Below are 57,671 nucleotides of genomic sequence, written 5' to 3' on the forward strand. Positions count from 1 at the left end.
CGGCCTGCAGGTTCGACAGGCCCGTCGTCGCGTCGACGTCGACGTGGCTGCGCATCGCGATCGTGCCGAATGCGGCGGCCTGCTCGATCAGCGCATTGGCGCGCTCGACGATCGCCGGCGCAGCCGCCAATTGGCGCTTCTCGACCGCGAGGCGCTCGCGCAGCGAGCCGACCGATTCGTGCGGCACCCACCGATCGCCGACGAAACTCTTGTCGAGGTGGATGTGGCCGTCGACGAAGCCGGGCAGCACGACGCGTCCGCCGAGGTCGATCGTTTCCGCGCCGGGCGCGGCGGTGCAATCGGCGCCGATCTGGACGAAGCGGCCGTCATGGACGACGAGGTTGATGGGCTGGCCGCCGGCATCGACGGCGTTGGTGAAGAAACGATCGGTGGTCATGACTCGGAATGGTGGTGAGGCAGTCGCTGCGCGACGTCGACGCGGACAGGGGAAGGAACCGCGGCCGGCACGGCGCGACTGTGGGCAGGGAATCCGGTCACGATATCGGACGGGGCGGCCAGTGGCCAATTAAATGTCGCGATGCCGCGCATTCGATTTCATGATGTGCGGCGCACGCGCACGCCAGGCCTGGCGGGGGATGGGGTGCGATCACGCGGGCGGGTGGGCCGCCGATGCCGCGCACGCCGCGCCGCATGGCCCGACGGCGAGTTGCGCGGCAACAGACTTTACACGTTGTTACCCGGTCGCAACGGACGCGCATCCGCCCATTCCTTATACTCACGCCGAGTTCGCCACCCGTCCCGGCATTCGTCGGCGAACACGTTGCCGATGCAGGAAACACCATGATGCGCATGCCTTCCACGAAGACCGTTCTGTTCGCCTCGCTCGTCGCCGTGGCGGCGCTTCCGCTGACCGCCTGTGTCGCGCCGGGTTACTACGGCGCGCAACCGGGCTATCCGCAACAGCAATACGCGACGCCCGGCTACGCGCAACCCGCGTATTCGCAACCGGGCTACGTGCAGCCGCAGCAGCCGGCGTATCCGAACCAGGCGCCGCAACCGTACGACCAGTATGGCAACCAGCCGCAATACGGGTCGCAGCCTTACGCGAACCAGCAGCCGTACGGCGGCCAGTACGGCAACGGCTACGGCACGCAATACGGCACGGTCTCGAACATCCTGCCGGTCAACGGCTCGGTCGGCCCGTCGGGCGTCGCGGGCACCGTCGTCGGTGCACTGGTCGGCGGCGTGCTGGGCAACCAGTTCGGCCGCGGCCACGGCCGCGATGCGGCGACCGTGATCGGCGCACTCGGCGGTGCCGTCGCCGGCAACCAGATCGGCCAGCAGATGGGCGCGGCGCAACCGCCGAGCAGCTACCGGATCGACGTGCAGCTCAGCGACGGCTCGACGCGCTCGTTCGACGTGCAGTCGCCGGGCGACCTGCGCCCGGGCGATCGCGTGCAGATCAACGGCAATCAGCTCGCGCGGTATTGATGCGGGTCGTGCGCGCCTGATCCGATCGGGCGCACGGCATGTTTCTCACGCGCTTCTCACGCGCGCTTCACGCATTTCACGCGCTTGACGCCGTCGTGCCGGCCCGGCTCGACGGCGAGTGCGTTTCAGTTCCCCTGCCCTCCTTGAACCGACGCGGCGTACCCGCAGTGCCGCGCGTTCGCATCAGCAAACGCGCCTGACACTCACACGCGCTCGGCCCCCAGCGCGACGCGCGTCGAATGCGCGGCCGCCTGCAGACGCCGCGATCGCCGGTAGATCATCGCCAGCAGCACCAGCAGCCCGGTGCCGACATACAGCGACCCGCGCGTGGCCGCATCGACGCCGAGCATCACGAACACGAACGCGACGAACGCGAGGCAGATCCACGACGTGGCCGGCGCACACGGCATCCGGAACGCCGGCGTCACGCCGCGCGCGGCCATCACGCGCCGGAACTGCATGTGGGTCAGCACGATCATCGCCCAGATCACGGCCACGTCGAACGACAGGAACGACATCAGCCAGCCGAACACGCGCGCGGGAATCACGTAGTTCAGCAGCACGCCGACCGACATGAACACGACGGTCGCACCGACCGCGCGCGACGGCGAGCCGCTCGCGCTCAGCGTCGCGAACGGCGCGGGCGCGAGGCCGTTGCCGGCCATGCTCGACAGCATCCGCGCGCCGCTGAACACGATGCAGTTGAAGCTCGACAGCGCGGCCGTGACGACCACGAAGTTGACCACGCCGGCCGCCTGCCGCAGCCCGAGCGATTCGAACGTCGTGACGAACGGGCTGCCGTGCTCGCCGAGTTCGTTCCACGGGTACAGCGCCATGATGATGAACAGCGCGCCGACGTAGAAGATCAGGATGCGCCACAGCACCGAGTTGATCGCACGCGGGATCGCCTTCTGCGGATCGCGCGCCTCGCCGGCCGTGAGGCCGATCATCTCGACGCCCGCGAACGAATACGCGACGATCGGCAGCGCGCTCACGAGCCCGAGCACGCCGTGCGGGAACACGCCGCCGTGCCGCCACAGGTTCGACAGGCCGACCGGCTCGCCGTGATGGCCGATGCCGGTGAACACGATCAGCGCGCCGCCCGCGATCATCAGCAGGATCGTGCCGACCTTCACGAGCGCGAACCAGAATTCCAGCTCGCCGTACACCTTCACGTTCAGCAGGTTGAAGCCGGCGATCGCGGCGATCGCCGCTACGACCCAGATCCACTGCGGCACCGCCGGAAACCAGAATCCCATGTAGATGCCGACGGCCGTCGTCTCCGCGACGCCGACGCCGACCATGAACAGCCAGTAGGTCCAGCCGACCAGGTAGCCGGCAAACGGCCCGAGGTATTCGAACGCATACGCGCCGAACGAGCCGGACACCGGCCGGTGCACGGCCATCTCGCCGAGCGCGCGCATGATCAGGAAGATCATCGCGCCACCGATCAGGTATGCGACCAGTGCGCCGGGCCCGGCCGCGTGGATCGCGGACGCCGAGCCGAGGAACAGGCCGACGCCGATGGCCATCCCGAGCGCCATGAACGAGATCTGGCGCGCGCCGAGCTCGCGCCGCATCGTGTGCTGTTGCATGTTGTCTCCAGTCGTGGATCGTCGCGGCTCGCCGGATCGGACGGCCGCTGGGCGGGCGCCCCGGCGTCGTGCGCGGGGCCCCTTGCATCGCGCGGCGCCGGATTCAGCGGCCGTGCAGGAAGCGTTCGACGCGAAACGGCGTCGGGTCGACGAACGGCTGCGCGCCGGTCATCAGGTCGGCGATCAGCCGCCCGGTGACGGGGCCGAGCGTGAACCCGTGGTGCGCATGTCCGAACGCGAACCACAGGTCGCGATGGCGCGGCGCCGCGCCGATCACCGGCAGCATGTCGGGCGTGCACGGCCGGCGGCCGAGCCACGGCGCGCCGTCGACGCGCGCGCCGAGCGGGAACAGCTCGCGCGCGACCGGCTCGACGGCGGCGAGCTGCGTCGGCGTCGGCGGCGTGTCGCGATAGCCGAGCTCGACGCCGGTCGTCAGGCGGATGCCGCGCGTCATCGGCGTGATCAGGAAGCCGCTGTCGGCATCGAGCACGGGGCGATTCAGCCGCGCGCCGGGCTGCGCCGCGTAGTGCATGTGGTAGCCGCGCTTGACCGCGAGCGGCAGCGTATAGCCGAGCCGCTCGCACAGCAGGTCCGACCACGGGCCGAGCGCGACGACCGCCGCGCGCGCGTCGAGCGGACCTTCGTCGGTGTCGACGCGCCAGCCGTTCGCGGCCGACAGCGTCAGCGCATCGCCGGTCACGATGCGCCCGCCGAGCTGCTCGAAGTGCCGCGCATACGCGGTGACGAGCCCGTTCGGGTCGCTGATCGAATCGGAGCCCGTATAGCGCAGCGCACCGATCAGCGCGCGGCTCAGGTTCGGCTCCGCGTCGCGCAGCGCGGCGGCGTCGAGCGCGTCGAAGGTCACGCCGTATTCCGCGCGCCAGCGCTCGGCGTCGCGGGTTTCGGCGTCGCGGGTCGCGGCGGTGCGAAACACCTTGAGCCAGCCGCCTTCGCGCAGCAGCGCGCCGGCACCGGCCGCGTCGATCAGCGCACGATGCTCGGTCACGCAGTGTTCGATCAGCGGCGCATAGGCGCGCGCGATCGCGGCGTGGCGCGCCGGATGCGAATTGCGCCAGTAGCGATACAGGAACGGGATCAGTTTCGGCAAGGCGGCCGGGTGATAGCGCACGTCCGGCGAGCGGTTGCACGCGTATTTCAGCAGCGTGCCGAAGCCGCGCGGGAACGCGTACGGATACACGCCTTCGCGCTGGATCAGCCCGGCATTGCCGAGCGACGTTTCGTTGCCGGGCGCCTTGCGATCCACGAGCGCGACCGACAGGCCGCGCTGCTGCAGGTGAACGGCGACCGACACGCCGATCATGCCGCCGCCCAGGACGAGCGTATCGAACTTCATCGGGGCACTCCTCGGGCGTGCGGCGCGGGCGTCACGCGAGCGCGGTGACGGCGATCTCGACGTCGAGACCGGGTTTCATCAGCAGCGCCTGCACGCACGCGCGGGTCGGCGCGTGGCCGGCCGGCACCCACGCATCCCACACCGCATTGAATGCGTCGAAGTGCGCGGCGTCGCTGAGCCAGACATTGGCCGTCAGCACGCGCGTCTTGTCGACGCCGGCCGACGCGAGCAGCGCGTCGATGCGCGTGAGGATTTCGGTCGCCTGCACGGCGATCGGCGCACCGGCCGTGTCGGGCACCTGGCCGGCCAGATGGACGATGCCGTTGGCGATCACGACCTGGCTCATGCGCGGGCCGGTTTGCAGACGTTTGATGTCATTGGACATGGATTGCACCTTCGCGGATCCGGCCCCGACGGGCCGGTTGAATCGGGGGAATGGTCCGGAAAACGCCGCCGGACGGTCGCGAATCGGGCCGCTCGCGTGGGCCGCCGCGAGTTTCGCGTCGTCCGATGCTAGAGTGGCCGTCACGCCCGCCGTTGGCGATTTCGACGAAAATTATCATATACGATAAAATTTATTCTCGTATACGACAAAACCCGTATTCACGCCGCGTCCCGTTTTCGCATGCCCAAATCCACTGCCCCCGTTGCTCCGCCCACCGCCGACGCCCCGCCGCAGCTCGACCACCAGACGGTCGGCGCGCGGCTGCGCGACGCCCGCAAGTCGCGCGGCCTGACGCTCGCGCAGTTGTCCGAGCGCTCCGGTATCGCGGTTTCGACGATTTCGAAAGCCGAGCGCGGCGACATCGCGCTCACCTACGACAAGTTCGCGGCGCTCACGCACGCGCTCGCGCTCGATTTCGACACGATGTTCGGCCGCGCCACGCCGGCCGGCGTGATGACGCCGTCGTTCACGCCGGCCGGCCAGCAGATGGTCTACGACACACCGAACTACGCATACGGGATGCTCGCGAACGACCTGACCGGCAAGCGGATGGTGCCGGTGCGCGGCCGCATCCATGCACGCAAGCTGTCCGATTTCGCCGACTACATCCGGCACAGCGGCGAGGAGTTCGTGTTCGTGCTGAGCGGCGCGCTGGAATTGCGCTTCGAGAACGGCCATGCGTACCGGCTCGGCACCGGCGACAGCCTGTATTTCGACAGCTCGGTCGGACACGTGTACCTGAGCCTCGGCGACACCGATGCCGAAGTGCTCGCGTGCTGCGTCGACGGCGACGCGCGGCGGCCGCGCGACGCGATCTGAGCGACGCGCGGCGGCAACGCGACATGCCGGAACGGCCCGGCAAACGCGTGCGATTCCGCTTAGCATGGTCGATGCCCTGCGGCGCGCCGCAGATTCCGATACCGACCGCTCCACGACCGCCCCACACGATGATCACGATCCGCCTGCTCGACGCCGCCGATGCGGCGCAATTCCAGTCCGTCCGCCTGCATGCGGTCGACACGTCACCGACCTCGTTCCTGCCGACCCGCGACGAAGAAGCCGCCGTGTCGGTCGACGAATTCGCGTCGCGCATCACCGCCACCCACGAGCGCGCCGTGTTCGGCGCATTCGACGACGCCTCGCTCGTCGGCATCACCGGCGTGCGCCGCGATGCGCGGGCGAAGGTCTCGCACAAGGCAACGGTCTGGGGCGTGTTCGTCGACCCCGCGTATCGCGGGCGCGGCATCGCGCAATCGCTGCTCGACAGCGCGACCGCACATGCGGCGCAAGCGTGGCGGTGCACGCAACTGATGCTGTGCGTCAACGAGATCAACGGCACCGCGGAACGGCTGTACGCGTCGCAAGGGTTCGTCCGGTTCGGCACGGAGCCGCGCTCGCTGTTCGTCGATGGCCGCTTCTACGATGAACACCACATGGTGAAGACGCTCGCGTAACGCGCCTGCTTTCGGACTTCAGGCTCGCGTTCACGTACGTCGACTCACCCGCCGATCGCACGCGAACGCTGCCGCTTCCCGTTACATCACCGCTTGTCGGTGATCGTCGTGTTGACCACCTGCCCGGCGATCACCACGTTCGTCAGCGTCATCGCATTCACGTTGAACGCATAGGTCGGCCCCGGCGACGTGACGGTCGCCGTGCCGGATGCGACCGGCGTGCCGAAATCGCAGTTGCTGATCGTCACGCCGGAGATCGGCTGCACGGCGGGCGTCGGCGGCGTGCCGTTGTAGTCGAACGCGACCGGCCCCTGCGCGACGATCGCCTGGAAGCACGACGCGCTCACGCCGTTCAGCGTCACGTTGCTGGCCGTCACGTCCGAGATCGTCACGTTCTGCACGACCGGCGGCCGCGTACGCACCGCATCGTTCGCGGGCTGGTAATCGCAATCGAACGTGACGATCCCGCCTTGCGCGGCCGACGGATTGCCGGCCGCCGGCGTGACCACGCCGAGCGGCACGCTCGCGTTGATCGGGCTGCCCGCGAGCAGCGCACTGCCGTAGCCGCCGCCCTTCTGCGTCACGCCGTTCGGCAGCGTGACACCCTTCACGTGGAAGTCCTTCACGTAGCCGCCGCGGTTCATGTTGGTCTTCACGCGAATCGCGATGTTCAGCGGGTTGGTCTGCCAGTTCGCGTTCAGCATCGACAGGTTGGTCGCATAGATCTGCTCGACGCCGCCGCCCATTTCGCTGCCGAGCGTGATGCCGCCGTGGCCGCTGTTCATCGTGCAGTTGCGGATCAGGTGCCGCTTCGCCGGCCCGTATTCGGTGTCGCGATCCTTGCCCGACTTGATCGCGATGCAGTCGTCGCCGGTGTTGAACGTGCAGTCCTCGCACAGCACGTCGGTGCATGCGTCGGGATCGAAACCGTCGTTGTTCGGGCCGATGCTGTTGGTCGTCACACCGCGGATCACGACGTTGCGGCTCGCGGTCGGATGGTGCTGCCAGAACGGCGTGTTCTGCGTCTGGTAGTTCTCCATCAGCACGTTGGTGCAGCCGATGAATTCGACCATGCACGGCCGCAGGTAGTGGCCGAGGCCGAAGATGCGCTTCTCGACCGGCACGCCGGCCTCGGACAGCGCCGGCAGGTAGTTCTGGTCCTGCTGCCACGGCGTGACGGGTGACGTGAGCAGCGCATAGAGCGCGTCGGGAATCGCCGGTGCGACGATCCGCAAATCGACGTTGTTCGGGTTCGCATACGCCTGGCTCGGCACCGTCGCGCTCGCGCCGTATGCGCCCGACGACCCTTTGTAGGTCCACCAGCACACGCTGTTGCTTCCGCTGCCGGAAAACGGCGTCATCGCCTGGCCGTTGAGCACGGACGTCGGCCCTTCGCCGGTCAGCGCGATATTCGTCGCGTTGCGCGCATAGACGGGCGCGCCGTAGTTCAGGCAGTCGTTCGCCTGCCAGCGGCTGTAGTACAGGCGGCCGTTCGCGCCGCAGTCGACCGGGCCGTCCTTCGCGTAGTCGGCCGGGTTCGGGCTGAAGTAGATCGTGCAGTTCGCGCTCAGGTGGAAATTCACGTTGCTCTGCAGCACGATCGGCCCCGCGCAATACCAGTTGCCGGGCGGCACGACCACGCGCCCGCCGCCCGCACGCATGCATGCGTCGATTGCCGCGAGAAACGCCGGGCGCGAGTCGAAGGCGCCCGGTGCGGTCGTCAATTCCGAACCCGGGCTGACCGGCGATTTCGCCACCGGGTACGGCGACGTCTGCGCGACGGTCGCGCAGGCACGCGCGCCGTAGTGCGCGACGTCGAAGTCGCGCCCGCGAAACGCGAGCCGCGACACGTGCGCGAGCGACGCCGCGATGCGCGCGGCCGCGCCGTGCTCGCCCCAGATCAGGTCGACTGCCGCATTCGGCGGGCTGCCTGCCGCGAAAGCGCGGGTGGCGGCGAGCGGCCCGCCGAGCACGGCGCTACCGGCGAGCGCGCCGGTCCAGCCGATGAAGGCGCGGCGCGACACCCGCTTCGACGAAAACGATCGGACAGACGAAGACGAACGGCGGCTGGGGGCGGCCATGGGCACTCCTTCGATGGTTTGGGTGTCGATGCGCCGGATGGCGGATCGCAATTCATACGTCGTCGTACTACACCGAACAGTCTAGACGTGATCAGCGCTCGATCAGTATTTGTCGTTTACCCTATTTTATCGGCCTTTATGACTCGACGTGTGTGCCCACTCACGTTTCGCTTTTCTAAAAAAGAGATATGTTGTCGTATCTTTATGCGCACAAACTGCATGTATGACGGATACGCGGTCGAGTCCGAATCGACCGCGCGCATGGAATATGACAAGCTCGCGGAGACCTCACTCGCCCATTCCAACCCGTCAGAGGAGCATCAATTGCAGACCCGCCACGGAGTCGACCTCATCCGCGCCCGCGCGCTGTTCGATCGCGAACGTCGTGCATTCACCGAAGCCATGCCGACATCCCGCGCGTTGTCGGCAGAAGCAGCCGAGCACCTGCTCTTCGGCGTGCCGTTGCACTGGATGCAGGACTGGTCGACGCCGTTCTCGCTGGTCGTGAAGGAAGCGCGCGGCGCGACGTTCACCGACGTCGACGGTCATCGCTACGCGGACTTCTGCCTCGGCGACACCGGCGCGATGTTCGGCCATGCGCCGGAGCCGGTCGCGCGCGCGCTCGCCGAGCAGGCGACGCGCGGCTACACGACGATGCTGCCGAGCGAAGACGCCGCGTGGGTGTCGCGCGAACTCGCGCGCCGGTTCAAGCTGCCGGTCTGGCAGTTCGCGCTGAGCGCGAGCGACGCGAACCGCTTCGTGCTGCGCTGGGCGCGCGCGGCCACCGGCCGCAACACGATCGTCGTGTTCAACGGCTGCTATCACGGCACGGTCGACGACGTGTTCGTCGATCTCGTCGACGGCGCTCCGGTGCAGCGCGACAGCCTGCTCGGGCAATCGTACGACCTGCTGGCGAACACGCGCGTCGTCGAGTTCAACGATCTCGACGCGCTCGAAGCGGCGCTGAAAGATGGCGACGTCGCGTGCGTGCTCGCGGAACCGGCGATGACGAACATCGGGATGGTGCTGCCGGAGCCTGGTTTCTGGGAAGCCGCACGCGCACTGACGCGCCGCTACGGCACGCTGCTCGTGATCGACGAAACGCACACGATCAGCAGCGGCCCGGGCGGCTACGCGGTCGCGCACGGTCTCGAACCGGACGTGCTGGTGGTCGGCAAGCCGATCGCGGGCGGCGTGCCGTGCGCGGTGTACGGCTTCAGCGCCGACTTCGCGGAACGCGCGAAAGCGGCAAAGCTGAACGCGCCGCCCGGCCATTCCGGGATCGGCACGACGCTCACCGCGAACATGCTGGCGATGCATGCGATGCGCGCGACACTCGCGGAAGTCGCGACCGACGCCGCGTATGCGCATATGTTCGAACTGGCCGCGCGACTCGCAACCGGGCTCGAACGGGCGATCGCTCAACACGGACTGCCGTGGTGCGTGACGCGCATCGGCGCGCGCACCGAATTCCAGTTCACGCCCACGCCGCCGCGCAACGGTACGATCGCGGGCGAACAGCTCGACAGCGAGCTGGAGCACATCGTGCATCTGTATCTGCTGAATCGCGGCGTGCTGATCACGCCGTTCCACAACATGATGCTCGTGTGTCCGCAAACGACGGCCGACGATGTCGACACGCTCGTCGCGCAGTTCGACGCATGCCTCGGCGAATTGGTGTGACGTGATCCAGCGGCGCGCCCGGCTCGCCTGCATCGGCCAGCCGGACGCATGCACGCCGCGACTTCGGGAGATCGTCGGATCGTCCTATCCGATGGGCGCGCCCGCGATGCGCTCGCTCACGTCAAGCTCGTCGCGCAGCACCGCACGTGCATCGCCGCCGCTACTTCAGCAGATCCGTCGGATCGGCCTGCGCGCCGGGCATGTCCGCGGTGCGCGCGCTCACTCCAAGCTCGTCGCGCAGTACCGCACGTCTATAGCCGTCGCCACTTCGGCAGATCCGTCGGATCGACCTGCGTACCGGGCACACCTGCGGAGCGCGCGCTCACTTCAAGCTCGTCGCGCAGCGCCGCACGCGTATCGATGCCATCCGAACCCTGCCCCGACGCCCCCCCGCCATCGAGCGCCGGCAGGATGTAGCCGTTCACCATCCGGCGGAACAACTTCACGTTCTCCGCATCGCGCAGGCCACCGTCCACCGGCAGCACGCCGGTCATCACGATCACCGTATTGCGCTTCGGCAGCACCGTGATGAACTGCCCCTTGAAGCCCATCGCGTCGAATTCGGGCTCGCTCTCGACGATGTTGTTGATCCACCAGTAGTAGCCGAAATGCGGCGACACGCGCGGCGTCGTCATCTGCGCGATCCACGCTTGCGGGACGACCTGCCGGCCCTGCCAGCGCCCGCCGTCGAGCACGAGCATGCCGATCTTCGCCATGTCGATCGCGCGCAACCGCAACCCCCATCCGGCCGACACGAGGCCGGTGCGATCCGCACGCTCCCACGCGGCGCGCTTCATGTCCAGCGGGGCAAACAGGTGCGTCTGCGCGTAGCGCTCGACGGGTTCGCCGGCCGCCGCGCTCAACAGCGCCGATGCGAGGATCGGGTTGACGTCCGTGTATTCGAACGCGGTGCCCGGCGCGACCCTGGGCGCGGCCGACACGGCGAGCTTCAGCCGGTCCGGCGCGGTGTAGTAGATCGGATCGTCCTTCGGGCGGAAGTCGTAATGCAGGCCGCTCGACATCGACAGCACGTGCTTGAACGCGATGTCTCGCTTGTCCGCGAGCGCGCCACCGAGGTCGGGGCGCCACGCGGCGAGCCGCGCGGCCACCGGCTCGTCGAGCCGCACCGCGCCCTGATCGACGAGGATGCCCGCGACGAGCGACGTCACGGCCTTCGTCACCGAATACAGCTCGTAGGTCGACTCGCGCGACGCGTTCGCACCGTAGCGCTCGAAGATCAGCTTGCCGTCCTTCACGACGAGCAGGCTGTATACGTCGAGCTTCTGCTCGCGGATCCAGCGCGACAGGTCGACGAGCTTGCGCGAATCGACGCCGACGTCCTCCGGCGCGGCGGCTGCGATGCCGGTTTCATGCAGCGGCGGCAACGCGTCGGCCGCTTGCGCGGCAGACACCGCCGGCGCCGACGCCAGCGCACCGCCGCCGATCAGCAACGCCGCGAACCGCGCGAGCAGCCGGCGCGTGAAAGGCGCGCCAGGCCGCCGCGCATCGGGCCACGCCGCCGGGCCTGTAATCCCGCTTTCAATCCCGTTTGCAATCCTCATCAAATCTCCGGTGCATCGTTGAACGCGGCGGCGGTACCGGGCACGCCCTTCGTCTGCCGGCTGCGCGCGAGCTCGTCTTGCAACGCCTGCGTGGCAGCCGCGCTTTCGACCGGCGGCCGCGCGGGCGTGAGCGCCGGCAGGATGTAATCGCCGACCATTCGCCGATACAGGTTCAGGTAGGTCGCGTCGCGCAAGCCGCCGTCGGTCGGCAGCAGGCTCGTCATCACGACGACCGCGCGCTGCGCGGGCAGCACCGTGATGAATTGCCCCTTGAAGCCCATCGCGCCGAATTCCGGCGTGCCGTGCTTGACGACGTGATGAATCCAGCAGTAGTAACCGTAATCGTCCGCGGCCGGCGACGGCGTCGTCATCTGCCGGATCCAGCCGGCCGGCACGATCTGCTGGCCGTTCCATCTACCGTTGTCGAGCAGCAGCACGCCTATCTTCGCCATGTCGACGGCGCGCAGCCGCAGGCCCCAGCCGCCCGCCACCGCGCCGGTGCCGTCCGCGCCGCTCCAGCGGTAATGCGCGAAGCCGAGCGGCCCGAACAGCCGCTCGCGCGCGAATGCGTCCTCGGGCACCTGCGCCGCAATCGACACGGCCGTGCCGACCAGCACCGGGTTCACGTCGATGTAGTCGAAATGCGTGCCGGGCGGCTGCGCGGCACGGCTCGTCACCGCGACGCGCAACCGGTCGGGCGCGTCGTAGTACAGCGGATCGGTGCCTTCGCGCGTCGTGTAGCGCAACCCGCTCGACATCGACATCAGGTGCCGCAGCTCGATGTCCTGCTTGTCCGCGAGTTCGCTCGCGAGATCGGGCCGCGCGGCCGCGATCAGCGGCGCAACCCGGGTCGACGGGCCGAGCTTGCCCTCGCCGTCGAGGATGCCGGCGAGCAGCGCGGTGATCGTCTTCGTCACCGAATACAGCTCGTAGTTGTTGTCGCGTGTGAGGCCGTCGCTGTAGCGCTCGAACACGATCTTGCCGTCCTTCACGACGACGAGGCTGCGCACGTCCATCCGGTCGTGACGCAGCCATTCGGACATCCGCACGAGCGGCGCCGAATCGACGCCGACCGATTCGGGCACGACGCTCGGCATGTCCTGCGGCGCGCCGCCCGCGGCCTGCGCCGGGCCGGCGCACGACCCGGCGACGATCGCGGCGGCCGCGACGCCGCGTATTGCGTGGGAAACGCTCATCAAAATTTGCTCCTGTTGAAACCGCGCCCGCTACGTGGAGCGGGCGCTCGCATCGATGGACGTCAATCGAGACACGGCTTGCCGGCCGGCAGGAACTGCCCGCGCCCCGGCTCGGCCGCGAGCAGCCGGCCGTCCTCGACGAGCAGCTCGCCGCGCGACAGGCAATGACGCGGCCAGCCCGTCACCTCGATCCCTTCGTAAGGCGTGTAGTCGACCGCGTGATGCAGGGACGCATTCGCGATCCGCACGCGCTTGTCCGGGTCCCACACGACGATGTCCGCATCGGCGCCGACCGCGATCGTCCCCTTGCGCGGATACAGCCCGTACAGCTTCGCGGGCCGCAGCGACGTCAGCTCGACGAACTGGTGCAGCGACAGGTGCCCCTTGCGCACACCGTCGAACAGCAACGGCAGGCGCGTCTCCAGGCCGGGGATGCCGTTCGGGATATGGTCGAACGATACGGCATGGCCGCCCGGATGCTTGCCGCACGGATCGTCGTAGTTGAACGGCGCATGATCGGACGAGAACACCGAGAACACGCCCTGCTTCAGCGCCTTCCACACGGCCTGCTGGTTGGCCGGGTCGCGCGGCGGCGGGCTGCACACGCACTTCGCGCCTTCGTAGCCGCCGTGATCGTCGTGGCCGAGATCGGCGGCCGTCAGGTACAGGTACTGCGGACACGTCTCGGCGAGGATCGGCAACCCGCGCGACTGCCCCCAGCGGATCTGCTCGATCGCCTCGGCGCCCGACACGTGCACGATCAGGATCGGCACGTCGACGAGTTCGGCGAACGCGATCGCGCGATGGGTCGCCTCGCGCTCGACCACCGCCGGCCGCGCATGCGCATGGAAATGCGGCGCGGTGTGACCGGCGCCGAGCAGCCGCTCGGTCAGCCAGCCGATGCAGTCGGAATTCTCCGCATGCACCATCACGAGCGCGCCGTGCTCGCGCGCGACCGACAGCACGTCGAGCATCTGCCGGTCGTTCAGCTTCAGGTCGTCGTAGGTCATGTACACCTTGAACGACGTATAGCCGTTCGCGATCAGCCGCGGCAATTCCTCGGCCAGCACGTGCGGCGTCGGATCGGCGACGATCAGGTGAAAACCGTAGTCGATCAGCGCGCGCCCTTCCGCACGCCGGTGATAGTCGTCGACGGCGGCCTGCAGCGACTGCCCCTTCGCCTGCGCGGCGAACGGCACGACGGTGGTCGTGCCGCCGCACAGCGCGGAGCGCGTGCCGGTCAGGAAATCGTCAGCCATCTTCAGCCCGTCGGGCATCGGCTGGTCGAGATGGCAGTGCGCATCGACGCCGCCCGGCATCACGAGCATTCCGCTCGCATCGAGCTCGCGCGGCGCGCGCGGCAGCCCGTGGCCGAGCATGGCCACGCGCCCCGCGCGGATGCCGATGTCGCACGAGAACCGGTCCGCCGCCGTCACGACGTCCGCGTGACGGATCACGAAATCGAGATCGTTCGACATGGCGCGCGCCTCAGACCACGTCGCTGAAGAGACGCCCCCAGCCCTTCACCTGCCGCGTGTCGTAGTCGGCGAGCTGCAGCGACTTCCACACGACGGTCGAGATCGTGTCGTAGATCGGGATGCCCGTCTCTTCCTCGAGTGCCGGCACCAGATGCGCGGCGTTCAGGTTCGTGCAGAAGATCGAGATCGCGCGCGGGCCGGCCTTCGCGACTTCGCGCACCATCCCGCCGATCTGGTCGCCGGTCACTTCGGAGAACGAGAAATTGACCTTCAGGTTCAGGTGGCGCTCGGCGATGCAGTTCAGCCCCGAACGGCGGTAGTTGTCGACGATCTTCGTCTGCACGTCGTCGAGATACGGCGTGACGAGGCCGAACTCGTGCGCGTGGGTCTTCTTCAGGATCTCGTTGAGCGCGAGCACGGAGGTCGTGGCCGGAATGCCGGTCGCCTCGGTGATGCGCTGGCACAGCCGCTCGTCGGCCTCGAAGCCGAGCCAGCCGGACGACGTGCCGTTCCACGCGATCACGTCGACCTTCGCGTCGGCGAGCAGCATCGCGGCCTGGATGATCTTGTCGTCGTCGAACTGGCCGAGCGCCTGGCCCGACAGCGAGATTTCGGTCACGGGGAAGCGCGCGAAGTGCGCGGACACGCCCGGCAGGCCGGCGACCATCGCGCTCGTCAGCGGTTCGAGCGACGTGTTGGACGAAGGGGTGAGCATGCCGAGCAGGGTACGTTTCTTCATGATGGGTTTCTCTCTACCAGTGAATGCAATCAGTGCGGTGAAAAGGGTCGGTCAGACCGGGAGCTTGTTTTCGTAGTCGATCGCGCTGGAGCACACGAGCAGGCCGACGCCGGCCGCCGCGAACACCATCAGCGCAAGGAAGTAGGAACCGGTGAACTGCACGATCGCGCCGACGACGATCGGCACGGTGACGCCGCCGATATTGCCGCCGAGGTTCATGAAGCCGCCGAGGAAGCCGATCTTGTTGCGCGTGCCGAGCGACGACGGGATGCACCAGTACAGCCCGCACCAGCGCAGGAAGAACAGCGTCGACGACAGCAGCGCGACGCACACGACCGGGCTCTTCACGTACGCGACGGAGAAGATCGACACGGTCGCGATCACCGCCGCGATGCCGAACAGCGTGCGCATCACGACGTTCGGGCGGCCGCCCGCGGCCTTCCACTTGTCGGCGATCCAGCCGCCGAGCAGTTCGCCGACGAAGCCGCTGAAAAAGATGATGAAGGTCGAGCCACCCATCTCCTTGATGTCGAAGCCGTGCACCTTGTGCAGGTAGTTCGGCATCCACGTGAGCAGCCCGTAGAACACGCTGTTGAAGCACATCCAGCCGAAGAACATGCACCACACCGAGCGGTACTTGAAGAAGTCGCGCGAGCGGCCCGACGCACCGGCCGGCTCGGCCGCGAGATCGCTCGCGTGCGATGCCTCGATGTAGTCGGCTTCGAGGTCGTTGACGCCCGGATGCTCGCGCGGCGTGTTGCGGATGTACGACCACGCGACGAAACCGGCCAGCACCGTGCCGACGCCGGCCACCGCGAATGCAAGCCGCCACGAGCCGAGCAGCGCGATCAGCCCGGCGATCAGCACCGCACCGAGGGCCGCGCCGAGCGGCGCGCCGCCGTCGAGCAGCGTGGCGCCGCGGCCGCGCTCGGTCTGCGTCATCCAGATCGCGTTGAGCTTGCCGCCGGCCGGATAGATCGGCGCTTCGGCGGCCCCGAGGCCGAGACGCGTGAGCAGCAGCGCCGGCGCGTTCGTGCACACCGCGGCGATCGCCTGGAAGAAGCCCCAGAACACGGTCGCGGTCGCGATCACGATGCGCGGCTTGAACCGGTCGGCCAGCATCCCGCCCGGAATCTGCATCACCGCATAGGTCCAGAAAAACGAGCTGAGGATCAGACCCTCCATCGCCGGCCCGATATTGAACTCCTGCGAGATGTAAGGCATGGCGACGGACAGCGACGCGCGATCGACGTAGTTGATCGCGATGAGGCTCAGCATGACGACGAATATCTTCCAGCGGACGGCGGACTTGCCGACCGTCAGGGCGGCGACACCGGAGGTTGAAGACATGGACGGACTCCAGGGATGAACGAGGATGGTCGGGACGTCGCGCAACGTGGAGCCGAGTATAGGATTAGAAATTTATAATTACACATGGTGTAAACGATTGGTTTTATTGGAATTGTGTTTGCGTTATCGGCGAGCTTGGCCTGCACCGGGATCGTGATAAGCTTGCACCACCATGAGCCAGACACCCCGCAATCCCCTGCTTCTGCGCACGCGCGGCATGGCCGCCGAGATCGCCGCGCGCCTGCGCGTGATGATCGACGAGGGCGAATTGCCGCCCGGCGCGCGCATCGACGAAAAGGAACTGAGCCTCGCGTTCGACGTGTCGAAAACGCCGCTGCGCGAAGCGCTGAAGGTGCTCGTCGCGGAAGGCGCCGTCACGCATCGCCAGTACATCGGCTATCGCGTCGCGTCGATCGACGTCGACGATCTCGTGTCGACGTTCGAGCTGCTGCACGGGCTCGAGGCAATGGCGGGCGAGTTGCTGAGCCAGCGCATCGGCACATCGACGCTCGCCGCGCTGCAGGCGAAGCACCGGAAGATGGTCGAGTGCCACGAGGCCGGCAAACGCGTCGAGTATTTCCGGCTGAACCAGCAGATTCATCAGATGATCATCGACGCGGCGGGCAACCCGGTGCTGTCGGGCATCTATGCGTCGCTGATGTCGAAGGTGCATCGCGCGCGCGGCGCCGCGAACGCGGACACGCTGCGCTGGGCCGAGTCGCTGCACGAGCACGACGAAATCATGGCCGCGCTGGCCGACCCCGACCACCAGGCGCTGCCGCAGATACTGCGCAGCCATTCGGAGAACACCGCGCGCGAGGTGCTGGCGATCCTCGAGCGCACGAGCACGACCGACGCGCCGGGCAGGCGCGCGGCCGAAGCGTAATGCTTCGTGAGGGGTTCGTGAGGGGTTCGTGATGGCCGCCGTATTCCGGCGGCCTGACGCGCGCTACGCCGCCTTCAACGCGCGCCGCGCCACTTCCGCGAAATAGCGCGCGCCGACCGGCAGGATCTCGTCGTTGAAATCGTAGGTCGCGTTGTGCAGCGGCACGCCCCCGTGGCCAGCCGCTTCGCCGTTGCCGATGAACACGAAGTTGCCCGGCACCGCCTGCAGGAACGCACCGAAGTCTTCCGAGATCATCATCGGCTGCACATCGGCATTCACCGCGTCGGCGCCCGCGATCTGCGCGGCGGCCTGCACGGCCGTGTCGACCCATTCCGGAGAATTCACCGTCGGCGCGAACTCGTGCGTGTATTCGAACGTGCAGGTCGCGCCGTGCGTGCGGCAGATCCCTTCGCTGATCTCGCGCATCCGCGTTTCCAGCAGCGCCTGCACATCGCGCGAATAGCTGCGCGTGTCGCCCTTGATCGTGACCGTCGACGGCAGCACGTTGCGCAGCCCGTCGGTGATGAATTCCGTGCACGAGATCACGGCCTGCTGGCCCGGATCGAGATTGCGCGACACGATCGTCTGCAGCGCGAGCACGATCTGCGAGCCGATCACGATCGGGTCGATGCCCATGTGCGGACGCGCCGCATGCGTGCCGCGCCCGTCGATGCGGATCACGAAATTATCCTCGCTCGCCATGATGCCGCCCCCGCGCGTCGAGAACGTGCCGGCGCGCATGCCCGGCATGTTGTGCGCGCCGAAGATCGCGTCGACCGGAAAGCGCTCGAACAGCCCGTCGGCCATCATCGCCTTCGCACCCCGCCCATGCTCCTCGGCGGGCTGGAAGATGAAGCGCACCGTGCCGTCGAAATCCTTGCGCTCGGCCAGCAGCTGCGCGGCACCGAGCACCATCGACATGTGGCCGTCGTGCCCGCACGCGTGCATCTTGCCCGGCGTGCACGACGCGTAGTCGCGGCCCGGCGCGTGCTCGGCGATGTTCAGCGCGTCCATGTCCGCGCGGATGCCGATCGCGCGCGTGCCGGTGCCGACCGTCAGGTTCGCCACCAGCCCGGTGCCGCCGATCCCGCGATGCACGTCGAGCCCGAGCGTCGTCAGGATCCGCGCGACGTAGTCCGACGTGTTCACTTCCTCGAAACCCGTCTCCGGATGCTGATGCAGGTGCCGGCGCCAGGTCTTCAGTTGTCCCTGCAGCGTGCTTTCTGCCGTTGCGTCGATTGCGTCCATCGTGCTTGCCTCGTCCGTCGTCATGTCGTTTGGTGCGCTCAGGCCACGATGGCCGCGCGGTTCAGCTTCAGCCAGTCGCGCTGGCGCGCCAGCACCGCATCGGCCGTGTCGCCGACGCACTGCCGGTAGACGGACGGCGCGGTCGCACCTTCCGTACTGATCGCCAGCACACGCGAATTCGCATCGAGCCCCGCCTGTCGGGCCGCCGCCGGGTCGCGCATCAGCACGGCGAGCCCCGCGATGCCCGCCGCGCCCGACTCGCCGGACACGAACGGCACGTCGCGTTCGCTGCCGCTGGCAAGCGCGCGCATCGCCTGCACCGCATCGTCGTCGTCGATCAGCATGAAGTGGTCGATGCACGGCTCAAGGAAATCCCACGCGAGCGGCGACGCCTCGCCGCACGCGAGCCCGGCCATCACCGAATCGACGCTGCCGGTCGCCTTCGTCGCGCGCCCGGCGAGCGCGCTCTGGTACAGGCAGTCGGCCTGGCGCGGCTCGACGACGATGAAATGCGGCCGCTGTGCGCCATCATGCTCCCAAAGATAGCTCGCGATGCCGGCCGCCAGGCCGCCCACGCCGCCCTGCAGGAACACGTGCGTAAACGGCCGCCCGTCGGCGCTTGCCGCCTGCTGTGCAAGCGCTTCGGCCGCGATCACGCCGTAGCCCTGCATCACGTCGCGCGGAATCGCCTCGTAGCCGTCGTACGACGTATCCGACACCACGTGCCAGCCGTTCGCGTCGGCCAGCTGCGCCGCGTGCACGACCGATTCGTCGTAGTTGCCGGCGATGCGCACGATCCGCGCGCCGTGTGCGGCGATCGCCTGCTCGCGCTCAGCGTCGACATTCGCGTGCAGCACGATCACGCAGCGGCAGCCGATCGAGCGTGCGGCGGCGGCCAGCGCGCGGCCGTGATTGCCGTCGGTCGCGCTGATCACCGTCAGGTCGGCCAGCGACGCCGCGTAGCGGCCGGTGACGAGCCCCTGCGGATCGAGTGCCTCGGCGGGTCGCAGCCGCTTCACGAGCCGCACCAGCGCGATCGGCGCGCCGAGTGCCTTGAAGCTGCCGAGCGGCGAGCGGCACGCTTCGTCCTTCACGCTGACGCTCGCGACGCCGAGCCGCGCGGCCAGGTCGGGCAGCGCGTGCAGCGGGGTGCGCGCGGCGCCGACCAGCGGCCAGTGCGACAGCCACGCGCCGCTCTCGTCGGCCGCGGCGATGTTCATGACGCGCTGCAGTGCGTCGGGATAGGCGGCGCGAGACGCGCGCGGGTTGGCGATCAGCATGGCGGGAAAGCTCCGGAAAGGGACCGCGGGCGGTCCATCGGTGGATTCGGTTCGGGCGCGCACGGGTTGCGCTCGTCGACAGTCCGAAAAATAATATTGCGCATGCCGGTGAACGAAATCGCCAAATCGGCGGTCCGGACGCAAAAATTTCTCATTCTTTCGAGGTTGCCGCGCCATCATGCCCACCCCACTCGATGCGTTCGATCGCAAGCTGCTGATGGAAGTCCAGCGCGACGCGCACACGCCGCAGAACGAACTCGGCGCCCGCGTGAACCTGTCGACCGCGGCCGTGAACCGCCGCCTGCGCCGGCTCGCCGAAGACGGCGTGATCGAGCGCTATACGGCGATCGTCGCGCCGGAGAAGGTCGATCATCCGCTGACGATCGTCGTCAACGTCGAGGTCGAAAGCGAGCAGATCGACCAGCTCGACGCGATGAAGCGGACCTTCGAGCGCTGCCAGCAGATCCAGCAGTGCTACTACGTGACGGGGGAATGGGATTTCGTACTGATCCTGGCCGTGCGCAACATGGATCAGTACAACGCGCTCACGCGCGAGCTGTTCTTCTCGAACAACAACGTGAAGCGCTTCAAGACGCTGGTGAGCATGAGCCGCGTGAAGGTCGGGCTCGAGGTGCCGGTGGATCCCGGCGAGTGACGGCCGGCGTCAGCCGCTGTCAGCGCGCGCCGGCGGCCAACGACCCGAAGAACGTCGCGACCTTCGCCTTGCTCGTCGTCTGCAAGCGCGACATGAGCCCGTGATCGACGTGCCGCAGCCCGTAGGTCTCGCCGATGTCGCGCTGCAACCGGCACCACAGATGGCTCGCGATCTCCGCGTCGACCATCGCGCGGTGAGCACGGCCCGTCTGCGGCAGGCGCAGCATGTCCGCGAGGTTCGACAGCCGGTGGCTTTGCGCATGCGGATAGATGCGCCTCGACACGAGCATCGTGCACGCGAACGCATGCTCCGCCGCCATCCCGAGCATCCCGAGCTCGGCCTGCCAGAAGCGCTTGTCGAAGCCCGCGTTGTGCGCGACGACCGGATAGCTGCCGACGAACGCGGCGGCTTCCTTCATGACCTTCGCCACCGGCGGCGCCGACGCGATCATGTCGTTCGTGATGCCAGTGAGCGCGACGACGTCGGACGGAATGCGGCGGCCGGCGTTCATCAGGCTCTGGTAACGGTCGACGATCTGGCCGTCGCGCAACAGAATCACGGCGATTTCGGTCGCCCTGTCGCCCATGTTCGGAGAAAGCCCGGTTGTTTCGAAGTCGAGTACCGCTACGGTTTGCATGGTCGAATCAGATGAAGAATACGTGGCGAACGACGTCGGTCAGGACGCTTCGCGCCGACAGAAAGTCGCCATAGTATCTCCGGATGCCGCAGCCGGCGGCAAATGCCGTCGTCATGCGCGGCGCGCCGCCGCCCGCCAGGCCGCGGCAAGGGACCGATGCATCCGCGCATCGGTCCCTGCCCACACCGTCTACGTCATCGACAACTGAAGCTCGCCGCCGAGTTCACGTCGCCCGAGCCGTTGTAGCGCGCGACCTGCGGATACGGGCACAGCGGACGCGTGCGGCCCGCACCCCACGACGCCGGCACGTCGGCGTTCGGCACCGCGTTCGTCGTGTCGCGCGCGGTGGCGACGATCGCGGCCGGCGCCTGCCCCTGCTCGACCCACGCGACGAGCGGCGTCAGCATGTCGAACTGATCCGTCGCGGGGCCGCCCGAACAGTGGTTCATCCCCGGCACCGGATAGAAGCGCGCAAAATCCGACGCGTCTCCGCCGTTCGCCTGCGCGACCTGCGCATACCAGTCACGCGTGTCGTTGAACGAGAACACCGGGTCGCCGGTGCCGTGATAGACGAGCAGCTTCGCGCCGCGCGACTTCAGCGCGGCCAGGTTCGTCTCGTCGGGCGGCGTCATGAACGACCACGCGGATTGCGTGTACACGCCGTTCGTCGCAAAGATCGACGGCGCATCGGTGTCCATGTCGAAGCCGAGCGCGAAGCCGGCGAGGTTCGCGAGCGTCGCGGCGGTCTTCGGCGGAGACATGAACGTGAACGCCATCGCGGCCGGGTCGAGCGTAACCGAATTCGACTGCTTCCACGCGGCCCAGCCGCTGCCGGCCACGCCCGGATCGTACGGAAAGCTCGCGTAGAGCGCCGTGCCCGCGCTGTTGCGCGCGCCCGCGAACACGTTCTCCAGCGCGCTCTTCTGCGCGGTCGTCAGGCACGACCCGGTGCGCGTGCCGTTCGCGCAGGCCGGGATGTCCGTCTCGACGCTGAAGTGCGCCTGGCACGCGGCGACGTCCTGCACCATCCCGTCCGTCGCGCCGTCGAGCGCATCGCATTTCTCGAGGATCTTCGCGCCGACGAACTGGCGCTCCGCATCGGTGAAGCCGCTGCGGATGTCCGGCAGCCCGTTGGTGCCGGTCGCCGACGCGATCTTCGCGAACTGCTGCGCGCCGTACATCTCGCCGATCGCGGCCTTCGGCAAGTGGAAGCCCGGGTCACCCGCGATGATCCCGTCGTAGTCGCCCGGGTTGCGCACCGCCGTGACCATCGCGTGACGGCCGCCGTTCGAGCAGCCGTCGAAATAGCTGCGGTCGGGCGCCTTGCCGTATGCGAGCCGGATCACCTGCTTGGCCATCGGCGTGAGCGCGTCGACGGCGCCGTAGCCGTAGTCGATCCGCGCCTGCGGATCGATGCCGAACAGCGGGTTCTGCGCGGCGCTGTGCCCGGAATCCGAGCTGATCACCGCGAAGCCCATGTTCAGCGCGTCGGTCAGCGGCCCGCCGCCGCCGATCTCGCCGGTCGCGGTCACGACGTTGCCGTCGAGCCCGCCGTTCGCCTGGTAGAAGAAGCGGCCGTTCCATGCTTTCGGCAAACGCATCTCGAAGCCGATCGCATAGGTGTTGCCGTCCACCGCGCTCACACGCTCGTTCATCTTCCCTTCGATCACGCAGTGCTCGGCGATCGGCTTGCCGGCCACCGTCAGCGCGCCGGCGGCCGCGGTCGTCACCGACGTGAACGACGTGTTCGCATACGCGAGCTTCGCGGCGAGCGCGTCGCAGGTCTGCGTCATCGCGGCGGGCGTCGCGGCGCTCAGGTGGGTCGGTGTGGAACTGACCGAATCGTCGCCGCCGCAACCGGCGAGCATGGCCGCCGCGGACAGCGGCGCAATACAGAGGAGTGCAGATTTCATGTTCAAGATATCTCCCGTTCGTCAGGCTGCCGATCAGAACATGTGGCGCACGCCGACCATCGCGCCGAGCTGTCCCATCCCTTCGCCGGGCGTCGTGCCGGCCCCGCCGCCGCTGACCGCGTAGCGCGCCTGCGCGCTGTTCCACAGATACGACGATTGCGCGTAGACGGCCGTGCGCTTGGTCAGCAGATAGGTCGCGCGCAGCGTGGCCATCGTCGCGCGCGTGTCGTGCGCGCTGTTGACGATCCGGTAGCCTTCGCCGTCGACGACGAAATCGGGCTTCACCGCATACGACGCCCCAACGAAGAACAGGTCCGAGTGCGCGCCGGGCGCGGCCGGCGACCCGGTCGACACGCGCCGCCCGATCCAGCCCGCGCCGATGCGCGCGCCGGCCGCCTGCGCGTAGGCGCTCACGTGCGTGCGCGCATCCTTGCCGCCGCTGCTGGTGAAGGCGACCGGCTCGACGCCGTCGAAGAAGTTCGCGGCCGCGCCGGTGCCGCCACGCTGTTCCTCGTACGAGGCTGCCGCGCCGAAGTACGCGCTGTCGTACTTGAGCATCACCGACCAGTTGCGGCACTGGAGCGCGTCGCCCGGCACCTGCCCCGCGCACGTGCCCTGCCCCGGCGAGTTGCCGGTGCCCGCGCCGTCGCGGCCGAACGAATAGGCCGCGCCGAACGTCACGCCGCGATACGTGCCGACGTAGGTCACCGCGTTGTCGGCGCGACCGTTCGGCACGTACGCATCGAACGAGCCGAGCCCGTATATGTCGGGACCGATGATGTCCGCGCCCTGCAGCGCGAGGTAGGTCATCGTGTACTGCCGCCCGAACGCGAGCGTGCCGAAGCCGCCCTTCAGCCCGACGAACGCCTGACGCCCGAACAGCCGGCCGCCCTGCCCGAGATCGCCGCCGCGCACGTTGAAGCCGCTTTCGAGCGTGAAGACCGCCTGGTAGCCGGCGCCGAGATCCTCCGCACCGCGCAGCCCCCAGCGCGACGGCAGCTCGCCCGTCACGCCCGGCATGCGCACCACGTGGTCGCCCGCCGCGTTCGCGTGCGACAAGAATTCGACGCCGGTGTCGATGATGCCGTACAGCGTCACGCTCGACTGCGCGTGCGCGCCGGGCGCGGCGAATGCGCAGCACGCGCCGGCGGCCAGCAGGCCGTTCCTTGTGTTCTTTTTCATGTCGTTGCGTCTCCAGACCTGGGTGAGTCGCGCGCTCTGACGGCGCGCATTGAAAAAAGCGAAACGTCAGTCGCCGGCTTGCGGGCGGCGAATCAGCACCAGCGCGGCGACGGCCGCAACCAGCGTGACGGGAATGCTCGCGCCGATCACCACCGGCGCGCTGTGGCCCGCGGCCAGCAGCGTCGCGGCCGCGAGCGGCCCGACGACGGAACCGAGCCGGCCGACGGCCACCGCCGCGCCGACGCCCGTGCCGCGCATCGCGGTCGGGTAATAGATCGCGGCGAGCGCATACAGCACCGACTGCCCGCCGACCACGAACATCCCGGCCGCGAACGCGGCCGCCGCGAGCGATACGAAACCGGGCGCGGCCGCCAGCGCGGCGAGCGACAGCACGATCCCGACGTACATGCCGCCGACCACGCGCGATGCACGCATCCGGTCGAGCGCCGCGCCGATGCCGAGCGCGCCGAGCCCCGCGCCGACGTTGAACGCGATCTGCACGAGGCCGACGTGCTCGCGGTCGAGCCCGCGCGCGGCCATCAGCGACGGCAGCCAGTTCAGCAGGAAGTACAGGACGATCAGCGTGCAGAAGTAGCTGACCCACAGCGCGACCGTCGCCGTCGTGCGGCCGTCGCCGAACAGCGTGCGTGCGACGCTGGTGCGCGCGGCCTGCGTGCCGGCGACGTCGAGATACGCGCGCGATTCCGGCAGGCACCACACCAGCAGCGGCACGAGCAGCAGCGGCCCCGCGCCGCCGACGTAGAAGATGTGCCGCCATTCGGTGTCGCCGGCGAGCAGCACGCCGATCAGCGACGCGATCACGCCGCCGAACGGGATCCCGCAGTACATCGTGGCCACCGCGCTGCTGCGCGAGCGCGGCTCGACCGCTTCCGACGACAGCGCGATCAGGTTCGGCATCGCGCCACCGAGCCCGATGCCGGTCAGCACGCGCACGACGACCAGCATCGCAAAGGTCGACACCTGCGCGGTGGCGATCGACAGCAGCCCGAACAGCACGGCCGACGCGATCAGCACGCGCTTGCGGCCGATCCGGTCGGCGAGCCGGCCGCCGAGCATCGCGCCCGGCAGCAACCCGAAGGTGCCCGCGCTGAACGCGATGCCCATCTGCGAGACGCTCAGCCCGAATTCGCGCGCCATGCGCGGCGCGGCGACGCCGACCGACTGCAGGTCGAGCCCTTCGAGGAGTGCGATCGCGAAACACAGCGCGAGCGTGGTCGCGACCGTGGGTTTTTCGGCAACGTAGGTGTTCATCCTGTCTCCAGATCCGATGTCTTGTAGTCGGTCGGCCTTGCACCGACCGCCGCGCGCCGCCGGCCAGTGGCGGACGAGCGCGCGAGGTGTCGGCTGAACGGCCGCCTTTATCAGGCAACCTGATTCAATGACCGCAAGTATGCCTGCCGGTCACGTGGCCGGCCGGTCGGTCGTTACGCCTGCTTGTTGTTGCTGGAACCTGCCCGCTGCTTACGCGTACATCACGTCGGGATCGCGCCGCGCCGGGTCGTACAGCGCGTCGATCGTCGCCGCGCGGTGCTGCTGCACGGCCGCCTGGTTCAGCGAACCCTTGTCGGTCACTTCGCCGAGATCGAGCGACGGCGGCGTGTCCATCAGCCGAATGCGCGCGACGAACGTCGAACCGCCGCTCGCATGCCGGTTCAGCGCGGCGAGCCATGCCGCGAACGCCGCGCGCACGGCCGGCGCGCACAGCACGTCGCGCAACGGCGCATCGGCGGCGAGCCCCGCGAGCGTGCGGCACACGTCGGCACGCGGAAACACCAGCAAGCCGATGTCGTCGCGATTGATCCCGGTGACGACCACGTCCTGCACGTACGGCGCGCCGCTCGACACCGCGTTCGCGCGCAACGGCCCGACGCTCACGAACGTGCCGCTGCTCAGCTTGAAATCCTCGGTCAGCCGCCCGTCGAACAGCAGTCCGAGTTCCGGCCGTTCGGGATCGGCGAAGACGCCCGCGTCGCCGCTGCGGTAATAACCTTCGTCGTCGAACACGTCGCGCGGATCGGCGTCCGCATGCCAGTAGCCGCGCATCACGTTCGGCCCCTTGAAGCGCAGTTCGAGCTTGCCGCCGCACGGCACGAGCTTCGCGTCGCAGCCGGGCGCGGGCAGTCCGATATAGCCGGCGCGCATCAGCGGCCCCGTCGTGAACAGGCACGACGGCGACGCCTCCGTCATCCCAAGGCCGGCCATGATCCGGATGCGCTCGCCGCAATGCGCGTCGGTCACGCGGTCGAGCCGGTCCCACGCGGCTTGCGACAGCCCCGCGCCGCCGAAGAAATACAGCTTCACGCGCGAGAAGAACGTGTCGCGCAGTTCGGCATCGCGTTCGAGCGCGGCGGTCAGCTCTTCCCAGCCCTTCGGCACGTTGAAGTAGATCGTCGGCGCGATCTCGCGCAGGTTGCGCACGGTTTCGTCGAAGCGGCCGGGCACCGGCCGGCCGTCGTCGATGTACAGCGTGCCGCCGTTGTACAGCGCGATGCCGAGGTTGTGACTGCCGCCGAACGTGTGATTCCACGGCAGCCAGTCGACCAGCACCGGCGGCTCGCGCGTGAGCTCGGGCATCGTCTGGCGCAGCATCTGCTGGTTGCTGCACAGCATCCGGTGCGTGGTCGGCACGGCCTTCGGCAGCTTCGTCGAACCGGACGTGAACAGGATCTTCGCGAGATGGTCGGGGCCGACCGCCGCATGGATCGCGTCGATCGAGCGCGGCGCGGTGGCGAGCAGGCGCGACAGCGGCACCGCGCGGCGCTTTTCGGCCGCGTCTGCGTTTGCATCGTCGTCGCGTGCGACGATCAGCGCCGCGTCGGCCGGCAACGTCGCGTCGAGCGCACGCGCGAACGACGCGCGTTCGGCGACGAACACCGCGCCCGGCTTCAGCACGCCGAGCGTGTGGCGCAGCTTGCCGTAGTCGGTCGACACCAGCGAATACGCGGGCGAGATCGGCGAGTACGGCACGCCGGCCAGCATCGCCGCGAACATCAGTTGCAGATGCTCGAGATCGTTGCCGGACAGCACCGCGAGCGGACGCGCGACCGACAGCCCGAGATCGACGAGGCCCTGCCCGATTGCGCGGGCGCGGTCGAGCATCTGCGCGTAGGTGATCTCGATCCAGCGGCCGTCGGCGCCGCGTCGCGCGGCCAGCACGCGCTCGGGATGCGCTTGTGCGCCGCGCACGAGGCAGTCGGTCAGGCGCGTCGGGTAATCGCCGAGCGGTTCGCGCGAGCGCAGATACCACGTGCCGCTTTCCGCGCGACGAATCTCGGCGGAGCCTACCGCGACGGCCGCCGCGCGATAGCGCACGCCGCTCGCGCCGGTCACGGGCCCGCTTGCGGGCTTCGATGCATTCATCGTCACCTCGCTCATATGGGGTAGTGACGCGGCGTGGTCTGCACGGTAATCCAGCGCAGCTCGGTGAATTCGGCGATCGACGCGCGGCTGCCGAAGCGGCCGTAACCGCTCGCCTTCGTGCCGCCGAACGGCATCTGCGCTTCATCGTGCACGGTCGGCCCGTTGATGTGGCAGATCCCCGATTCGATCCGGCGCGCGACCGCCATCGCGCGTGCGATGTCCCGGCTGAACACGCTCGCCGACAATCCGAACTCGCTGTCGTTCGCGAGCGCGATGGCTTCGTCGTCGGTGTCCGCGCGCAGGATCGCAACCACCGGCGCGAACGATTCCTCGCGATAGAGCCGCATGTCGCGCGTGACGCCGTCGGCGATCACCGGCTGCATGGTCGCGCCTTCGATCCGGCAGCCGAGCGGCAAGCGTGCGCCGTGCGCACGTGCGTCCTCGACCAGCGAAGCAGCCCGCGCGGCGGCGGCCGCATCGACCATCGTGCCGAGCGGACGACCCGCGCGCGGATCGTCGGCGACCAGCGTGCGCGCCTTCTCGCTCAACCGTTCGACGAGCGCATCGGCAATCGGCCGCGCGGCAATGACGCGCTCGGTCGACATGCAGATCTGCCCCTGGTTGAAGAACGCGCCGAACGCGATCGCGTCGACGGCCGCATCGAGATCGGCATCGTCCAGCACGAGCACGGGCGCCTTGCCGCCGAGTTCGAGCAGCACGGGTTTCAGGTGCGCGGCCGCGTGGCGCGCGATGATGCGCCCGACGTGCGTCGATCCGGTGAAGTTGATCCGCTTCACATGCGGATGCGCGATCATCCGCTCGACGAGTTCGGGAGCATCGGCCGCCGCGTGCGTGATCACGTTGACCACGCCCGCGCCGAGCCCGGCGTCATCCAGCACCGCGCCAATCAGCGCATGCACGCCCGGGCACGCTTCAGACACCTTCAGCACGACCGTGTTGCCGCATGCGAGCGGCATCGCCAGCGCCCGCGTGCCGAGGATCACCGGCGCGTTCCACGGCGCGATGCCGAGCACCACGCCGCACGGCACGCGCATCGCCAGCGCGAGATTGCCGGGCACGTCGGACGGGATCACGTCGCCGTCGATCTGCGTCGTCATCGACGCGGCCTCGCGCAGCATGTTCGCCGCGAGCGTCACGTTGAAGCCGAGCCAGCCGGGCGTGGCGCCTGTCTCGGCGATGCCGGTCGCGACGATCTCGTCGATGCGCGCGTCCATCAGGTCGGCCGCCTTCAGCAGCCGGCGACGCCGCTCGGTCGGCGCGAGCGCCGCCCACGCGGGGAACGCGCGGTGCGCGGCGTCGATCGCCGCGTCGGCGTCGGCGAGGCCGGCGGCCGGCGCGCGCGACGCGAGCACGCCCGTCGCGGGGTTGAATCGGTCGAAAGTTCGCCCGTCGCGGGCGGTACGCCACTCGCCCGCGATCAGCATCCGTCTGTCGGTCATGTCGTCTCCTGCCTTGCCTGTCTGTTGCGTTGCGTCGGCGGTAATGTCAGCGCTTGTATGCCTGCAGGCCCGGCTTGATCGTCTTCTCGTCGAGGAACTGCTTGAGCCCCTGCTCGCGGCCGTGCTCCGGATCGCGCAGCTGCGCCTGGTCGAGCTTCGCGTACAGGTAATCCTCGCACTGCTCCCACGTGAGTTCGCGCGAGCGCTTGAAGCCGTGCTTCGCGGCGCGCAGCACGACCGGGTTCTTGTCCATCAGCCGCGCCGCGAGCGCGATCGTCGCTTCACGCAGCTCGGCCAGCGGCACGCTGCTGTTGACGAGGCCCATGTCCGCCGCTTCGGCGCCGGTGAACGTGTCGCCGGTCATGATGTAGTGCAGCGCGCGGCGATGCCCGACCGTGTCCGCCATCGCCTTGCTGACGAGGTTGCCGGGCGGGATGCCCCAGTTGATCTCCGACAGCCCGAACACCGCTTCGTCCGCCGCGATCGCGAGGTCGCACGCGACGAGCGGCGAGAACCCGCCGCCGAAGCACCAGCCGTTCACCATCGCGATCGTCGGCTTGCTGTACATCCGCAGGCGGCGCCACTGCCATTCCGATGCGTCGCGCCGCACCTTTTCCTGCAGCGCGTCGGCGCCGCCGTCGATCTCGCGGAAATATTCCTTCAGATCCATGCCGGCCGTCCACGCGGCGCCCGCGCCGGTCAGCACCAGCACCTTCGCCGCGTCGTCGAACTCGATCGCGTCGAGAACCTGCAGCATCTCCTGGTTCAGCGTCGGGCTCATTGCATTGCGCTTGTCCGGGCGGTTCAGCGTGACCCATGCGATGCCGGCCTCCACGTTCACTTTAACGGTCTGCCAGCGGTTGTCGTACTTGCTCATGTCTGTTCCTGTCGTTCGTTTCCAGTGCGATTCGGTGCGCAGCGATCCTGCTGCGGACGGCTTCATTTAATATCAGGCTACCTGATATTGCAAGCGGCACGAGCGCCGGTGTAAACCCGGAGCGGAAAGCGGCAGAAACGGGGAACGAGACAGCGGCCGGTGCTGGCCGGGGAAGGCGAACGCGGGCCGCACGGGCCCGCGCCGTGAAGGTTCCGGAAAGTGTCAGCCGCGCAGGTTGCGCGAGAACAGTTCGAGCGCGCGCTGCACGTGCGCGGCGTCGTCGGCGGCGATGTCGCCGAGCATGCGCGTCTCGAGCGGGCGCAGCACCGCTTCACATTCGCGCAGCATCGCCGCGCCCTCGTCGGTCAGTGTCAGCAGGATGATGCGGCCGTGCGACGGGTCCGCTTCGCGCGTGACGAAACCGCGAGCGGCCATCACGCTCATCACCTCGTTCGCCGATTGCGGCGTGATCCACGAGCGCTCGGCCAGTTGCGCATTCGACGACGCGCCGCGTGCCTCGAGCACCGACAGCGCCGTGTATTGCGCGAGCGTGATGCCGAGCGGCGCGAGCGCGTCGGTCATATGCCGGCGCAGCAGCCGGTCGAGACCGCCGATCACGTAGGTCAGGCGCTGCTGGACACGCGCCTTCGGCTTGTCGCCTGTCGCGCGGGTGGCGTTCTTCGGATTCGCGGGCTTGGTCGGGGTGGAGCTCATGGCGCGGGCAGGATGGGATTGCGGGCCATCTTACCAGCAGGGCGGGGGGTGAACGCATGGTCGCAATATCGGGCTCAACGCGCCTTCATGTTGTCAGTTGATTCATATAAGTACGAAATTATCAGTCGCGTTACTAATTAAATTTCCGAAAGCAATCGATTCTCATCTTAAAAATTGTGCGGCACTTCGTGACGGGGTAAAAGGACGGCTTCATTCCTCGCACGGGTCATCGATGAAGAACGCACAAGGCCATGAAATGGTTCGCTTAGGAGACGCCACTGACCACGGCGGCGAAGTGATCGAGGCGGCCGGCGATTTGAAGCATATGGGAGTTGCCGTTGCGCTGGACGGTCACGCAGTGAAATGCCCCCGATGCGGCGGCGTGTTTCCACTATTGGCAAGCGGTTCGCGCAAACATCGCGGCCGGCGCGTCGGGTTTCACGGCGACAAAACCGCTTGCGGTGCGACCGTCATCGGTCAAGGCACAACGGGGGCGGTGTAAATGGCGATGTTTCCTCAAGCTCGCACGCTGTCACTCTCGGGCGAGGCGCTGCCGACCTACGGCATGGAGGCCCTACCAGTATTCGTTCCCGTACGCTTGCAGGGCACTGAATCCATCGGCCGAATCGATGAATGCCGCTACCTCGTCACGCTGCGAACCGACGACGCCTATGCAGTCTCCCCCAGTCGCACCGCTGATGTTGATCTAGACAAATTGGTTGGCACGGAAGTCACCGTGTCGATCCAGCTTGAAGGCAAAGGGCAGTTCATTCCGGGGCTCGCTGGTGCCGCTGGACTGGGCAACATCGGTGCGGGCACGCGCGAAATAACGGGACTGGTTGAAGCCGCCCGCATCGCCGGTCAGGATCGCGATGCAATCCTGTACGAACTGGAACTGCGCCCATGGCTCTATCGCGCGACACTGACGAAGGATTGCCGCCTGTTTCAGGATATGACCGTCGTTGAAATCACCGATGCGGTGCTGTCGAAATATCCGTATCCCGTCGACAAGCGTCTGGGTGCATTCCTGGGCGTCTACCCGACACGCGACGTGCAGCGGCAGGCGTTTGAATCGGATTGGGCGTTCCTGCAACGCCTATGGGAAGAATGGGGGATCTGGTGGTGGTTCGAGCATGACGACGGTCATCACCGTCTCGTCTTGTGCGATTCCATGGGCGGACACCAACCGCACGGAAAGGCCTACGAAACGCTGCGCTATCTGCCGCCCGATGGTCAGCGTATCGATGAGGAACACATTCACGCGCTGTCCGTGACCAGCCGCCTGACGCCCGGACGCGTGACCGTGACGGATTACGACTACACACGCCCGCGCGCCAATGTGGCCGCCACGGTGGACGACCCTCGCTCGACCGCGAGCGCTGACGGAGAGATTTACGGTTGGGGCGATTACAGTCAGCCGCTCGCGGGCGCGCAAGGTCTGACGGGCCAGCCGAACGATACGGCTCGTGAATCGCGTCACTTCGCAAACGTTCAACTTGAGGCGCAGCGTTGCGCGGGGCGGCGCGCGAACGGGAGAGGGAATCTGCGCGGCCTGACGGTCGGATACACCTTTACGTTGACCGGCTATCCGCAGCAGGCCGCGAATCGTGAATACCTCGTCGTGTCGTGTACGCTCGACATCGAGGAAGTCGCGGGGCGGACCGGCGGCGCGCAGACCTATCGCGTTGACGCGCAATTCGAATTGCTGCCGACGAACGAACCGTTCCGCCTGGAACGCGGCGTTCGCAAGCCCGTCATGAGCGGACCGGAGAAGGCCATCGTCGTCGGCCCTGCCGAACAGGAAATCTGGACGGACCAATACGGCCGGGTCAAGGTGCAGTTTCAATGGGATCGGCAGGGCCGGCACGACGAGCATTCGGGTATCTGGCTGCGCGTGCTGTCGCCGTGGCAAGGCGCGGACATGGGCGCGACGTTCCTGCCGCGTATCGGCCATGAAGTGGCCGTGTCGCACTATTACGGCGACCCGGATTTGCCGGTGATTATCGGCAGTGCCGTCAACGCGTTCCGCCAGCCCGCGCTGGACCTGCCGCACAATCATGCGCTGTCGGTGCTGCGCGGCAAGGAGCTTCACGGCACCGCATCAGGTCATCTCGCCATCGACGATACGCGAGAGCAAATCCAGACGCAGATCGCCAGCGACGCGGGCACGTCGGTGCTGAGTCTCGGCAACCTTCGGCGCATCACGCGGAAGAAAGGCCGTGCCGACGCGCGCGGCAAAGGCTTCGATCTGCGCACCGACGACTGGGGCGTTGTCCGGGCGTTGAAGGGTTTGTTCGTGTCGACGGGCGGCCAACCGGGCGGCCCCGGCCACGCCAAGGACGCCAAGGAGGCAATGGGTCGGCTGACGCAGGCGCGCGAACTGCAGGAAAGCCTGACGAATCTGGCGCAACAGCACGACGCACAGCAACGTGGCACGGACCAGAGCGATGTCATCCGTGCAATCAAGGCGCGTAACGATGCGATTCGGGGAACGCCGTCCGGCGGCGCGGATGACTTCCCGGAACTGACGGAACCGGACATTGTGATGGCCGGGCCGGCGGGGATCAGCCTCGCGGCCGAGCGTAGCGCCCATATCGCGAGCGGAGAGGATGTCGCGATCACGAGCGGCCGGCATGTCGGGATTGCCGTGGGGCGTTCGCTGTTCGCGAGCGTGTCGAATGCGTTCTCGCTATTCGTGCACAAGGCGGGCATGGCGCTTGTCGCCGCAGCGGGGAAAGTGCGCATCGAGGCGCGGACCGATGGTATCGACGTAACCGCCAAGAAGGCAATCCGGATCACGAGCACGGCCGACAGTATCCACCTGCATGCGGCAGAGGAAATCGTGCTGCACGCCGGCAGTACGGAGGTTCGCATCAGCGATCGGGGTTACGTGGTGCGGACGGCCGGCGAACATACGATCTATGCCGGCAGTCATCAGACAGACGAAGGGCAGGTGCGACCGATGCGCCTGCCGGTCACACCCGACAATCCGGGGCAGTATGCGGCGCACTTCGTGCTGTTGGAGCATGACAGCGGGTTTGCGCTGCCGAACCAGCCGTACCGGGTCACGCTCGACAACGGACGCGTGATAGAGGGCGTGAGTAACGCGCTGGGCGAAACGGATGTGGTGACGAGCCACGACATCGCGTTCGGCACGGTGGAGCTGCTGGCGGCGAGCGACCCGGACAAGGTGATTGCGGTGAACCGGGCAGCCATCGTGCGCGACAACACGACGCCCTACACCGCCCAAGCGCCGAACGCCGACAAACGCACCACGACGATCAAGGGCAAGAAGGTCAGCACCCCGGAACAGGGGGCGACGTCCGCGAGTCAGCCGGCCGCGTTCGCGAGCTGCGATCCGCTCAACTTCGGGTTGCGCTTCCATCACTTCATCGATGGGGCTAAACAGGACGATACGCCTCCGGACATGCCGGTGCGCCGGGATGTCGAGTATCCGGTGACGAAGGCCTATACGGCGGCGATCAAGAAGGCGCTTACCGGGATCGAGTGGGGCAAGTTCAATACGTTGAGCGGCGAGATATCGGACGAGGCAAAGGAAAGTATCGCGCTTGCGGTTGGCAATGTATTGAGTACCGCCCTTGCGGCGGGGCCGTTTGGATTGCCACGAGGCTCTTCAGGTGACCGGATGAGTTCAAATGGGGCGGCTCCCGATATCGATATTGTTAATGCAATGGAAGGCGCAGCCAGATACAACATGCGCCCGGACGTAAGCGCGTCGTTTTCCACGTTGAAGTGGGCAATTGTAATTCAAGAGACAGAAATCATGAAGATCATTGCGATGACAAAAAATGACGCCGCCTTGGGTGGCGCTCTGAAGGCACTCGCGGACACGCTTTATCACGAAGCGCGACATTGCCAGCAAGCGTTCTGGATGATGGCCTTGCTTCAACAACATCCGAACGACTATTCTATTTTCTCGCAGGCAATGCGGGTATATGACGACAGTATGCATAAGGATATCTTTGACGCAGCCAAAAAGACGCAACTTCCAGATGACGTGCGGGTGATAGCGGGGCTGCATCGCATGTTGGTTTTTCACTATTACTGGATGATTTTTTATCTGCAAAATCAGACGGGGGGAGCCTACGTAAAACCCGATGTACCAATTGCACAGGCCGAGGTGTGCGAGCTGTTGAGAGTGTCGCCAGAAACGGCGGCGAAGATGGTGAGTTTCGAAGAGGGATACCGGAGCCAGTTACATGAGGAAGATGCTTATGCGTGTGCAGAGGTGGTGCAAGCCTATTGGGACCGCCCTGATCGTGCTTTCGTGCGTAACCCCGGTACATGCACAGGAGAATACGATGCTTCACTTAACGCCATTGGGGGAGGGATTTGAAATGCAGACGACCGACGAAGAGCAGCGCGTCGTGCTGCGCGCCATCCTGAAAACAGCAATGGCGGTCCTGCGCGATGACGCGCCATATGATCCTGAACATATTGTCTTCGGCACAAATTACACAACGTGGACGCACCCTCCCGCAAAAGGGTTCCTTTATAAATACAAAAATCGTGCGCTGCGGGGTACGAAGATTGAGTTTTCCACCGGCGACGATCCGGAGGATTACAGTGATGATCGCGACAAGGTGAAGATTGTCCCGGCCGGAGTAAGAATTGTCGTTGACGCAAGGGTTGCCAATCTACCTGACACGGAAATCAAATCGCTTCTTCAGCTAGAGGACTATTGGATTGATCATCGAGGGAATCGCCGATATGGGAATGAAATAATGGGGCGCACCCCCGATGCTCCCAATTTGCAGTCTTTTCGCTACCGATCAAAAGATATTCCGGGCAGTAAATTTCCTATCGATGTTGAGCTTTTTTATATAAATCCCCCGGACGGATCATTTTCACCCTACCTCGATGAAGTTAGAATAAGTCGCACATACAAGATTTTGACGCCAGAAGAACGCAAACAGCGTCGGTTAGAAGAGCAACAAGCGAAGCGCCACAAATACGGGCTGATGAATCTGTGTACGGGGATGCTGTGTCCTGAAACGGGGATCTGGCAGGGATATACCAGGACTTCCAGTTCGGATATTCATATGATCCGGAAGGGACATAAATTCCCCGATGTCCGCACGCTGACCCCTCGGGAGCAAGCGGAGCGAAACCAGTACACGAACTTGTTTGAGCCGGGTCAGTGGATGTGGGTAAAGGAATATGTGGAGCCGGAGTGGATGAAGGAAGGCTGACCCGGATCAAGCGTGAGCCGGAAAGACGAAGGTCCATATGCAAAATCGCGTTCAAGACATCCCTTCCGAACAAACCGGATTCTTGTCCGCGAATGGATGGACTCCCCCCGTCATCGCCGGCCATTCAGGCCGTGGGCATCCCCGCAAACCGCGCGGTCGCCAACCCCGCATACCGCGTCTGTGCGACGAACACACCACCCGCGTGCGCATCGCTCTCCAGCGCGTCGTCGCTCAACCCGACCCGCGCGCTCGTCACGTACAACCTGCCTTCGCCGTCGAGCGTCACGCAGCTAGGCTGCGCGGTCGGCACCGCGATTCGTTCCGTCTCGACGCCGTCCGCGGCGTAGCGCACCACCCGCCGGCCACCCCACTGCGCGTTCCACAGGCCGCCGTCGCGGTCCATCGTCGAGCCGTCCGGGTCGCCGTCCGCGTCGGTCAGCCGCGCGAACGTCCGCACGCCGGCCACACCGGCGCGGCTGTAATCGCACACGCGGATTTCACGCACGAGCGAATCGCAGAAGACCATCTTCGTGCCGTCCGGCGAAAACGCGATGCTGTTCGCGATCGCCGCCGCCGGCAACGCCAGCCGTTCGAGCGTGAGGTCCGGATTGAGCCGGTAGAACCCGCCGACCGCGCGCGGCGGCTCGCCGCCTTCGTCCTTCATCCCGAACACGAACGCGCCGAACGGATCGCACCGGCCGTCGTTGAGCCGCGTCGGCAAGTCGGGTTCGACGTCGACGATCCGCGTGAACGCACCGCTGCGCAGGTCAAAGAACGCGAGATGCGTCGCGAGCCCGACGAGCAGCACGTCCGGGTCGCCGGTCAGCGCGAAGCATGCGAGCCGTTCGGGCATCGCCCACTGCGCGAGATCGGAACCGTCCGCGCGGCAGCGCCACAGCTGCGCGCCTTCGATGTCGACCCAGTACAGCGCGTGCGTCGCGTCGCACCACGTCGCGCCTTCGCCGAGCGTGTTGCGGCTGTCCGCCAGCAGCGTCGCCAATGCGCGCGGATGAGTCTGTTGCATGCCGTCTCCCGATATCTGCCGCGTTCGCGGGCGGCGCTGTCGTCAGATCTTCATCGCGCGCCGCTGGTTGCGACGATACTGGTCGAACAGCACCGCAAGCAACAGAATTCCGCCGCGTATCAGATATTGGTAAAAGGTCGGCACGTTCAGGAGGCTCATCGCGTCCTGCACCGCGCCCATGATCAGCACGCCGACCAGCACGCCGGAGATCGTCGCGACGCCGCCCGTCAGCGACACGCCGCCGAGCACGCACGCGGAGATCACGCCGAGTTCGAGGCCGACCGACGTCTTCGGGTCGCCGAGGCTCATCCGCGATGCGAGCATCACGCCGGCGAAGCCGGTCACGAGCCCCTGCAGCACGAACACGGCGATCTTGATGCGCATCACCGGCAACCCCGCGAGCAGCGCGGCCTCGCCGTTGCCGCCCACGGCCAGCACGTTCTTGCCGAACACCGTCTTGCGCAGCAGGAAGCCGAACAGGATGAAGCCGACGATGTTGCTCCAGATCGGAAACGAGATGCCGAGGAACGAGCCGGAGCCGAGTTCGAAGAAACGTTCCTCGGAGATCATCACCGCGTCGCCGTTCGACGTGATGAACGCGAGCCCGCGCACGACTTCCATCATCGCGAGCGTGACGATCAGCGAATTGATCCGCCAGCGCGCGATCAGCACGCCGTTCACGAGCCCGACCGCGCCGCCCGCGAGGATGCCGGCCGCGGTGCCGAACAGCACGCTGTGCGTCGCGGTGATCAGCGTCGACGCGACGACGCCCGAGAACGCGACGATCGACGCGACCGACAGGTCGACCTCGCCGAGCGCGAGCACGAACATCATCGTCACCGCGATCGAGCCGATCAGCGTGACCGACAGCAGCAGGCCCTGGATGTTGCGCGACGTGAGGAAGTCCGGCACGGTCAGCGACAGCACCGCGAACAGCACCAGGAACACCATCACGATGCCGGAGCGGTTGATCAGTTGCCACACGCCGCCGCGGGCGCGCGCAGGCGCGGCGGCGGCATCGGAGGACGGGGAAGTGCGTTGGGGTTGCATGGCCTGGCTCATATCGATTGCATTCCGGTTGACTGCGCGGTTGACTGCGCGCCGCTCAGCGCGGCAGCGCGAGCTTGATCAGCGTGTCGGGCGTCGCCTGCGCCTTCACGACTTCGCCCGCGATCCGCCCTTCCTTCATCACGATGATGCGGTCCGACACGCCGATCACCTCGGCCAGATCGCTCGAGACGATGATCACGGTGCGGCCCGCTTCCGCGAGTTCGTAGAACAGGTTGTAGATTTCCGCGCGCGCGCCGACGTCGATGCCGCGCGTCGGCTCGTCCATCAGGAACACGTCGATCCGCTCGGCCAGCCAGCGCGCGAGCACGACCTTCTGCTGGTTGCCGCCCGACAGCGCGCCGATCGGCGTGTCGCCGTCGGGGGTCTTGATCGCGAGCCGCTCGATGTAGCGTTGCGCGAGTTCGCGTTCGCGCCGTGCGTCGAGCAGCATGCGCGCCGGGCTGAAGTGACGGCGCGCGCTGATGTTCAGGTTGTCGGCCACCGACGCGATCGCGACGATGCCTTCCTGCTTGCGGTCTTCCGGGCACAGTGCGATGCCGGCGCGCACCGCGTGACGCGGACTCGCGAACGCGACGCGCTTGCCGCCCAGCTCGACGTGGCCGCCGCTCGGGCGCGCCGCGCCGTACAGCAGCTTCATCAGCTCCGAGCGGCCAGCGCCGACGAGCCCGAAGAAGCCGACGATCTCGCCGCGCCGCGCGGCGAACGACACCGGCTCCACCAAGCCCGGCCCGATCAGCCCCTTCGCCTCGATCAGCACGTCGCCGGCCGCGCGCGGCCGGTAGCCGTACACATCCTCGATCGAGCGGCCGACCATGCAGCCGATCAGCCGGTCGCGGTCCAGGTCGGCGACCGATTCGAACGTCTCGATGCGCCGGCCGTCGCGAAACACCGTCACGCGATCGCACAACGTGTCGACTTCCTCCATCCGGTGCGTGACGTAGATGATCGCGCGCCCTTCCGCGCGCAGCGCACGGATGATCCGGAACAGCTGCGCCGTTTCGCGCGCGGACAGCGAACTCGTCGGTTCGTCGAACGCGATCACGCGCGCATCGCGCATCAGCGCCTTGCCGATCTCGATCATCTGGCGCTGCCCGATCGACAGGTACTTCACCGGGATGTCCGGATCGATGTGCTCGCCGAGCCGCTCCAGCGCGTCGAGCGCACGCGCGGCGAGCGCGCGTTCGTCGACCACGCCGAGCCGGCTCGGCAGTTGCCCAAGCATCAGGTTTTCCGCGACCGTCAGCTCGGGCACCAGATGCAGCTCCTGGTAGATGATCGCGATGCCGGCCTCGAGCGCGGCGCGCGTCGACGCGAAGCGCTGCACCGTGCCGTTCAGCGTCAGCGTGCCGGCCTGCGGCTGGTTCACGCCCGACAGCACCTTCAGCAGCGTCGATTTGCCCGCGCCGTTCTCGCCCATCAGGCCGTGCACCTCGCCCGCGCGCACCGACAGCGACACGGCGTCGAGCGCGCGCACGCCCGGGAACGTCACGGTGATGCCGTCGAGCGCGAGCAGCGCGCCGCCGGGCGGCGGCGTACCGGCACCGTCACCGTCACCGGCACGAGCTTGCGCGGTGGCGGCGTTGCCGGACACGGCCGTCGTCGTCTGGATCGTCATCGCGTCGTCGCCCCGCACGCTCAGATGCCGAGCTCGGCGCGCACGGCCTGCCAGTTCGCGCGCGTCATCAGCTTGCCGCTCGTCTGCGTGTCGGCCGGCGGCACCTTGCCGCTGCGGATCCAGTCGACGAGGTTCTGCGTGCTGTCCTTGCCGTGGTTCGTCGAGCTGACCGCGATCGTCCCGTAGAAGCCGGTCGGCTCCTTCTTCTGGAATTCGGCGAACGCCTCGCCTGCGCCGTTGATGCCGACGCCGATCACGTCGGCCGCCGGGATATGCAGCTGTTCGGTCGCGCGCACCGCGCCCAGCACGGTTTCCTCGTTCAGCGCGTAGACCACCCATTTCTTGATGTTCGGATGGCGCGCGAGCACGGGCGCGGCCGCGCTGAAACCGCCTTCGTCGTCGGTCGTCTTCTGCGGCGCGTCGAAGATGTTGTCCTTGCGGAAGCCGTTCGCGAGCAGCGCCTGCGTGGCGCCGTCGGTGCGCAGCTTCGCCGTCGGCAGCTCGTAGTTGGTGATGCGTAGCGCGCCGACTTCTTCCGGCTTCCAGCCGCGCCGCTTCATCTCGTCGGAGATCGCCTGGCCGACCTGGTTGCCGATCTTGATCGCCGACATCCCGAGGTGCGGCACGTTCGGCAGCGGCTTGCCGGTCGAATCGACGAGCTGGTCGTCGACCGTCACGAACTTCATGTTGTAGCGCTTCGCGCGCGCGGCGATCGCCGGCCCGAGGCGCACGTCGGGCGCGCAGATCACGAAGCCCTGCGCGCCTTGCGAGCCGAGGTTGTCGATCGCGGCCAGCACCTTCTCGCCGTCCGGCGTGCCGATCTTCACGACCGAGAAGTTCTCCTTCTGGCCGAGCGCGGACGCGGCGTTCTGCTCGTTGATGAACCATGCCTGCTCGGGCATCTTCACCAGGAAGCCGATCTTCAGCGGTGCGTCGGCGTGCGCGGCGCCCGTCATCCCGAGCGGCGCGATGCAAAGCGCGGCCAACAGCGCGCGCAGGGTGTGGCGGCGAATCGTGCGGTTCATGCGGTGTGTCTCCTTGTATTGGCTTGGGTCTTCAACATCCGTCGTGCCGGGTCGCGCTGGCGGTCGCAGTGCCGCCCGGGCGCGCCGGCACGATGTCAGCGGCCGAACGCGTCGGTCCCGACGCGCCGCCCGAACAGGAACGCATCGGCGACGAGCCGCAACGGCCGTACGTCGACGTCGCTTTCGCCGCGCGCGATCAGCGCGCGGAAGTGCGCATACAGCGCCGGATACTCGCGCTCGGGCCCGATCTCGACCGGCTCGCCGTCGATCGACAACTGCGCGCCGCCGCGGCTGATCGCGAGCACGCCGTCCGACGTGTCGACCGCGATTTCCCATTGCTCGACGGGGCCATGCCGCCAGTCGAACTCCGCCCGCACCGGCACGCCGTCGGTATCCGCGCAATCGAGTTCGGCCGCGATCGGCATCTGTGCGTCGCTCGGCACGTAGAGCGTCGCTTCGCGCAGCACGAGCTCGCGCGGCAGGATCCGCGTGACGATCGACAGCGCATTGATGCCGGGATCGAACACGCCGAGGCCGCCCGGCTCCCAGATCCACTGCTGCCCCGGATGCCAGCGCCGCACGTCTTCCTTCCAGTGCACCTGCACCGCGCGGATCGAGCGCGTCGCGAGCCACGCGCGCGCCGGTTCCACCGCGCTCGCGCAGCGCGAATGCCAGGTCGCGAACAGCGTGAGGCCACGCTCGCGCGCGAACGCGTCCAGCGCGGCCACTTCGCCGAGCGTTGCGCCCGGCGGCTTCTCGAGCATCACGTGCTTGCCGGCTTCGAGCGCGGCGCGCGCCTGCGCGTAGCGCACCTGCGGCGGCGCGCACAGCGACACCGCATCCAACTCGGGCTCGGCGGCCAGCAGCGCGCGCAGGTCCGGATAGTTGCGCACGCCGGCCACTTCCGCGTGACGGCTCGCGCATGCGGTCAGCGCGAAACCCGGTTCGGCGGCGATCGCCGGCAGATGCTGGTCGCGCGCGATCTTGCCGATCCCGATCACGCCCAGCGAAATTACGTCGCTCATCGTGCGTTCCTCCTTCGCTATCCGCTCAGTGCGCCCAGCGCAGCACGAGCGGATCGAGCCGGCGCGCGATCGCGAGCAGCTCCGCGCGCGTGTCCGGATGCAGTTCCGGCATCGGGTGCCGCGGCCGCTCGCACGCGATCACGCCGCCTTCGCGCATCAGCGCCTTCGCGGTCAGGATCCCGGACTGGCGGTTCTCGTGATTGATCAGCGGCAGCCACGCCTGATAGCGCGCGAACGCGTCGTCATGGCGGCCTGCGCGGAATGCGTCGAGGATCGGCCGGATGCCGTCCGGAAACCCGCCGCCCGTCATCGCGCCGGTCGCGCCGGCGTGCAGGTCGGCGAGCAGCGTGATCGCTTCCTCGCCGTCCCACGGCCCTTCGATCGCGTCGCCGCCGAGCCGGATCAGCTCGCGCAGCTTGTTCGCCGCACCCGGCGTCTCGATCTTGAAGTACGCGACCTGCTCGATCTCGCGGGCCATGCGCGCCAGGAACGGCGCGGACAGCGGCGTGCCGCTCGCGGGCGCGTCCTGGATCATGACCGGAATGCCGATCGCGTCCGACACGCGCGCATAGAAGTCGAAGATCTGCGTTTCGGGCACGCGGAACGTCGCGCCGTGATACGGCGGCATCGCCATCACCATCGCCGCGCCGAGCTGCTGCGCGCGCAGGCTGCGCGCCGCACAGACCTGTGTGCTGTAGTGCGACGTCGTGACGATCACCGGCACGCGGCCGGCGACGTGTTCGAGGATCGTGCGGGTCAGCACGTCGCGTTCGTCGTCGGTGATCGCGAATTGCTCGGAGAAGTTGGCGAGGATGCACAGCCCGTCCGAGCCCGCGTCGATCATGAAATCGACCGCGCGCCTCTGGCTCGCGAGGTCGAGCTCACCGGTATCGGAAAAGGTCGTCGGGACGACGGGAAAAATGCCGCGATAGCGCGGCGTGCTGCTCGATGTCATGGTTCGCGTCCTGCGCCGGCCCCGATGCGAGGCCATCATGCGTTCACGGTTTCACAACTTGACGATGCGCGGGCCGATGCCCACGCGCAGCCGCGGCGCGCGTTGCGCCGCCGGCCCGCTCAATGCGAATGGCTCGGCACGTCCGCGCCGCGCGTGCCGACCAGGAAGTCGAGGTCGCACCCCTCGTCCGCCTGCAGCACGTGGTCGATATACAACCGCGCATAGCCGCCCTTGCCGAGCTGCCCGGCCACGCCCGGGGCCACGTTCGGATCGACGTCCGACAGGCGGCGCTGCAGTTCGTCATCCGTAATGTCGAGATGCAGCGTGCCGGCATCGCAGTCGAGTTCGATCCAGTCGCCGTTGCGCACCGCCGCGAGCGGGCCGCCGGCGGCCGCTTCCGGCGCGACGTGCAGCACCACCGTGCCGTATGCGGTGCCGCTCATCCGCGCATCCGAGATGCGCACCATGTCCTTCACGCCCTGGCGCAGCAGCTTCGGCGGCAGCCCCATGTTGCCGACTTCCGCCATCCCCGGATAACCGCGCGGCCCGCAGTTCTTCAGCACGAGCACCGAGCTGGCATCGACGTCGAGCGCTTCATCGTTGATCGTCGCCTTGTAGTGCTCGAGGTTCTCGAACACCACCGCGCGGCCACGATGCTTGAGCAGTTCGGGGCTCGCCGCCGACGGCTTGAGCACCGCGCCGCGCGGCGCGAGATTGCCGCGCAGGATGCAGATCCCGCCGTCCGCGATCAGCGGCCGGTCGAGCGGACGGATCACCTCGTCGTCGTAGTTCGGCGCTTCGCGCACGTTGTCCCACAGCGACTTGCCGTTGACCGTCAGCGCGTCGGGATGCGGCAGCAGCCCGCCTTCGCCGAGCCGGCGCAGCACGGCCGGCAGGCCGCCCGCGTAATAGAACTCCTCCATCAGGAAGCGCCCGGACGGCATCAGGTCGACGATCGTCGGCGTGTCGCGGCCGATGCGCATCCAGTCCTCGAGTTCGAGCGGCACGCCGATGCGGCCCGCGATCGCCTTCAGGTGGATCACCGCATTGGTCGACCCGCCGATCGCCGCGTTCGCACGAATCGCGTTCTCGAACGCGGCGCGCGTCAGGACCTTCGACAGCACGAGCCCTTCGAGCGCCATCTCGACGATACGGATGCCTGACATGTGCGCGAGCACGTAGCGGCGCGAATCGACGGCCGGAATCGCCGCGTTGTGCGGCAGCGCGACGCCGAGCGCCTCGGCCATGCACGCCATCGTCGACGCGGTGCCCATCGTGTTGCAGGTGCCCGCCGAGCGCGACATCCCGGCTTCGGCGGACAGGAAGTGATGCAGGTCGATCTCGCCGGCCTTCAGCGCTTCGTGCAACTGCCACACGGCCGTGCCCGACCCGATGTTCCGGCCTTCGAGCTTGCCGTTCAGCATCGGTCCGCCCGACACGACGATCGCCGGCACGTCGCAACTGGCCGCGCCCATCAGCAGCGCGGGGGTCGTCTTGTCGCAGCCGGCGAGCAGCACGACCGCATCGATCGGGTTGCCGCGGATCGCCTCCTCGACGTCCATCGACGCCAGGTTGCGCGTGAGCATCGCCGACGGCCGCAGGTTCGATTCGCCGTTCGAGAACACCGGGAATTCGACCGGGAACCCGCCCGCTTCCGAGATCCCGCGCTTCACGTGCTCGGCGAGCTTGCGAAAGTGCGCGTTGCACGGCGTCAGTTCGGACCACGTATTACAGATGCCGATGACGGGCCGACCGTCGAACTCGTGATCGGGGATGCCCTGGTTCTTCATCCAGCTCCGGTACATGAAGCCGTTCTTGTCGTTCGTGCCGAACCATTGGGCGGAGCGCAGCCTGGGTTTTGTTGCCGACATCGTCAGTCCTGTGGTGACGGGATACGGACGGAGTCTAGGGAGAATTTTGATAACTCGCTAATGACGTTTTAGGCGATTACGATATCCATTCCGATATTGATATAAACCCGTACGATGACCGAAGCCAGCCCGTGGGGAAACCGCAGCCGCCTGAAGACGCGCCAGTTGCTGCTGGTCGTCGCGCTCGCCGACGAAGGCAGCATTCATCGCGCGGCAGCCGCGCTGAACATGACGCAGCCGGCCGCGTCGAAACTGCTGCGCGAGCTGGAGGAGTCGATCGGCGCGGTGCTGTTCGAGCGGCTGCCGCGCGGGATGCGGCCGACGCTGTACGGCGACGCGCTGATCCGCCACGCGCGCGCGGCGCTCGGCAGCCTCGACCAGGCGCGCGAGGAACTCGCCGCGCTGAAGGCCGGCCATCTCGGCCATGTGGCGGTGGGGGCGATCACGTCGCCGGGGCTGCGGCTCGTGCCGCCGGCCGTCGCGGCCGTGAAGGGGACACATGCGAACGTGCGCGTGTCCGTCGAGATCGACACCAGCAATGCGCTGCTCGAACACCTGGCTCAGGAAAAGCTCGACATCGTGCTCGGCCGGCTGTCCGCCGAACACGACAAGCTGCACCTGCGCTACGAGCCGCTGACCGGCGAGCCGGTCGCCGCGGTCGTGCGGCCCGGCCATCCGCTGCTCGCGCAGGCGCCGCTGTCGCTTGCCGACGTGCAGCGCGCCGCGTGGGTCATGCCGCCGGCCGGCAGCGTGCTGCGCCATCGCTTCGAGCTGGTGTTCCAGCGTGCGAGTCTCGCGCCACCCGCGAACGTCGTCGAGACGGCCGCGCTGCTGTTCATCACGCAGTTGATCGAGCAGAGCGACATGATCGCGGTGCTCGCGGAGGACGTCGCGCTGTACTACGCGCGACACGGGATCGTCACCGTGCTGCCGCTGGAGATGGATTGCCGGATGGACGATTTCGGGATCATCACGCGCACCGACCGGCTGCCTTCGCCGGCCGTCGCGGTGATGGCCGATGCGATCCGCGCGGCCGCGCGGGACGTGTACGGGATCGCGCTGTAGCGATGCGCGGGAAGGCCCGCCCGCGCGGTGCGCGTGCCGGTCGAAGCCGAACGGCACGCGGGCGGTTTCGACCGCGTGCGCCGGTTACACCCAGGGCGCCGCGAGCCCTTCCGTCTTCAGCGCCCGCTGGATCGCCGGGCGCGCGAGCACCTGCTGCAGATAGCCGCCGAGCCGCGGACGCTGCCGCGCCGGCTCGGCGAAGCCGCGCGTCCAGCGGCACAGCATCAGCGCATACGGATCGAGCACCGTATAGTGCGCGCCGAGCAGCCAGGGGCCGCCGCTCGCGTCGAGCTGCGCGTCGAGCTGATCCAGCAGCGTCGCCACCTTCGCCTCCGCATGCGCCTTCACCTGCGCGGCGCCCGCCGCATTACCGGCGTCGACCCATCGCTCCGGATAGAAGTACGCGATCAGCGTCGCCTGCAGCGTATTGGTGAGCCACGTCAGCCACGTGTAGAAGCGGGCACGCTCCGGCGTGCCGAAGTCCGGCGCAAGCCGCTGCTCCGGATGCGTATCGGCCAGATGCAGGCAGATCGCGGCCGCCTCGTACAGCACCAGGTCGCCGTCGAGCAGCACCGGAATGAGCCCGTTCGGATTGAGCGCGAGATATTCGGGCGACTTGTGCTGGTCGCGCGTGCGGTCGACCCACGCAAGCTCGAACGGCTTGCCGATTTCTTCCAGCACGAAATGCGGCGCCATGCTTGCGTTGCCCGGGTAGTAGAAGAGCTTCAACGTCGTCTCCCTCGCGTGCGTCACGCCGCGGCGAATTCGATCACCGGCTCGCACCGGATCGGGAAATTGACGGAGTTCGCCACGTAGCATTTCGCATGCGCCGCGTGATGCAGCCGCTCCGCCAGTTCGCGATCGTCGCCGGCGCGAATCGTCACGTGCGGGTGCAGCACGATTTCGGTGAAGCGCCCCGGCTCGGCGCTGTCGAGCATCGTGCCTTCGGCGTCGTCGACATACGCGAGCACGCGGATCCCCGCATCCGAGCACAGATGCAGATACCAGAGCTTGTGGCACGCCGATGCCGACGCCAGCAGCAGGTCCTCCGGATTCCAGCGCGCCGCATCGCCGCGAAACGCGGCGTCCGACGAACCGGGGATATCCGGCTTCGAACCCGCGCGGATCACATGATCGCGGCCATATTCGCGATACCCCGACGTGCCAGTTCCCCGGTTGCCGGTCCACTCCACTGCCACGCGGTACTTGTGTTCGCCATGCGCCATCTCGCTCTCCTCGGCTATCGGAACGTGAGGCCGCCATTGTGGCACCGGAATGCCATTTGGTATACCATTATTCCAAATTCAGGAGCGCAGGGGCATGGAAGCCAGACTCGATTCCACGGCAGACGCGGTGGCCGCATCGCTGCGGGAAATGATCATCAACGGCGAGTTGCAGGCAGGCGAGCGGCTCGTCGAGCGCGATCTTGCCGAGCGTTTCGGGATCAGCCGGATTCCGCTGCGTGAAGCGATCCAGCGCCTGGAGCGTGAAGGGCTGCTGGACATCTTCCGCAATCGCGGCGCGGTCGTGCGGATGCTGAGCGCGTCCGACGTGCAGGAAATCTACGACATGCGCGTGCTGCTCGAAGGCGATGCGATTTTTCGCAGCGTGAAGCGGCTCGACGACGAGACGCTGGCGCGCGCCGAGCTCGTGCACCGGCTGCTCGGCGAATCGGGCGCGCCGCGCCGGCAAGGCGAGCTGAACCGCGAGTTTCATGCGCTGCTGTATTCGTGCTGCGGCAACGAGCGGCTGTTGACGGCGATCGCGGAATTGCGCAGCCAGGTCGAGCGGTACGAGCGGCTGCAGGCGACGCTGCTCGCGGATACGCCGTCGTTCCAGGTCGAGCACACGGACATCCTGCAAGCGTGCAGGGAACGCAATGCGCGTGGCGCCCGTGCGATGACGGTCGCGCATCTCGAATCGGCGCGGCGGATCGTGATGCGGCTCGTCGAAGGCGACGGCGAGTGAGGCCGGCGGCCAATCCGGCCCGGACTCCGGTTCCGTTCAGTGGCCGGCGGCCAGCGCCATTCGCCGCTTCGCCCGTTGCACCGCGCGCCGGCACACCACGCCACGTGTGGCGTGACACAGCGCGACCTCCCGCGACGTCTAAGCCGCCGTGCGCCGCCCCGGCGCTGCGCCGGTCGTCCCGCGCACGACGAGCCGCGGCAATGACGCCGTCCGCACCCGCGACGCCTCGTCCACCTGCCCACCCGCCTCACGCAACGCATTGAGCAATTCGACCGCGAGCCCCGCCGCCTCGGCGGTCGGGATCGCGACGGTCGTCAACGTCGGACGCGTGTCGCTGGCCAGATGAATGTCGGTAATGCCGACGATCGACAGGTCGTCGGGCACGCGCCTGCCGCGGTCGGCCGCCGCGTGCAGCGCGCCGATCGCCGGCAGGTCGTTGGTCGCGACCAGCGCGGTCAGCCCCGGATGCGCGTCGAGCAGGCGGCCCGCCGCACGCACGCCGCCTTCGATCGAATCGGGCTCGGCCGCGACGATCGACGCGTCGAGCCCCGCTTCGCGCATCACGTCGACGAAACCGTCGTAGCGCGCCGCCTGCACGCCGCTCGCCGAGCCGCCGACGATCACGCCGATCTCGCGATGCCCAAGTTCGACCAGATGCCGCGTCGCGATCCGCCCCGCCTCGCGAAAATCCACCGCCACGCAAGGCAACCCGTCGGGCGGCGCATCGGGCCGCTCCCACAGGCACAGCACGACCGGCACGCCGCGCCGCGCTACCTCCACCAGATCCGGCAGGTGCAGGTTCGCGTTGGTCACGAGAATGCCTTCGGAAATCGTCCCGGCGATCTGGTCGAGATACGCCCGCCCCTGCAACGGATCTTCATTCGTATTGCAGACGATCAGGAACTGCCCGTTGCGGCGCACCGCGCGCTCGACCGCGAGCGCGAACTCGGGATAGAACGGGTTCGCGATGCTCGATACCATCAGCGCGACCGTCGGCGCACGCCCTTCCGCGAGCGCCCGCGCGGCCAGATGCGGCCGATACCCGAGCGCCTCCACCGCTTCCAGCACCCGCGCACGCGTCGCGTCACCCACCCGCCCGCGGTTGCGCAGCACGTTCGAGACCGTCGCGGCCGTCACGCCAGCGCGGCGCGCAACTTCATCCAGTGTTGCCATCGCTTGCTCACTATATGAGATGCCGATCCAGTATTTGCTTCGCTTACCGAAGCGGCGCACTATCGCCGCACACCCAGCCGCCCGACCGACGGGCGCGACTCGGCCGCGATCGGGACCGGCTCTTTTTTTGATCGCGATGATTAAGCGCTTAAGCATCGACGAAAGCGCATTAAAACATGGAGCGGAGACAATGGCGAGCATCTCGATGCGACGCGTGCAGAAAGCCTATGGCGAGCACGCGCCGGTCATTCGCGACGTCGATCTGGAGATCGGCGCGCACGAGTTCTGCGTGTTCCTCGGCCCGTCCGGCTGCGGCAAGTCGACCCTGCTGCGGATGATCGCGGGCCTCGAGGATCTGAGCGACGGCGAGCTGTCGATCGACGGCCGCCGCGTCGACGACGTGCCGGCCGCCGAGCGCGGCGTCGCGATGGTGTTCCAGAGCTACGCGCTGTTTCCGCACATGACGGTCTACGAGAACATGGCGTTCGGGCTGAAGCTCGCACGCGTGCCGAAGGCCGAGATCGACCGGAAGGTGCGCGACGCCGCGCGGATCCTGCAGCTCGACACGCTGCTCGAGCGCAAGCCGAAGGCGCTGTCCGGCGGCCAGCGGCAGCGCGTCGCGATCGGCCGCGCGATCGTGCGCGAGCCCGGCGTGTTCCTGTTCGACGAGCCACTGTCGAACCTCGACGCGGCGCTGCGCGGCCAGACCCGCGTCGAGATCGCGAAACTGCACCGCCAGTTCGAACGGGCGAGCGTCGTCTACGTGACGCACGACCAGACCGAAGCGATGACGCTCGCCGACAAGATCGTGCTGCTGCACACCGGCGCCGACACCGCGCAACACGGCAGCATCGCGCAGGTCGGCGCGCCGCTCGACCTCTATCACCATCCGGCGAGCCGCTTCGTCGCCGGCTTCATCGGCTCGCCGCGGATGAACTTCCTGCCGGCCGTCGTCACCACGTGCGATGCGCGGCACACGACCGTCACCGTCGCGCCGTCCGGCGAGACCTTCACGCTGCCGCGCGACGGCGCCGCGCTCGCGCCGGGCGCGACCGTCACGCTCGGCATCCGCCCCGAACACCTGACGCTCGGCGCCGCGCCCGACGCGACCGCGCTCGCGCGCGACGTCGTGCTGGTCGAACGCCTCGGCGAGCAGACCTACGTGCACCTCGACCAGCCCGGCGGCACCCCGCTGATCGCGAAAGTGCCCGGCGATGCGCCGCTGCGCCGCGGCGAGCGCGTGCACGCCCATGCGCCGGCCGCGGCCTGCCACCTCTTCACCGAAGACGGCCGCGCGGTGCCCGCGCGCGCCGATCTCCCAGTCCACCACTACGCATAAGGATCGGGCATGCGCCTCGGAGTCTGCTACTACCCGGAACACTGGCCGGAATCGATGTGGGCGGACGACGCCCGCCGGATGAAGGCACTCGGCATCGCGCAGGTGCGGATTGCCGAATTCGCCTGGAGCCGCATCGAGCCGTCGCCGGGCGAATACGACTGGGGCTGGCTCGATCGCGCGATCGACGTGCTCGGCGCGGCCGGCCTCGAGGTCGTCATGTGCACGCCGACCGCGACGCCGCCGAAGTGGCTCGTCGACCGTCACCCCGACATCCTCGCGATCGGCGCGGACGGCCGGCCGCGCAAGTTCGGCTCGCGCCGCCACTACGACTTCTCGTCGCCGACCTATCTCGAAGCATCGCGCCGGATCTGCACGGCGGTCGCCGAACGCTACGGCCGCCACCCGGCCGTGCGTTACTGGCAGACCGACAACGAGCTCGGCTGCCACCAGACGGTCGTCAGCTACTCGCCCGCCGCGCTCGCGCGCTTTCGCGAATGGCTGAAGGCTCGCTACGGCACCATCGACGCGCTGAACCGCGCATGGGGCACCGTGTTCTGGAGCATGGAATACCGCCATTTCGACGAAGTCGACGCGCCGGTCGGCACCGTGACCGAAGCGCATCCGTCGCATCGCCTCGACTACCGGCGCTTCGCCTCCGACGAAGTCGCGCGCTATCACCGGATGCAGGTCGACGTGATCCGCGCGCATTCGCCGGGCCGCCCCGTCGCGCACAACTTCATGCAGCTCTTCACCGAGTTCGACCACTACGAAGTGGCGCGCGACCTCGACATCGCGACGTGGGACAGCTACCCGCTCGGCGCGCTCGAGGAGCAATGGTTCGCGCCCGACGTGAAGGCGCGCTGGCTGCGCACCGGCCACCCCGATTTCGCGTCGTTCAACCACGATCTCTATCGCGGGATGTCGAAGCTGCCGTTCTGGGTAATGGAGCAGCAGCCGGGGCCCGTGAACTGGGCGCAGTGGAACCCCGCGCCGCTGCCGGGCATGGTGCGGCTGTGGAGTTGGGAAGCCTTCGCGCACGGCGCCGGCTGCGTGTCGTACTTCCGCTGGCGGCAGGCGCCGTTCGCGCAGGAACAGATGCATGCGGGCCTGCACACGCCGGACGATCGACTCGACGAAGGCGGCCGCGAAGCGCAGCGCGTCGCGCGCGAAATCGCCGCCGTGCTCGACGCCGGCACGGACGCCGACGCGAACGGCCCGGTGCGCGCCCCCGTCGCGCTGGTGTTCGACTACGACGCGAAGTGGCTGTTCGAAATCCAGCCGCAAGGCGCCGATTTCCACTACCCGCGCTTCGCGTTCGAGTACTACTCGGCGCTGCGCTCGCTCGGCCTCGACGTCGACATCGTTTCCACGCACGCACCGCTCGACGGCTACCGGCTCGTCGTCGTGCCGCCGCTGCCGGTCGTGCCGGACGACTTCGCGGCACGGCTCGCCGCATCCGGTGCGCATGCGGTGTTCGGCCCGCGCACCGGCTCGAAGACCGCCGACCTGCAGATTCCGCCGACGCTGCCGCCCGGCCCGCTCGCGTCGATCCTGCCGATGCGCGTATGGCGTGTCGAATCGCTGCGGCCGAACGTGACCGAGCGGATCGACGGCACGTTGCGCGACGGCTCGCCGCTCACCGGCGACGCGCGTCACTGGCGCGATCTCGTCGAGTTGCCCAACAAGGACGACGATGCCCGCAGCGTCGTACGCGCACGCTTCACCGACGGTCACCCGGCCTGCGTATCGCACGGCACGCTGCATTACTGGGCCGCGCTGTTCGACGACGCGACCACCGCGCGCCTGTTCGCCGACGTCGCAACGGAAGCCGGCCTCGCGCCGGCACCGCTCGGCGACGGTCTGCGCATCAGCCGGCGCGGCGGCCTCACCTACGTATTCAACTACCGCGACACGCCGCACACGATCGACGCAGTGCCGCCGTCCGCATTCGTGGTCGGCGCCGCGCAGGTCGAGCCGCAAGGCGTCGCCGTGTATCGAAGCCGTTCGTAGCAACCGCCCCGGCGCCATGACGACATGACGCGCGCCGGTCACGCACAACGACACACAGGACTGGAGACACACATGACACATCGCCCCCTTCGCGTCGCCGCCCGGCTTGCGACGGCCGCCGCGATCGCCGCCGCATCGTTCGGCGCGGCCGCACCGGCCCACGCGGGCACGCTGACGATCAACATCGCGTTCAAGGGTGCCAGCCAGCGCGCGGTCTGGCAGTCGACGCTCGAGGCGTTCCACAAGGCCCATCCCGACATCGACGTGAAGCCCACCTTCATCGACGAGGAAGCGTACAAGGTGCAGCTCCCCGCGTGGCTCACGACCGTCGCGCCCGACGTGGTGAACTGGCACGCGGGCGAGCGGATGGCGTACTACGCGAAGCGCGGGCTGTTCGAGGACCTGAGCGGCGACTGGGCGAAGAACGGCTGGGGCGCGATGTACGCGTCGACGCGCGACGCATCGTCGTACAACGGCAAGCAGTACGCGGCGCCGACCGTCTATTACTCGTGGGGGCTGTTCTACCGCAAGGACCTGTTCCGCAAGGTCGGCATCGCCGACGAGCCGAAGACCTGGGACCAGTTTCTCGATGCGTGCAAGAAGCTGAAGGCGGCCGGCATCACGCCGATCGCGGTCGGCGGCCGCGACGCGTGGACGCTCGCCGGCTGGTTCGACTATCTCGACCTGCGGCTGAACGGCAACGCGTTCCACCAGCAGCTGATGGCCGGCGACGTGCCGTACACCGACCCGCGCGTGAAGAAGGTCTACACGACGTGGAAATCGCTGATCGACGCGGGCTACTTCATCGACAACGCGTTGTCCTACGATCTCGACGGCGCGCAGCCGTTCCTGTTCCAGGGCAAGGCCGCGATGATGCTGATGGGCACCTTCATCGCCGCGGGCTTTCCGCCGAACATGAAGCAGGAAATGGGCTACTACCGCTTCCCGATCATCGACCCGAAGGTGCCGACCGCCGAGGACGGCCCGGTCGAATCGCTGCACATCCCGACCAGGGCGAAGAACAAGGCCGACGCGCATACCTTCCTCGCGTTCGTCGAAACGCCCGAGATGGGCGCGAAGCTCGCCGAGGGGCTCGGCTCGCTGTCGGCGAACAGCAAGTCGCCGGAGCCGGACGATCCCATCTCGCGGATCGGCTTCCGGATCCTCGCCGACACGAAGGGCGGCGTCGCGCAGTTCTACGACCGCGACATGACGAAGGAAATGGCCGACGAAGGGATGAAGGGGATGCAGCAGTTCGTCGCGAATCCCGCGCAGCTCGATTCTGTGCTCGCGCAACTCGAGCAGACCCGCAAGCGGATCTACAAGAAGTAATCGCGTGACTCACGCGGCGGCCGTGCGCCGCCGCGTTCGCCCAGGAGGCTTGCCGTGTCCAGTCCGATCGCGTCCAGACCCGTCGAAACGCCTGCCGCCCCGGCCGCCGTACCGCCGGGCCGCAGCACACCCGCCGCGCTGCCCGCGCGCCGCCCGTCGCCGGCCGTGCGGCGACAGCGACGCGCCGCGTGGCTCTTTCTCGCGCCCGCGTGCGCGATGGTTGCCGTCTATGTGATCTGGCCGATCCTGTCGACGCTGTGGCTGAGCCTCTGCAACTGGGACGGGATGACCGAGCGCACGTTCGTCGGCCTCGCCAATTACGTCGAGCTGCTGCACGCGCCGACGTTCTACACCGCGTTGCGCAACAACGTGATCTGGCTCGTGCTGTTCATGCTCGCGCCGCCGCTCGGCCTCGCGCTCGCGCTGTACCTGAACCAGGCCGTTGCCGGCATCCGGCTCGTGAAGTCGTTGTTCTTCGCGCCGTTCGTGCTGTCCGGCGTGGTCGTCGGGCTGATCTTCTCGTGGTTCTACGACCCGACCTTCGGCCTGCTCGCGCTCATCGCCGGGCACGGCATTCCGGTGCTCGGCGATGCGCGCTACACGACGCTCGGCATCGTGTTCGCCGCGCTGTGGCCGCAAACGGCCTACTGCATGATCCTGTACCTGACCGGCCTCACGTCGGTGAACCCCGAGCAGATCGAAGCGGCGCGGATGGAAGGCGCGCGCGGCTTCGCGCTGCTTTGGCACGTCGTGCTGCCGCAGTTGCGGCCGACCACGTTCATGGCGATCGTCGTCACCGTGATCGGCGCGCTGCGCAGCTTCGACCTGATCTCGGTCATGACGGGCGGCGGCCCGTTCGAGAGCTCGACCGTGCTCGCGTATTACATGTACGACCAGGCGATCAAGTACTACCGGCTCGGCTATTCCGCGGCGATCGCAGTCGTGCTGTTCGCGATCATGCTCGTCTACATCGTGTTCCAGTTGCGCCGCATGCTGCGCAACGAGCAGTGACCTACCGGGAATTCACTCATCATGTTTCCGACACCCGTTGCCCACTGGAAGCCGGTATCGCGCCGGCTGTACAAGCTGTCGCTGCCCGTCGCGCTCGTGATCTGGCTGTTGCCGATGATCGCGGTGTTCGTCACGTCGGTGCGCTCGACCGAGGAGCTCGTCGAAGGTCACTACTGGGGCTGGCCGCGGCACTTCTCGATGATCGAGAACTATCGCGACGCGCTGACCACGTCGCCGATGCTGCATTACTTCTGGAACAGCGTGCAGATCACGGTGCCGTCGGTGCTGGGTTCGATCGCGCTGGCTGCGATGGCCGGGTTCGCGCTCGCGACCTACCGGTTTCGCGGAAATACCGCGTTGTTCGGCACGTTCGTCGCGGGCAACTTCGTGCCGGTGCAGGTGCTGATGATTCCGGTGCGGGACTTGTCGCTCAGGCTGGGCGTGTTCAACACCGTCGAGGCGCTGATCCTGTTTCATGTCGCGTTTCAGACGGGGTTCTGTACGCTGTTTCTGCGCAATTTCATCAAGCAGCTGCCGTTCGAGTTGATCGAGGCGGCGCGGATCGAAGGCGCGGGCGAGTGGACGGTGTTCTGGCGGATCGTGCTGCCGTTGATCCGCCCTGCATTGGCCGCGCTCGCGATTCTCGTGTTCACGTTCGTGTGGAACGATTACTTCTGGGCGCTGTGCCTGACGCAGGGCGATGATGCCGCGCCGATCACCGTGGGCGTCGCCGCGCTGAAGGGGCAATGGACGACGTCGTGGAATCTTGTGTCGGCCGGGTCGATTCTCGCCGCGCTGCCGTCGGTCGCGATGTTCTTCGCGATGCAGAAGCATTTCGTCGCGGGGCTGACGTTCGGCGCGACGAAGGGTTGAGCCGGCGTGGGTCACGGATTCGCATCACCCCTCTTCATCGAGAGGTTGGCCCGCTTCGGCGGGCTTTTTTTATTCCGACGGGTTGACGGTGCGGGGAATAGAGCGGCTATTCACCGCATAATTTGCGGTGAATATTGAATCGCGCGGCCAATCGGTGGGGGAATCTCCGCATCATGAGCGGAGATTCCCCCCTTCATCGGGGAGTCGGCCGACTGGCCTGCATGGCGCTTCGCCCCCCCGACACTCGCCATGCCACTCGCTGACGTCAGCCGTGCGCAAGGCATGCTGGTCGGGCGATTGGCGGATATCGGCCTGTCGTTACACGGCGAGGCCACCGTCGAGGTTTCCCGCCTTTCGGCTCTCCCGCCGGGTCGGACGCTGGATGTCTCGCAGGCCCGACTACGCGTCGCCCACCCCGCCCCTCAACCTCACATCCACCGCCCCGATATTCTTCTCGTGCGCGACCAGCATCAACGACAGCGCGTGATGCATATCCAGATCCGCAAGCGTCGGCAGCAGCGCCTGCAGCTTGCGCACGACCCACCGCTGCCCGCGGTTCAGGAACGCCATCCGCTCGGCCAGATCGTCGATCGCCATCGCCTTTTCATAGAACGAGCCGGTCGCGCGCGTCGGCGTTGCGCCAAGCGTGCGAATCGCATCGACGAGCACGCTGCACCAGTGCGCTTCGTCCTGGCGGATATGCGCGATCAGCCGGTGGAGTTCGGCATCCTCCGTCACCTCTGCCGCCGTCTCCGACGCAACGCGTGCCCCGGCGCGCTCGGCCTCCAGCAATTCATCGAGCGCCGCGAGCAACGCCGTCCGATTCTCGTCCGACTCGCCTGCCGGTACCGCGACCGCCCCTTTCTCGACGATCGCCGCCGCATCGAGCACGATACGGCGCAGCACGTCGCCGGCCGATTCGATCGCACCGATCCGCCCTGCCCCCGTCCCCGCATACAGCGCCATCGCCTCGAAGTCGCCGGTCATCGTACGCAGCGGCGAATCGGTGCTGAACAGATAGATCGGCCGCCCTTCCTCGTCGCCGATCACGACGCGCTCATCGCCGAACGGATCGCCGCGTTCGCCGCGCGTGACACTCGACGGCAGCACACGCACCCGCGCGCCGCGCGGCCAGTTGATATGGAAGATGTCGGTCAGCAGTGCGTCGCCTTCACGCGCGTCGACGATCCGCTGCTGGTGATACGCATGCGCGAACGACTCGTGCGTCGCGATGAATGCGGTGCCCATCACGGCGCCCTGCGCGCCGAGCGCCATCACGGCGGCCACGTCGGCACCATCGACGATCCCGCCTGCCGCCAGCACCGGCAAGCGCGTCGCATGAACCACGTCGGGCAACAGCTCGGCCAACGGTCGATCGCCACGCACATGGCCGCCAGCCTCGTGCCCCTGAACGATCAGCGCCTGTGCACCGGCCGCCTCCGCCGCGCGCGCATCGTCGAGCGACCCGACCTGATGCACCACCCGCACGCCCGCATCGCGCAGACGCCGCACGACGCCCGGCATCACATCCCAGAACAGGGCAACCACGGGCACCCGCAATTCGATGCACGCATCGAGCTGTGCATCGAGCAGGTCAGGCGGCGTCGACGCGGGAATCAGGTTCACGCCGAACGGCCGCTCGGTGGCCGCGCGCACCAACCCGACCTCGCGCCGGATCAACGCGACCGGCTCACGCACCATCCCGAGAAAACCGAACCCGCCGGCGGCACTCACCGCACTCGCAAGCTCGGCCCGCGCAACGCCGCCCATGCCCGCGAGCACGATCGGCCATGCACAGCCGAGCAGGTCGCAGACTGGGCGATGCAGGATCTGGACGGCGCGGGCCTCGGGCCCGTCGCCACGCGTCGGAATCGACATGCAGCGTCCTCCTTCAAGGATCGGCGGCGCGTCACGGTTAACCGCCAAAGCACGTGTCGCGCAAAGGCGAAACGGTCGTGTCGGGCCGCGCATCGAATTGATCACATTGTGACATATTTACCCATCAGGCCGCTTCACGATGACGATTTCCTTGACGAACGTCATTGCGGCTGCGGCCGCTTCAACATGCGCTCACCTCAGGTCCATCCTTCGAGCCGCAGCGTCGAGCGCACGAGCCGCTGCTCCTCCTGTTCGATCTCGCGCAGATAGTCGACGCACTGGCGGATATGTTCGCTCGCGGCCTTGCGCGCCTGATCGGGCAACCGCCCGGTCACCGCGTTGTAGAGCCGCGCATGCTGGCGGTCGATCTGCTTCTTCAACGGCTCGCGGTGATAGAGATTGTTCACCGATGCGAACACGGAACTGAGCAGCAGATCGGTCAACGATTGCAGCGTATTGACGAGCACCGGATTGTGCGATGCCTCGCAGATCGCGAGATGGAACGCGTGGTCGAGCTTCGCGCGCGCGGCCGGATCGAGATCCTGCGCGTCGGCCGCCGTCATTTCCTCGTAACGGCGCCGGATCAGGATGAAGTCGGCGG

General features: G+C 67.6%; 48 protein-coding genes (2 of these 48 running past the window's edge). 16 read left to right on the forward strand and 32 right to left on the reverse strand.

All coding sequences use genetic code 11. From position 1 onward, the window contains the following. Window positions 1-397, reverse strand: partial view of an amidohydrolase family protein gene (locus BX604_RS29190; protein ID WP_098554316.1) — the 5' end (the start) only. It extends 806 nt beyond the left edge of the window; 397 of the gene's 1,203 nt are visible here — the first part of the coding sequence; the start codon lies at window positions 395-397; its stop codon lies beyond the left edge, outside the window. A 404-nt stretch (window positions 398-801) separates the two neighbouring features. Between BX604_RS29190 and BX604_RS29200 the strand changes: the two genes are divergently transcribed. Then, window positions 802-1,452 carry a glycine zipper 2TM domain-containing protein gene (locus BX604_RS29200; protein WP_098554318.1) on the forward strand — a complete coding sequence of 217 codons (651 nt, stop codon included), beginning with the start codon at window positions 802-804 and terminating at the stop codon, window positions 1,450-1,452. Window positions 1,453-1,655: 203 nt separating this feature from the next. Here BX604_RS29200 and BX604_RS29205 read toward each other — a convergent pair whose 3' ends face one another. From BX604_RS29205 to BX604_RS29215, 3 genes are all read right to left on the reverse strand, one after another. Then, window positions 1,656-3,047, reverse strand: a complete 1,392-nt coding sequence (locus BX604_RS29205) for an amino acid permease (protein WP_098554319.1) — start codon at window positions 3,045-3,047, stop codon at window positions 1,656-1,658. A gap of 103 nt (window positions 3,048-3,150) precedes the next feature. Then, on the reverse strand, window positions 3,151-4,401 hold the full coding sequence (locus BX604_RS29210) for an NAD(P)/FAD-dependent oxidoreductase (RefSeq protein ID WP_098554320.1): 1,251 nt from the start codon (window positions 4,399-4,401) through the stop codon (window positions 3,151-3,153). Window positions 4,402-4,432: 31 nt separating this feature from the next. After that, window positions 4,433-4,786: a RidA family protein gene (locus BX604_RS29215; RefSeq protein WP_098554321.1), complete on the reverse strand. Its 354-nt coding sequence runs from the start codon at window positions 4,784-4,786 to the stop codon at window positions 4,433-4,435. 240 nt (window positions 4,787-5,026) lie between these two features. On the opposite strand from BX604_RS29215, the gene BX604_RS29220 reads away from it, so the two are divergent. After that, window positions 5,027-5,665 (forward strand): helix-turn-helix domain-containing protein, encoded by a 639-nt coding sequence (locus tag BX604_RS29220; protein WP_098554322.1) that lies wholly within the window; start codon window positions 5,027-5,029, stop codon window positions 5,663-5,665. Window positions 5,666-5,793: 128 nt separating this feature from the next. Continuing rightward, entirely contained in the window at window positions 5,794-6,300 is a 507-nt protein-coding gene (locus BX604_RS29225; protein WP_098554323.1) for a GNAT family N-acetyltransferase, read from the forward strand. 86 nt (window positions 6,301-6,386) lie between these two features. On the opposite strand, the gene BX604_RS29230 is transcribed toward BX604_RS29225, so the two are convergent. Next, window positions 6,387-8,381, reverse strand: a complete 1,995-nt coding sequence (locus tag BX604_RS29230) for a glycoside hydrolase family 28 protein (RefSeq protein ID WP_098554324.1) — start codon at window positions 8,379-8,381, stop codon at window positions 6,387-6,389. A 324-nt stretch (window positions 8,382-8,705) separates the two neighbouring features. On the opposite strand from BX604_RS29230, the gene BX604_RS29235 reads away from it, so the two are divergent. After that, window positions 8,706-10,064 (forward strand): aspartate aminotransferase family protein, encoded by a 1,359-nt coding sequence (locus BX604_RS29235; protein ID WP_098555065.1) that lies wholly within the window; start codon window positions 8,706-8,708, stop codon window positions 10,062-10,064. A 251-nt stretch (window positions 10,065-10,315) separates the two neighbouring features. Here the strand turns inward: BX604_RS29235 and BX604_RS29240 are convergent, their stop codons facing one another. The 5 genes from BX604_RS29240 to BX604_RS29260 all read right to left on the reverse strand — a co-directional run bounded on the left by BX604_RS29240 (window position 10,316) and on the right by BX604_RS29260 (window position 16,389). Next, a complete protein-coding gene (locus BX604_RS29240; RefSeq protein WP_098554325.1) occupies window positions 10,316-11,626 on the reverse strand; it encodes a serine hydrolase domain-containing protein in 1,311 nt (436 codons plus the stop codon). Further along, window positions 11,626-12,822 carry a serine hydrolase domain-containing protein gene (locus tag BX604_RS29245; RefSeq protein ID WP_098554326.1) on the reverse strand — a complete coding sequence of 399 codons (1,197 nt, stop codon included), beginning with the start codon at window positions 12,820-12,822 and terminating at the stop codon, window positions 11,626-11,628. Before BX604_RS29245 ends, BX604_RS29240 begins: the two co-directional genes overlap by 1 nt. A 62-nt stretch (window positions 12,823-12,884) precedes the next feature. Then, window positions 12,885-14,300, reverse strand: a complete 1,416-nt coding sequence (gene hydA / locus BX604_RS29250; RefSeq protein ID WP_098554327.1) for a dihydropyrimidinase — start codon at window positions 14,298-14,300, stop codon at window positions 12,885-12,887. 10 nt (window positions 14,301-14,310) lie between these two features. After that, a complete protein-coding gene (locus tag BX604_RS29255; protein ID WP_098554328.1) occupies window positions 14,311-15,039 on the reverse strand; it encodes a maleate cis-trans isomerase family protein in 729 nt (242 codons plus the stop codon). A 51-nt stretch (window positions 15,040-15,090) separates the two neighbouring features. Continuing rightward, window positions 15,091-16,389 carry an MFS transporter gene (locus BX604_RS29260; RefSeq protein ID WP_098554329.1) on the reverse strand — a complete coding sequence of 433 codons (1,299 nt, stop codon included), beginning with the start codon at window positions 16,387-16,389 and terminating at the stop codon, window positions 15,091-15,093. Between the two features lie 172 nt (window positions 16,390-16,561). Between BX604_RS29260 and BX604_RS29265 the strand changes: the two genes are divergently transcribed. Continuing rightward, complete coding sequence (locus BX604_RS29265) at window positions 16,562-17,275, forward strand: GntR family transcriptional regulator (protein WP_098554330.1); 714 nt, start codon at window positions 16,562-16,564, stop codon at window positions 17,273-17,275. 63 nt (window positions 17,276-17,338) lie between these two features. On the opposite strand, the gene BX604_RS29270 is transcribed toward BX604_RS29265, so the two are convergent. Continuing rightward, window positions 17,339-18,523, reverse strand: a complete 1,185-nt coding sequence (locus BX604_RS29270; RefSeq protein ID WP_098555068.1) for a M20 aminoacylase family protein — start codon at window positions 18,521-18,523, stop codon at window positions 17,339-17,341. A 38-nt stretch (window positions 18,524-18,561) separates the two neighbouring features. After that, on the reverse strand, window positions 18,562-19,803 hold the full coding sequence (locus tag BX604_RS29275) for a diaminopropionate ammonia-lyase (protein WP_098554331.1): 1,242 nt from the start codon (window positions 19,801-19,803) through the stop codon (window positions 18,562-18,564). A 178-nt stretch (window positions 19,804-19,981) separates the two neighbouring features. Between BX604_RS29275 and BX604_RS29280 the strand changes: the two genes are divergently transcribed. Further along, a complete protein-coding gene (locus BX604_RS29280; RefSeq protein ID WP_098554332.1) occupies window positions 19,982-20,458 on the forward strand; it encodes an Lrp/AsnC family transcriptional regulator in 477 nt (158 codons plus the stop codon). Between the two features lie 19 nt (window positions 20,459-20,477). Here BX604_RS29280 and BX604_RS29285 read toward each other — a convergent pair whose 3' ends face one another. The 8 genes from BX604_RS29285 to BX604_RS29320 form a co-directional block, all read right to left on the reverse strand. Then, window positions 20,478-21,095: a 3'-5' exonuclease gene (locus BX604_RS29285; protein ID WP_098554333.1), complete on the reverse strand. Its 618-nt coding sequence runs from the start codon at window positions 21,093-21,095 to the stop codon at window positions 20,478-20,480. A 194-nt stretch (window positions 21,096-21,289) separates the two neighbouring features. After that, a complete protein-coding gene (locus BX604_RS29290; RefSeq protein WP_098554334.1) occupies window positions 21,290-23,014 on the reverse strand; it encodes a tannase/feruloyl esterase family alpha/beta hydrolase in 1,725 nt (574 codons plus the stop codon). Window positions 23,015-23,041: 27 nt separating this feature from the next. Next, the gene (locus BX604_RS29295) at window positions 23,042-24,190 is read right to left on the reverse strand and encodes a porin (protein ID WP_098554335.1); all 1,149 of its coding nucleotides are present in this window, start codon (window positions 24,188-24,190) and stop codon (window positions 23,042-23,044) included. 66 nt (window positions 24,191-24,256) lie between these two features. Continuing rightward, the gene (mhpT, locus tag BX604_RS29300) at window positions 24,257-25,462 is read right to left on the reverse strand and encodes a 3-(3-hydroxy-phenyl)propionate transporter MhpT (protein ID WP_098554336.1); all 1,206 of its coding nucleotides are present in this window, start codon (window positions 25,460-25,462) and stop codon (window positions 24,257-24,259) included. 210 nt (window positions 25,463-25,672) lie between these two features. Then, complete coding sequence (locus BX604_RS29305; RefSeq protein WP_098554337.1) at window positions 25,673-27,586, reverse strand: feruloyl-CoA synthase; 1,914 nt, start codon at window positions 27,584-27,586, stop codon at window positions 25,673-25,675. Further along, on the reverse strand, window positions 27,583-29,031 hold the full coding sequence (locus BX604_RS29310) for an aldehyde dehydrogenase (RefSeq protein WP_098554338.1): 1,449 nt from the start codon (window positions 29,029-29,031) through the stop codon (window positions 27,583-27,585). Before BX604_RS29310 ends, BX604_RS29305 begins: the two co-directional genes overlap by 4 nt. Window positions 29,032-29,077: 46 nt before the next feature. Further along, entirely contained in the window at window positions 29,078-29,908 is an 831-nt protein-coding gene (locus BX604_RS29315) for a p-hydroxycinnamoyl CoA hydratase/lyase (protein ID WP_098554339.1), read from the reverse strand. A gap of 222 nt (window positions 29,909-30,130) precedes the next feature. Then, window positions 30,131-30,622, reverse strand: coding sequence for a MarR family winged helix-turn-helix transcriptional regulator (locus tag BX604_RS29320; RefSeq protein ID WP_098554340.1), 492 nt, complete (start codon window positions 30,620-30,622; stop codon window positions 30,131-30,133). 232 nt (window positions 30,623-30,854) lie between these two features. Here BX604_RS29320 and BX604_RS29325 point away from each other — a divergent pair, with 232 nt between their 5' ends. Genes BX604_RS29325 through BX604_RS29335 form a run of 3 tightly spaced genes read left to right on the forward strand, consistent with a single transcriptional unit; the run spans window position 30,855 to window position 35,835 of the window. After that, window positions 30,855-31,124 (forward strand): PAAR domain-containing protein, encoded by a 270-nt coding sequence (locus tag BX604_RS29325; RefSeq protein ID WP_098554341.1) that lies wholly within the window; start codon window positions 30,855-30,857, stop codon window positions 31,122-31,124. Further along, window positions 31,125-34,979 (forward strand): type VI secretion system Vgr family protein, encoded by a 3,855-nt coding sequence (locus tag BX604_RS29330; RefSeq protein ID WP_098554342.1) that lies wholly within the window; start codon window positions 31,125-31,127, stop codon window positions 34,977-34,979. Continuing rightward, window positions 34,945-35,835, forward strand: coding sequence for a hypothetical protein (locus tag BX604_RS29335; RefSeq protein ID WP_257146457.1), 891 nt, complete (start codon window positions 34,945-34,947; stop codon window positions 35,833-35,835). The genes BX604_RS29330 and BX604_RS29335 overlap by 35 nt, the downstream gene beginning before the upstream one ends. 124 nt (window positions 35,836-35,959) lie before the next feature. Here BX604_RS29335 and BX604_RS29340 read toward each other — a convergent pair whose 3' ends face one another. The 7 genes from BX604_RS29340 to BX604_RS29370 all read right to left on the reverse strand — a co-directional run bounded on the left by BX604_RS29340 (window position 35,960) and on the right by BX604_RS29370 (window position 44,421). Next, window positions 35,960-36,859, reverse strand: coding sequence for an SMP-30/gluconolactonase/LRE family protein (locus tag BX604_RS29340; RefSeq protein ID WP_098554344.1), 900 nt, complete (start codon window positions 36,857-36,859; stop codon window positions 35,960-35,962). 42 nt (window positions 36,860-36,901) lie between these two features. After that, window positions 36,902-37,921, reverse strand: coding sequence for an L-arabinose ABC transporter permease AraH (araH, locus tag BX604_RS29345; RefSeq protein WP_098554345.1), 1,020 nt, complete (start codon window positions 37,919-37,921; stop codon window positions 36,902-36,904). Between the two features lie 43 nt (window positions 37,922-37,964). After that, complete coding sequence (gene araG / locus BX604_RS29350; RefSeq protein WP_098555070.1) at window positions 37,965-39,545, reverse strand: L-arabinose ABC transporter ATP-binding protein AraG; 1,581 nt, start codon at window positions 39,543-39,545, stop codon at window positions 37,965-37,967. 20 nt (window positions 39,546-39,565) lie between these two features. After that, window positions 39,566-40,570 carry an arabinose ABC transporter substrate-binding protein gene (locus BX604_RS29355; protein WP_098554346.1) on the reverse strand — a complete coding sequence of 335 codons (1,005 nt, stop codon included), beginning with the start codon at window positions 40,568-40,570 and terminating at the stop codon, window positions 39,566-39,568. Between the two features lie 95 nt (window positions 40,571-40,665). Then, on the reverse strand, window positions 40,666-41,595 hold the full coding sequence (locus BX604_RS29360) for a Gfo/Idh/MocA family protein (RefSeq protein WP_098554347.1): 930 nt from the start codon (window positions 41,593-41,595) through the stop codon (window positions 40,666-40,668). A gap of 25 nt (window positions 41,596-41,620) precedes the next feature. Then, the gene (locus BX604_RS29365) at window positions 41,621-42,550 is read right to left on the reverse strand and encodes a dihydrodipicolinate synthase family protein (protein ID WP_098554348.1); all 930 of its coding nucleotides are present in this window, start codon (window positions 42,548-42,550) and stop codon (window positions 41,621-41,623) included. Window positions 42,551-42,669: 119 nt separating this feature from the next. Next, window positions 42,670-44,421: an IlvD/Edd family dehydratase gene (locus tag BX604_RS29370; protein ID WP_098554349.1), complete on the reverse strand. Its 1,752-nt coding sequence runs from the start codon at window positions 44,419-44,421 to the stop codon at window positions 42,670-42,672. Window positions 44,422-44,535: 114 nt separating this feature from the next. Here BX604_RS29370 and BX604_RS29375 point away from each other — a divergent pair, with 114 nt between their 5' ends. Continuing rightward, window positions 44,536-45,486, forward strand: a complete 951-nt coding sequence (locus tag BX604_RS29375; protein ID WP_098554350.1) for a LysR family transcriptional regulator — start codon at window positions 44,536-44,538, stop codon at window positions 45,484-45,486. Window positions 45,487-45,570: 84 nt separating this feature from the next. Here BX604_RS29375 and BX604_RS29380 read toward each other — a convergent pair whose 3' ends face one another. After that, window positions 45,571-46,215: a glutathione S-transferase family protein gene (locus tag BX604_RS29380; RefSeq protein ID WP_257146458.1), complete on the reverse strand. Its 645-nt coding sequence runs from the start codon at window positions 46,213-46,215 to the stop codon at window positions 45,571-45,573. A gap of 20 nt (window positions 46,216-46,235) precedes the next feature. Continuing rightward, the gene (locus BX604_RS29385; RefSeq protein ID WP_098554351.1) at window positions 46,236-46,712 is read right to left on the reverse strand and encodes an OsmC family protein; all 477 of its coding nucleotides are present in this window, start codon (window positions 46,710-46,712) and stop codon (window positions 46,236-46,238) included. 94 nt (window positions 46,713-46,806) lie between these two features. On the opposite strand from BX604_RS29385, the gene BX604_RS29390 reads away from it, so the two are divergent. Beyond that, on the forward strand, window positions 46,807-47,454 hold the full coding sequence (locus BX604_RS29390) for a GntR family transcriptional regulator (protein WP_098554352.1): 648 nt from the start codon (window positions 46,807-46,809) through the stop codon (window positions 47,452-47,454). A 138-nt stretch (window positions 47,455-47,592) separates the two neighbouring features. Here BX604_RS29390 and BX604_RS29395 read toward each other — a convergent pair whose 3' ends face one another. Next, on the reverse strand, window positions 47,593-48,627 hold the full coding sequence (locus BX604_RS29395) for a LacI family DNA-binding transcriptional regulator (protein ID WP_098554353.1): 1,035 nt from the start codon (window positions 48,625-48,627) through the stop codon (window positions 47,593-47,595). 190 nt (window positions 48,628-48,817) lie between these two features. On the opposite strand from BX604_RS29395, the gene BX604_RS29400 reads away from it, so the two are divergent. The 5 genes from BX604_RS29400 to BX604_RS29420 all read left to right on the forward strand — a co-directional run bounded on the left by BX604_RS29400 (window position 48,818) and on the right by BX604_RS29420 (window position 55,192). Then, window positions 48,818-49,966, forward strand: coding sequence for an ABC transporter ATP-binding protein (locus BX604_RS29400; protein WP_098554354.1), 1,149 nt, complete (start codon window positions 48,818-48,820; stop codon window positions 49,964-49,966). A 9-nt stretch (window positions 49,967-49,975) separates the two neighbouring features. Further along, on the forward strand, window positions 49,976-51,976 hold the full coding sequence (locus tag BX604_RS29405) for a beta-galactosidase (protein WP_098554355.1): 2,001 nt from the start codon (window positions 49,976-49,978) through the stop codon (window positions 51,974-51,976). Window positions 51,977-52,048: 72 nt separating this feature from the next. Continuing rightward, window positions 52,049-53,308: an ABC transporter substrate-binding protein gene (locus BX604_RS29410; RefSeq protein WP_098554356.1), complete on the forward strand. Its 1,260-nt coding sequence runs from the start codon at window positions 52,049-52,051 to the stop codon at window positions 53,306-53,308. 54 nt (window positions 53,309-53,362) lie between these two features. Further along, a complete protein-coding gene (locus BX604_RS29415; protein ID WP_373562444.1) occupies window positions 53,363-54,319 on the forward strand; it encodes a carbohydrate ABC transporter permease in 957 nt (318 codons plus the stop codon). A gap of 21 nt (window positions 54,320-54,340) precedes the next feature. After that, window positions 54,341-55,192, forward strand: a complete 852-nt coding sequence (locus tag BX604_RS29420; protein ID WP_098554357.1) for a carbohydrate ABC transporter permease — start codon at window positions 54,341-54,343, stop codon at window positions 55,190-55,192. Between the two features lie 399 nt (window positions 55,193-55,591). Here BX604_RS29420 and BX604_RS29430 read toward each other — a convergent pair whose 3' ends face one another. Together BX604_RS29430 and glcC are read right to left on the reverse strand one after the other, a co-directional pair. Then, window positions 55,592-57,070, reverse strand: a complete 1,479-nt coding sequence (locus BX604_RS29430; protein WP_098554358.1) for a nitronate monooxygenase — start codon at window positions 57,068-57,070, stop codon at window positions 55,592-55,594. A 197-nt stretch (window positions 57,071-57,267) separates the two neighbouring features. Further along, on the reverse strand, window positions 57,268-57,671 hold the 3' portion of the coding sequence (gene glcC / locus BX604_RS29435) for a transcriptional regulator GlcC (RefSeq protein WP_098554359.1). 367 nt of this gene lie beyond the right edge of the window; 404 of the gene's 771 nt are visible here — the last part of the coding sequence; the start codon falls outside the window, past its right edge — the gene reads right to left on this strand; it ends in the stop codon at window positions 57,268-57,270.

This window comes from Burkholderia sp. JKS000303 (assembly GCF_002563755.1).
Taxonomy (GTDB): Bacteria; Pseudomonadota; Gammaproteobacteria; order Burkholderiales; family Burkholderiaceae; genus Burkholderia; species Burkholderia anthina_B.

Bases quoted from the DNA above. Each gene is read 5' to 3' on its own strand.
- BX604_RS29430 (WP_098554358.1), bottom strand. From the start codon at position 57,070: ATGTCGATTCCGACGCGTGGCGACGGGCCCGAGGCCCGCGCCGTCCAG.
- mhpT (WP_098554336.1), bottom strand. From the start codon at position 25,462: ATGAACACCTACGTTGCCGAAAAACCCACGGTCGCGACCACGCTCGCG.
- hydA (WP_098554327.1), bottom strand. From the start codon at position 14,300: ATGTCGAACGATCTCGATTTCGTGATCCGTCACGCGGACGTCGTGACG.
- BX604_RS29315 (WP_098554339.1), bottom strand. From the start codon at position 29,908: ATGAGCAAGTACGACAACCGCTGGCAGACCGTTAAAGTGAACGTGGAG.
- araG (WP_098555070.1), bottom strand. From the start codon at position 39,545: ATGACGATCCAGACGACGACGGCCGTGTCCGGCAACGCCGCCACCGCG.
- BX604_RS29215 (WP_098554321.1), bottom strand. From the start codon at position 4,786: ATGTCCAATGACATCAAACGTCTGCAAACCGGCCCGCGCATGAGCCAG.
- BX604_RS29210 (WP_098554320.1), bottom strand. From the start codon at position 4,401: ATGAAGTTCGATACGCTCGTCCTGGGCGGCGGCATGATCGGCGTGTCG.
- BX604_RS29400 (WP_098554354.1), top strand. From the start codon at position 48,818: ATGGCGAGCATCTCGATGCGACGCGTGCAGAAAGCCTATGGCGAGCAC.
- BX604_RS29260 (WP_098554329.1), bottom strand. From the start codon at position 16,389: ATGTCTTCAACCTCCGGTGTCGCCGCCCTGACGGTCGGCAAGTCCGCC.
- BX604_RS29275 (WP_098554331.1), bottom strand. From the start codon at position 19,803: ATGCTGATCGCCAACCCGCGCGCGTCTCGCGCCGCCTATCCCGACGCA.
- BX604_RS29385 (WP_098554351.1), bottom strand. From the start codon at position 46,712: ATGGCGCATGGCGAACACAAGTACCGCGTGGCAGTGGAGTGGACCGGC.
- BX604_RS29205 (WP_098554319.1), bottom strand. From the start codon at position 3,047: ATGCAACAGCACACGATGCGGCGCGAGCTCGGCGCGCGCCAGATCTCG.
- BX604_RS29305 (WP_098554337.1), bottom strand. From the start codon at position 27,586: ATGAGCGAGGTGACGATGAATGCATCGAAGCCCGCAAGCGGGCCCGTG.
- BX604_RS29340 (WP_098554344.1), bottom strand. From the start codon at position 36,859: ATGCAACAGACTCATCCGCGCGCATTGGCGACGCTGCTGGCGGACAGC.
- BX604_RS29370 (WP_098554349.1), bottom strand. From the start codon at position 44,421: ATGTCGGCAACAAAACCCAGGCTGCGCTCCGCCCAATGGTTCGGCACG.
- BX604_RS29390 (WP_098554352.1), top strand. From the start codon at position 46,807: ATGGAAGCCAGACTCGATTCCACGGCAGACGCGGTGGCCGCATCGCTG.
- BX604_RS29395 (WP_098554353.1), bottom strand. From the start codon at position 48,627: ATGGCAACACTGGATGAAGTTGCGCGCCGCGCTGGCGTGACGGCCGCG.
- BX604_RS29360 (WP_098554347.1), bottom strand. From the start codon at position 41,595: ATGAGCGACGTAATTTCGCTGGGCGTGATCGGGATCGGCAAGATCGCG.
- BX604_RS29280 (WP_098554332.1), top strand. From the start codon at position 19,982: ATGCCCACCCCACTCGATGCGTTCGATCGCAAGCTGCTGATGGAAGTC.
- BX604_RS29225 (WP_098554323.1), top strand. From the start codon at position 5,794: ATGATCACGATCCGCCTGCTCGACGCCGCCGATGCGGCGCAATTCCAG.
- BX604_RS29200 (WP_098554318.1), top strand. From the start codon at position 802: ATGATGCGCATGCCTTCCACGAAGACCGTTCTGTTCGCCTCGCTCGTC.
- BX604_RS29245 (WP_098554326.1), bottom strand. From the start codon at position 12,822: ATGAGCGTTTCCCACGCAATACGCGGCGTCGCGGCCGCCGCGATCGTC.
- BX604_RS29240 (WP_098554325.1), bottom strand. From the start codon at position 11,626: ATGAGGATTGCAAACGGGATTGAAAGCGGGATTACAGGCCCGGCGGCG.
- BX604_RS29295 (WP_098554335.1), bottom strand. From the start codon at position 24,190: ATGAAAAAGAACACAAGGAACGGCCTGCTGGCCGCCGGCGCGTGCTGC.
- BX604_RS29410 (WP_098554356.1), top strand. From the start codon at position 52,049: ATGACACATCGCCCCCTTCGCGTCGCCGCCCGGCTTGCGACGGCCGCC.
- BX604_RS29335 (WP_257146457.1), top strand. From the start codon at position 34,945: ATGCTTCACTTAACGCCATTGGGGGAGGGATTTGAAATGCAGACGACC.
- BX604_RS29355 (WP_098554346.1), bottom strand. From the start codon at position 40,570: ATGAACCGCACGATTCGCCGCCACACCCTGCGCGCGCTGTTGGCCGCG.
- BX604_RS29270 (WP_098555068.1), bottom strand. From the start codon at position 18,523: ATGGACGCAATCGACGCAACGGCAGAAAGCACGCTGCAGGGACAACTG.
- BX604_RS29255 (WP_098554328.1), bottom strand. From the start codon at position 15,039: ATGAAGAAACGTACCCTGCTCGGCATGCTCACCCCTTCGTCCAACACG.
- BX604_RS29310 (WP_098554338.1), bottom strand. From the start codon at position 29,031: ATGACCGACAGACGGATGCTGATCGCGGGCGAGTGGCGTACCGCCCGC.
- BX604_RS29220 (WP_098554322.1), top strand. From the start codon at position 5,027: ATGCCCAAATCCACTGCCCCCGTTGCTCCGCCCACCGCCGACGCCCCG.
- BX604_RS29420 (WP_098554357.1), top strand. From the start codon at position 54,341: ATGTTTCCGACACCCGTTGCCCACTGGAAGCCGGTATCGCGCCGGCTG.
- BX604_RS29330 (WP_098554342.1), top strand. From the start codon at position 31,125: ATGGCGATGTTTCCTCAAGCTCGCACGCTGTCACTCTCGGGCGAGGCG.
- BX604_RS29285 (WP_098554333.1), bottom strand. From the start codon at position 21,095: ATGCAAACCGTAGCGGTACTCGACTTCGAAACAACCGGGCTTTCTCCG.
- BX604_RS29375 (WP_098554350.1), top strand. From the start codon at position 44,536: ATGACCGAAGCCAGCCCGTGGGGAAACCGCAGCCGCCTGAAGACGCGC.
- BX604_RS29265 (WP_098554330.1), top strand. From the start codon at position 16,562: ATGAGCCAGACACCCCGCAATCCCCTGCTTCTGCGCACGCGCGGCATG.
- BX604_RS29320 (WP_098554340.1), bottom strand. From the start codon at position 30,622: ATGAGCTCCACCCCGACCAAGCCCGCGAATCCGAAGAACGCCACCCGC.
- BX604_RS29325 (WP_098554341.1), top strand. From the start codon at position 30,855: ATGAAGAACGCACAAGGCCATGAAATGGTTCGCTTAGGAGACGCCACT.
- BX604_RS29405 (WP_098554355.1), top strand. From the start codon at position 49,976: ATGCGCCTCGGAGTCTGCTACTACCCGGAACACTGGCCGGAATCGATG.
- araH (WP_098554345.1), bottom strand. From the start codon at position 37,921: ATGAGCCAGGCCATGCAACCCCAACGCACTTCCCCGTCCTCCGATGCC.
- BX604_RS29230 (WP_098554324.1), bottom strand. From the start codon at position 8,381: ATGGCCGCCCCCAGCCGCCGTTCGTCTTCGTCTGTCCGATCGTTTTCG.
- BX604_RS29365 (WP_098554348.1), bottom strand. From the start codon at position 42,550: ATGACATCGAGCAGCACGCCGCGCTATCGCGGCATTTTTCCCGTCGTC.